This window comes from Psychrobacillus lasiicapitis, from assembly GCF_006861795.1.
Taxonomy (GTDB): Bacteria; Bacillota; Bacilli; order Bacillales_A; family Planococcaceae; genus Psychrobacillus; species Psychrobacillus lasiicapitis.
Genome location: NZ_VDGH01000017.1, coordinates 1 through 54,291, shown reverse-complemented (window position 1 = coordinate 54,291; position 54,291 = coordinate 1). Strand labels below are relative to the sequence as shown.

Annotated in this window: 55 protein-coding genes, 2 tRNA genes and 2 rRNA genes; 5 read left to right on the top strand and 54 right to left on the bottom strand. The window is 38.0% G+C overall.

The window, feature by feature from the left end:
• From FG382_RS21730 to FG382_RS21650, 17 genes are all read right to left on the bottom strand, one after another.
• Positions 1-63, bottom strand: a 16S ribosomal RNA gene (locus FG382_RS21730); the annotation flags it as partial.
• A 395-nt stretch (positions 64-458) separates the two neighbouring features.
• The gene (gene lysS / locus FG382_RS21725) at positions 459-1,949 is read right to left on the bottom strand and encodes a lysine--tRNA ligase (RefSeq protein WP_142540947.1); all 1,491 of its coding nucleotides are present in this window, start codon (positions 1,947-1,949) and stop codon (positions 459-461) included.
• A 181-nt stretch (positions 1,950-2,130) separates the two neighbouring features.
• Positions 2,131-3,159 (bottom strand): tRNA dihydrouridine synthase DusB, encoded by a 1,029-nt coding sequence (gene dusB, locus FG382_RS21720; protein ID WP_142540946.1) that lies wholly within the window; start codon positions 3,157-3,159, stop codon positions 2,131-2,133.
• A gap of 31 nt (positions 3,160-3,190) precedes the next feature.
• Positions 3,191-3,703, bottom strand: coding sequence for a 2-amino-4-hydroxy-6-hydroxymethyldihydropteridine diphosphokinase (gene folK, locus FG382_RS21715; RefSeq protein WP_142540945.1), 513 nt, complete (start codon positions 3,701-3,703; stop codon positions 3,191-3,193).
• Positions 3,700-4,065, bottom strand: coding sequence for a dihydroneopterin aldolase (gene folB, locus FG382_RS21710; RefSeq protein ID WP_142540944.1), 366 nt, complete (start codon positions 4,063-4,065; stop codon positions 3,700-3,702). The genes folK and folB overlap by 4 nt, the downstream gene beginning before the upstream one ends.
• Positions 4,066-4,070: 5 nt before the next feature.
• Positions 4,071-4,928 (bottom strand): dihydropteroate synthase, encoded by an 858-nt coding sequence (gene folP, locus FG382_RS21705; RefSeq protein ID WP_142540943.1) that lies wholly within the window; start codon positions 4,926-4,928, stop codon positions 4,071-4,073.
• Positions 4,925-5,761, bottom strand: a complete 837-nt coding sequence (pabC, locus tag FG382_RS21700; protein ID WP_142540942.1) for an aminodeoxychorismate lyase — start codon at positions 5,759-5,761, stop codon at positions 4,925-4,927. Before pabC ends, folP begins: the two co-directional genes overlap by 4 nt.
• Positions 5,762-6,352 (bottom strand): aminodeoxychorismate/anthranilate synthase component II, encoded by a 591-nt coding sequence (gene pabA / locus FG382_RS21695; RefSeq protein WP_142540941.1) that lies wholly within the window; start codon positions 6,350-6,352, stop codon positions 5,762-5,764.
• Positions 6,349-7,761 carry an anthranilate synthase component I family protein gene (locus FG382_RS21690; protein ID WP_142540940.1) on the bottom strand — a complete coding sequence of 471 codons (1,413 nt, stop codon included), beginning with the start codon at positions 7,759-7,761 and terminating at the stop codon, positions 6,349-6,351. The genes pabA and FG382_RS21690 overlap by 4 nt, the downstream gene beginning before the upstream one ends.
• A 228-nt stretch (positions 7,762-7,989) precedes the next feature.
• Entirely contained in the window at positions 7,990-8,913 is a 924-nt protein-coding gene (cysK, locus tag FG382_RS21685) for a cysteine synthase A (RefSeq protein WP_142540939.1), read from the bottom strand.
• A 118-nt stretch (positions 8,914-9,031) separates the two neighbouring features.
• Positions 9,032-9,964: a peptidyl-prolyl cis-trans isomerase gene (locus FG382_RS21680; protein WP_142540938.1), complete on the bottom strand. Its 933-nt coding sequence runs from the start codon at positions 9,962-9,964 to the stop codon at positions 9,032-9,034.
• Positions 9,948-10,829, bottom strand: coding sequence for an Hsp33 family molecular chaperone HslO (hslO, locus tag FG382_RS21675; RefSeq protein ID WP_142540937.1), 882 nt, complete (start codon positions 10,827-10,829; stop codon positions 9,948-9,950). Before hslO ends, FG382_RS21680 begins: the two co-directional genes overlap by 17 nt.
• Complete coding sequence (locus FG382_RS21670) at positions 10,830-11,612, bottom strand: type III pantothenate kinase (RefSeq protein ID WP_142540936.1); 783 nt, start codon at positions 11,610-11,612, stop codon at positions 10,830-10,832. It abuts the gene before it with no gap.
• Between the two features lie 349 nt (positions 11,613-11,961).
• The gene (ftsH, locus tag FG382_RS21665) at positions 11,962-13,962 is read right to left on the bottom strand and encodes an ATP-dependent zinc metalloprotease FtsH (RefSeq protein ID WP_142540935.1); all 2,001 of its coding nucleotides are present in this window, start codon (positions 13,960-13,962) and stop codon (positions 11,962-11,964) included.
• Between the two features lie 98 nt (positions 13,963-14,060).
• Complete coding sequence (gene hpt / locus FG382_RS21660) at positions 14,061-14,603, bottom strand: hypoxanthine phosphoribosyltransferase (RefSeq protein WP_142540934.1); 543 nt, start codon at positions 14,601-14,603, stop codon at positions 14,061-14,063.
• Positions 14,604-14,622: 19 nt separating this feature from the next.
• On the bottom strand, positions 14,623-16,008 hold the full coding sequence (gene tilS, locus FG382_RS21655) for a tRNA lysidine(34) synthetase TilS (protein WP_142540933.1): 1,386 nt from the start codon (positions 16,006-16,008) through the stop codon (positions 14,623-14,625).
• Between the two features lie 43 nt (positions 16,009-16,051).
• On the bottom strand, positions 16,052-18,421 hold the full coding sequence (locus tag FG382_RS21650) for a SpoIIE family protein phosphatase (protein ID WP_229677465.1): 2,370 nt from the start codon (positions 18,419-18,421) through the stop codon (positions 16,052-16,054).
• Between the two features lie 405 nt (positions 18,422-18,826).
• Here FG382_RS21650 and FG382_RS21645 point away from each other — a divergent pair.
• The 3 genes from FG382_RS21645 (at position 18,827) to FG382_RS21635 (ending at position 19,858) form a co-directional block, all read left to right on the top strand.
• Positions 18,827-18,900: transfer RNA gene (locus FG382_RS21645), tRNA-Met, on the top strand.
• Positions 18,901-18,991: 91 nt separating this feature from the next.
• Positions 18,992-19,063: transfer RNA gene (locus FG382_RS21640), tRNA-Glu, on the top strand.
• 78 nt (positions 19,064-19,141) lie between these two features.
• Positions 19,142-19,858 carry a nucleotidyltransferase domain-containing protein gene (locus tag FG382_RS21635; RefSeq protein WP_142540931.1) on the top strand — a complete coding sequence of 239 codons (717 nt, stop codon included), beginning with the start codon at positions 19,142-19,144 and terminating at the stop codon, positions 19,856-19,858.
• Between the two features lie 59 nt (positions 19,859-19,917).
• Here FG382_RS21635 and FG382_RS21630 read toward each other — a convergent pair whose 3' ends face one another.
• From FG382_RS21630 to spoVG, 16 genes are all read right to left on the bottom strand, one after another.
• Positions 19,918-20,367: a DinB family protein gene (locus FG382_RS21630; protein WP_142540930.1), complete on the bottom strand. Its 450-nt coding sequence runs from the start codon at positions 20,365-20,367 to the stop codon at positions 19,918-19,920.
• Between the two features lie 115 nt (positions 20,368-20,482).
• Complete coding sequence (locus FG382_RS21625) at positions 20,483-20,914, bottom strand: S1 domain-containing RNA-binding protein (RefSeq protein WP_142540929.1); 432 nt, start codon at positions 20,912-20,914, stop codon at positions 20,483-20,485.
• A gap of 139 nt (positions 20,915-21,053) precedes the next feature.
• Complete coding sequence (locus tag FG382_RS21620) at positions 21,054-21,449, bottom strand: FtsB family cell division protein (RefSeq protein ID WP_142540928.1); 396 nt, start codon at positions 21,447-21,449, stop codon at positions 21,054-21,056.
• A 24-nt stretch (positions 21,450-21,473) separates the two neighbouring features.
• Positions 21,474-21,971 (bottom strand): spore cortex biosynthesis protein YabQ, encoded by a 498-nt coding sequence (yabQ, locus tag FG382_RS21615; RefSeq protein ID WP_142540927.1) that lies wholly within the window; start codon positions 21,969-21,971, stop codon positions 21,474-21,476.
• On the bottom strand, positions 21,968-22,270 hold the full coding sequence (gene yabP / locus FG382_RS21610; RefSeq protein ID WP_142540926.1) for a sporulation protein YabP: 303 nt from the start codon (positions 22,268-22,270) through the stop codon (positions 21,968-21,970). The genes yabQ and yabP overlap by 4 nt, the downstream gene beginning before the upstream one ends.
• 78 nt (positions 22,271-22,348) lie before the next feature.
• Complete coding sequence (locus FG382_RS21605) at positions 22,349-22,639, bottom strand: RNA-binding S4 domain-containing protein (RefSeq protein ID WP_142540925.1); 291 nt, start codon at positions 22,637-22,639, stop codon at positions 22,349-22,351.
• Positions 22,640-22,646: 7 nt separating this feature from the next.
• On the bottom strand, positions 22,647-24,104 hold the full coding sequence (yabN, locus tag FG382_RS21600; RefSeq protein ID WP_142540924.1) for a bifunctional methyltransferase/pyrophosphohydrolase YabN: 1,458 nt from the start codon (positions 24,102-24,104) through the stop codon (positions 22,647-22,649).
• A 15-nt stretch (positions 24,105-24,119) separates the two neighbouring features.
• Positions 24,120-25,727 carry a putative polysaccharide biosynthesis protein gene (locus FG382_RS21595; RefSeq protein ID WP_142540923.1) on the bottom strand — a complete coding sequence of 536 codons (1,608 nt, stop codon included), beginning with the start codon at positions 25,725-25,727 and terminating at the stop codon, positions 24,120-24,122.
• A gap of 1,015 nt (positions 25,728-26,742) precedes the next feature.
• Positions 26,743-27,279: a stage V sporulation protein T gene (gene spoVT / locus FG382_RS21590; RefSeq protein WP_142540949.1), complete on the bottom strand. Its 537-nt coding sequence runs from the start codon at positions 27,277-27,279 to the stop codon at positions 26,743-26,745.
• Between the two features lie 95 nt (positions 27,280-27,374).
• Entirely contained in the window at positions 27,375-30,899 is a 3,525-nt protein-coding gene (gene mfd, locus FG382_RS21585) for a transcription-repair coupling factor (protein ID WP_142540922.1), read from the bottom strand.
• Positions 30,900-30,990: 91 nt separating this feature from the next.
• A complete protein-coding gene (locus tag FG382_RS21580) occupies positions 30,991-31,221 on the bottom strand; it encodes an anti-sigma-F factor Fin (RefSeq protein WP_142540921.1) in 231 nt (76 codons plus the stop codon).
• A gap of 46 nt (positions 31,222-31,267) precedes the next feature.
• Entirely contained in the window at positions 31,268-31,831 is a 564-nt protein-coding gene (gene pth / locus FG382_RS21575; protein ID WP_142540920.1) for an aminoacyl-tRNA hydrolase, read from the bottom strand.
• 186 nt (positions 31,832-32,017) lie between these two features.
• A complete protein-coding gene (locus FG382_RS21570) occupies positions 32,018-32,620 on the bottom strand; it encodes a 50S ribosomal protein L25/general stress protein Ctc (RefSeq protein ID WP_142540919.1) in 603 nt (200 codons plus the stop codon).
• Between the two features lie 80 nt (positions 32,621-32,700).
• Positions 32,701-33,660: a ribose-phosphate diphosphokinase gene (locus FG382_RS21565; RefSeq protein WP_142540918.1), complete on the bottom strand. Its 960-nt coding sequence runs from the start codon at positions 33,658-33,660 to the stop codon at positions 32,701-32,703.
• A 22-nt stretch (positions 33,661-33,682) separates the two neighbouring features.
• On the bottom strand, positions 33,683-35,053 hold the full coding sequence (gene glmU, locus FG382_RS21560; RefSeq protein WP_142540917.1) for a bifunctional UDP-N-acetylglucosamine diphosphorylase/glucosamine-1-phosphate N-acetyltransferase GlmU: 1,371 nt from the start codon (positions 35,051-35,053) through the stop codon (positions 33,683-33,685).
• A gap of 267 nt (positions 35,054-35,320) precedes the next feature.
• Positions 35,321-35,611, bottom strand: coding sequence for a septation regulator SpoVG (gene spoVG, locus FG382_RS21555; protein ID WP_142540916.1), 291 nt, complete (start codon positions 35,609-35,611; stop codon positions 35,321-35,323).
• 384 nt (positions 35,612-35,995) lie between these two features.
• Here spoVG and FG382_RS21550 point away from each other — a divergent pair, with 384 nt between their 5' ends.
• Positions 35,996-36,232: a hypothetical protein gene (locus FG382_RS21550; protein ID WP_142540915.1), complete on the top strand. Its 237-nt coding sequence runs from the start codon at positions 35,996-35,998 to the stop codon at positions 36,230-36,232.
• On the opposite strand, the gene FG382_RS21545 is transcribed toward FG382_RS21550, so the two are convergent.
• The 10 genes from FG382_RS21545 to metG form a co-directional block, all read right to left on the bottom strand.
• Complete coding sequence (locus FG382_RS21545) at positions 36,229-36,600, bottom strand: RidA family protein (protein WP_142540914.1); 372 nt, start codon at positions 36,598-36,600, stop codon at positions 36,229-36,231. The genes FG382_RS21550 and FG382_RS21545 overlap by 4 nt on opposite strands.
• The gene (gene purR / locus FG382_RS21540; RefSeq protein WP_142540913.1) at positions 36,578-37,429 is read right to left on the bottom strand and encodes a pur operon repressor; all 852 of its coding nucleotides are present in this window, start codon (positions 37,427-37,429) and stop codon (positions 36,578-36,580) included. Before purR ends, FG382_RS21545 begins: the two co-directional genes overlap by 23 nt.
• A 55-nt stretch (positions 37,430-37,484) precedes the next feature.
• Positions 37,485-38,351, bottom strand: a complete 867-nt coding sequence (gene ispE, locus FG382_RS21535; protein ID WP_142540912.1) for a 4-(cytidine 5'-diphospho)-2-C-methyl-D-erythritol kinase — start codon at positions 38,349-38,351, stop codon at positions 37,485-37,487.
• A gap of 221 nt (positions 38,352-38,572) precedes the next feature.
• Positions 38,573-38,746 (bottom strand): small, acid-soluble spore protein, alpha/beta type, encoded by a 174-nt coding sequence (locus FG382_RS21530; RefSeq protein ID WP_093276510.1) that lies wholly within the window; start codon positions 38,744-38,746, stop codon positions 38,573-38,575.
• A gap of 128 nt (positions 38,747-38,874) precedes the next feature.
• A complete protein-coding gene (veg, locus tag FG382_RS21525; RefSeq protein ID WP_142540911.1) occupies positions 38,875-39,138 on the bottom strand; it encodes a biofilm formation stimulator Veg in 264 nt (87 codons plus the stop codon).
• 154 nt (positions 39,139-39,292) lie between these two features.
• Positions 39,293-40,171 (bottom strand): 16S rRNA (adenine(1518)-N(6)/adenine(1519)-N(6))-dimethyltransferase RsmA, encoded by an 879-nt coding sequence (rsmA, locus tag FG382_RS21520; protein WP_142540910.1) that lies wholly within the window; start codon positions 40,169-40,171, stop codon positions 39,293-39,295.
• Between the two features lie 3 nt (positions 40,172-40,174).
• The gene (gene rnmV, locus FG382_RS21515; RefSeq protein ID WP_142540909.1) at positions 40,175-40,735 is read right to left on the bottom strand and encodes a ribonuclease M5; all 561 of its coding nucleotides are present in this window, start codon (positions 40,733-40,735) and stop codon (positions 40,175-40,177) included.
• Between the two features lie 84 nt (positions 40,736-40,819).
• Complete coding sequence (locus tag FG382_RS21510) at positions 40,820-42,022, bottom strand: resuscitation-promoting factor (protein WP_142540908.1); 1,203 nt, start codon at positions 42,020-42,022, stop codon at positions 40,820-40,822.
• Positions 42,023-42,145: 123 nt separating this feature from the next.
• Positions 42,146-42,925 (bottom strand): TatD family hydrolase, encoded by a 780-nt coding sequence (locus FG382_RS21505; protein WP_142540907.1) that lies wholly within the window; start codon positions 42,923-42,925, stop codon positions 42,146-42,148.
• Positions 42,926-43,445: 520 nt separating this feature from the next.
• Positions 43,446-45,398, bottom strand: a complete 1,953-nt coding sequence (gene metG / locus FG382_RS21500) for a methionine--tRNA ligase (protein WP_142540906.1) — start codon at positions 45,396-45,398, stop codon at positions 43,446-43,448.
• 348 nt (positions 45,399-45,746) lie between these two features.
• Between metG and FG382_RS21495 the strand changes: the two genes are divergently transcribed.
• The gene (locus FG382_RS21495; protein ID WP_142540905.1) at positions 45,747-46,022 is read left to right on the top strand and encodes a transition state genes transcriptional regulator AbrB; all 276 of its coding nucleotides are present in this window, start codon (positions 45,747-45,749) and stop codon (positions 46,020-46,022) included.
• A gap of 42 nt (positions 46,023-46,064) precedes the next feature.
• Here the strand turns inward: FG382_RS21495 and rsmI are convergent, their stop codons facing one another.
• The 11 genes from rsmI to rrf form a co-directional block, all read right to left on the bottom strand.
• Entirely contained in the window at positions 46,065-46,940 is an 876-nt protein-coding gene (gene rsmI, locus FG382_RS21490; RefSeq protein WP_142540948.1) for a 16S rRNA (cytidine(1402)-2'-O)-methyltransferase, read from the bottom strand.
• Positions 46,903-47,205 carry a GIY-YIG nuclease family protein gene (locus FG382_RS21485; protein ID WP_142540904.1) on the bottom strand — a complete coding sequence of 101 codons (303 nt, stop codon included), beginning with the start codon at positions 47,203-47,205 and terminating at the stop codon, positions 46,903-46,905. Before FG382_RS21485 ends, rsmI begins: the two co-directional genes overlap by 38 nt.
• On the bottom strand, positions 47,192-47,938 hold the full coding sequence (locus FG382_RS21480) for a tRNA1(Val) (adenine(37)-N6)-methyltransferase (protein ID WP_142540903.1): 747 nt from the start codon (positions 47,936-47,938) through the stop codon (positions 47,192-47,194). Before FG382_RS21480 ends, FG382_RS21485 begins: the two co-directional genes overlap by 14 nt.
• Before the next feature lie 157 nt (positions 47,939-48,095).
• A complete protein-coding gene (yabA, locus tag FG382_RS21475) occupies positions 48,096-48,452 on the bottom strand; it encodes a DNA replication initiation control protein YabA (protein WP_142540902.1) in 357 nt (118 codons plus the stop codon).
• Between the two features lie 9 nt (positions 48,453-48,461).
• Positions 48,462-49,292, bottom strand: a complete 831-nt coding sequence (locus FG382_RS21470; protein ID WP_142540901.1) for a PSP1 domain-containing protein — start codon at positions 49,290-49,292, stop codon at positions 48,462-48,464.
• On the bottom strand, positions 49,285-50,292 hold the full coding sequence (locus FG382_RS21465) for a DNA polymerase III subunit delta' C-terminal domain-containing protein (protein ID WP_142540900.1): 1,008 nt from the start codon (positions 50,290-50,292) through the stop codon (positions 49,285-49,287). The genes FG382_RS21470 and FG382_RS21465 overlap by 8 nt, the downstream gene beginning before the upstream one ends.
• Before the next feature lie 194 nt (positions 50,293-50,486).
• The gene (locus FG382_RS21460; protein ID WP_142540899.1) at positions 50,487-50,927 is read right to left on the bottom strand and encodes a YaaR family protein; all 441 of its coding nucleotides are present in this window, start codon (positions 50,925-50,927) and stop codon (positions 50,487-50,489) included.
• 24 nt (positions 50,928-50,951) lie between these two features.
• Complete coding sequence (locus FG382_RS21455; protein ID WP_142540898.1) at positions 50,952-51,281, bottom strand: cyclic-di-AMP receptor; 330 nt, start codon at positions 51,279-51,281, stop codon at positions 50,952-50,954.
• A gap of 45 nt (positions 51,282-51,326) precedes the next feature.
• On the bottom strand, positions 51,327-51,968 hold the full coding sequence (gene tmk, locus FG382_RS21450; protein WP_142540897.1) for a dTMP kinase: 642 nt from the start codon (positions 51,966-51,968) through the stop codon (positions 51,327-51,329).
• A 2-nt stretch (positions 51,969-51,970) separates the two neighbouring features.
• Positions 51,971-53,392 (bottom strand): aminotransferase class I/II-fold pyridoxal phosphate-dependent enzyme, encoded by a 1,422-nt coding sequence (locus FG382_RS21445; RefSeq protein ID WP_142540896.1) that lies wholly within the window; start codon positions 53,390-53,392, stop codon positions 51,971-51,973.
• Between the two features lie 783 nt (positions 53,393-54,175).
• Positions 54,176-54,291: ribosomal RNA gene (gene rrf / locus FG382_RS21435) — 5S ribosomal RNA — on the bottom strand.

Below are 54,291 nucleotides of genomic sequence, written 5' to 3'. Positions count from 1 at the left end.
GACTTGCATGTATTAGGCACGCCGCCAGCGTTCGTCCTGAGCCAGGATCAAACTCTCCATAATAGAGAACTTAAAAAGCTCATTTTGTTTTGCTGGCATCATCATTAAATGATGTCATAATTGTTTTACTATCAGACTAACAAGTTAATCTAAATAGTTTATATCTTAACGTTTTGCATGTTCAGTTTTCAATGTTCATGTTGTCGTCTTGTTTCAGCGACATTTAATATCTTAACATTTCTGTTTCTCATTGTCAACAACTTTTTTCAATTTGTTTTTCGTGTGAAATCAGTAGTGAAAATGACAACTTGATAACTATACCACCCTGTTTTTGTTTTGACAAGTACTTTTTTGAAATAAATTTCAAATCATTCTATATTTACTCTGGAACACTATATATAGAAGAATAAAAAAGGAGATACTACTACATAGCAGCATCTCCTTTACTATATTATTAATTAATCTTTATGACGCATCGTCGGGAATAATAGTACATCACGAATAGAAGCTGAATTCGTTAGTAACATTACTAAACGGTCAATTCCGATACCTAGTCCACCTGTTGGTGGCATACCGTATTCTAATGCTTCTAAGAAATCTTCATCCATTTCATGCGCTTCATCATTGCCCGCTTCTTTTTCTACTAACTGCGCTTCAAAGCGTTGACGTTGATCGATTGGATCATTTAACTCTGTAAATGCATTCGCGTGTTCACGACGAACGATAAATAACTCAAAACGATCTGTGAAACGACCATCTTCTGGATTTTTCTTTGCAAGTGGTGATACTTCAACTGGATGTCCATAAATAAATGTTGGTTGTACTAATGTTTCCTCTACCTTTTGTTCAAAGAATTCATTTAATACATGTCCCACTTCCATAGAAGGTTTTACTTCTACTCCATGTTCTTTCGCTAATGCATGTGCCTCTTCTTTCGTCATTTGCTTCCAGAAATCCACACCTGCAGTTTCTTTTACTGCATCCGCCATATGCCAGCGTCTCCAGCCTGGTGCAAGATTAATCTCGTCTTCTCCATACATAATAGTTGTAGAACCTAGTACCTCTTGAGCTACATGCGACACTAAATTCTCAGTTAAGTTCATAATATCTTGATAATCAGCGTACGCTTCATATAACTCAATCATTGTAAATTCTGGATTATGACGTGTTGAAACTCCTTCATTACGGAATACGCGACCAATTTCATATACCTTTTCTAATCCACCTACAATTAGGCGCTTTAAGTGTAATTCAATTGCGATACGCATATATAATTCCATATCAAGAGCATTGTGATGTGTAATGAACGGACGGGCAGCTGCTCCACCAGCAACAGAATGTAATAATGGAGTTTCTACTTCTAAGTATCCTTGTCCATCAAGGTAACGACGCATCGATTGAATGATACGACTTCTCGTGATAAATGTTGTTTTGCTTTCGTCGCTCGTCATTAAGTCCAAGTAACGTTGACGGTAACGTTGCTCTACATCTTTAAGCCCGTGGAATTTCTCAGGCATCGGACGTAATGATTTAGTTAAAAATGTGAATTCAACCGCTTTTACTGATAACTCGCCTACTTGTGTACGAAACACATTTCCTCGTACACCTACAATATCCCCTAAATCAGCTGAGTTAAATAATTCATATGCATCTTCTCCAATTGCATCTTTACGCACATAAATTTGAATTTGACCGCCAAAGTCTTGAATATGGGCAAAGCCTGCTTTCCCTTTTCCACGCTTCGTCATAATACGTCCAGCTATGACTACTTCATGTGTTGTTTCTTCTAATTGTTCTTTTGTAAACTCTTCAAATTCTGCAATTACTTGATCACTCAAATGTGTACGCTCGAATTTTCCACCAAAAGGATCTAATCCTTTCTCTTGTATTGCAGTCATCTTTTGTCTTCTCACCAAAAGTTGATCATTTAATTCTTCTACATTAGACATATCGGTCACTCCTCCACTACTTACTATTTTGCAAGTATCTTTTATAACATTGAACTTATTGTACACAATTTCTGTGTTCTGTTCACCTTTTTCCTTCATCGTTCGATATTTTCCATTATTCAGATTACCTTCCAAAACTTAAAAGAGCCATCACCAAATGTGACAGCCCTTCTTTTCGCTATTAAGCAAGAATAGAATCGACAGCGCTATATTCCTCTTTGGAAGCTTCTTCTGCAAAACAACGTAAGTAATCCTTCAGCTCTTGAGCGGTTTCCGTTTGGTTAATGACATTTCTTGCTGTCCCATTACCACGAATACCCTTCAAGTACCAAGCAGCGTGTTTGCGCATTTCCCTAACCGCTATCTTTTCCCCTTTCAAGGCAGTTAAACGATCAAAGTGCAATAAACAAACGTCTATTTTTTCTTGTGCAGTTGGTTCTGGCTTTAATACACCTGTTTCTAAATATTCGACTGTACGGTAAATCATCCAAGGATCTCCTAACGCTGCTCGTCCAATCATAACAGCGTCAACACCTGTTTCATCTAGCATACGCTTTGCATCCTGAGGTGTATTTACATCCCCATTTCCGATTACAGGAATATTCACCGATTCTTTCACCTGACGTATTAAATCCCAATTGGCCTGCCCCTCATACATTTGCATTCGAGTACGTCCGTGCACTGCAACCGCTGCTCCACCGGCACGTTCCACTGCACGAGCATTTTCTACCATATATAGATGTTCATCATCCCAACCTGTACGCATTTTCACACTTACTGTTTTTTTTACATTATCTACAACCGCGGATACCATTTCGTAAATCTTTTCTGGGTCTAACAGCCATCTAGCCCCTGCCTCACATTTGATAATTTTATTGACAGGGCAGCCCATATTAATGTCTATAATATCAGCAGTTGTATGTTGATCTACATATTTCGCGGCGGCAACTAGTGTCTCTTTCTCTCCTCCAAAAATTTGAAGGGATAATGGATTTTCACGTTCATCGATATACAGCATACTTAAGGTTCTTTCGTTCTTCAAAACGATTCCTTTATCGCTAATCATTTCAGCGTAAACTAGTCCTGCTCCAAATTCTTTGACCGTTAAACGGAAAGCTGAGTTACATATACCTGCCATCGGGGCAAGCACGACACGATTATCCATTACAAAGTCACCAATTTGAAATGGTTTTGTTGATGTATTTGTCACAATTATTCACCTACTTTTTACTTATCTATTCTTATATTAAAACGAATGCGTCTACTCCATCGAAAGTTCTCCATACACGAACACCTTCTTTTTGAGCATCGGCAAATTCCATGAAAGAACTGTTTGTCCTAGGGTCTCTTACATTTGCGTTTATCTCAACTAATGGTATGAGGACGAAGCCTCTTTCTGTCATCCTTGGATGCGGAATAATGAGGTTCTCCGATTTCACATTCTCTTCATTATACAACAAAATGTCAAGGTCTACGGTTCTCGGACCCCAATGTATATCTCTTGTACGCCCTAATTCCGCCTCAATTTCGTTACACTTTTTCAGTAACTCATGTGGGGTCAATGAAGTCTCAAGCTCCACCACTATATTCAAAAATGCATCCTGATCTACATAGCCGACTGGATCAGTTTCATACACAGAGGATACTTGGCATACTTTTATACCTTTCACATTTTGTAATAATCGTACGGCCTGTTGAAGGTAATGAAGGCGGTCCCCAATATTCGAACCCAATGAAATATACGCCCTATTCATAGTGAACCTCTCGTAATATCGACTGCAACCGAAGCATAATGTCCTGCTATCGGTGGATTGGGCTTCACTAGCTGAATGCGACACCCACTAACCTTTGTTTTATAGCCTTCTAAAATACGTAATGCAATTTTCTCTGCAACTGCTTCTATCAATAAGAAAGGCTTACCTTCTACAATTTCCTTACACAATTCAAAAACTTCCGCGTAGTTAACCGTTTCTTCTAAGTTATCAGTTTCTCCTGCTTTCTTTAAATCACACGCTAACGTTATCGTTACACGGAAGATTTGACCAAGCTTCGTTTCTTCTGCTAGCGCTCCATGGTAGCCATAAAACTCTAAGTCATTTAAATGTATATAATCCATTACAGTTACCCCTCGCTTTTCTTGTACTTCTGTTTTCCTGTCAGTACATCCATCATTTTCGTCATACGCGCAATTTCCCTCACATCATGCACCCGTACCATATGACAACCAAGCTGCACACCATAACAAACAGTTGCCCCTGTACCTTCCATGCGTTCGTTCACAGGAAGATTCAATACATTACCGATTAAACGTTTACGAGATGTCGCTAATAACACAGGATATCCCATATCGACTAAATCATCTAAATGCTGCATCATCCAAATATTTTGATCGGTTGTTTTCCCAAATCCAATGCCTGGATCTAGCCAAATATGTTCGTCAGGAACCCCTGCCGATTTTGCAATTTTGATGCATTCTTCTAAGTCTTGCTTAGCTTCAGACCAGAAATCTTTATATTTTTCATTATCTCGGTTATGCATTAAAATAATGGGAACTCCTAGTTCAGCAGCTACTTCCGCCACTTTTGGATCTCTTTTAGCACCCCAAATATCATTAATGACATGTGCCCCAGCAAGAATTGCAGCCCGAGCAACCGCTGATTTATACGTATCAATGGATATGACTGCATCTACTTCTGCACGAATAGCTTGGATGACCGGTACAACCCTTGCGATTTCCTCTTCATCGGAAATAACCGTATGTCCGGGTCTAGTAGACTCTCCTCCAACGTCAATGATTTTTGCTCCATCCGCAACCATTTGTTTCGCACGAGCGACTGCTGCCTTTATCTCATTAAACTTCCCACCGTCTGAGAAAGAATCGGGAGTAACGTTTAAAATCCCCATCACAATCGTTTCTTTTTTAAAATCTAATACAACTCCTCCACCTTCAAAGAGTCCGGTATGATATTGTAAATTCATCTTACTGTCCTTTCCTCCTGAATACACTTTACATAAGCATCATGTAGTTCCACATAAACAGGACCGTGATTACCTAAAAATTGTTTTCCATCTATCTCTTTAATAGAGACAATTTCTTGTACCGAATTTGTAATAAAAACCTCATCTGCCGCTTCTAACACTTCTTTCGTAAACAAGCCTTCTTCTACTTCGAAATTATGTAAAATCCATTCTCTTGTAATTCCAGCGAGTATTCCCGTTGCAAGTGATGGTGTGTAGATTTTCTTATCTTTCACCCAAAATATATTGGACGTAATTCCTTCTGCAACATATCCTTCTACTGTCAGAAAAACACCTTCATGCTTGGCCAATGATTCTACTTCGAATCTGGCTTGTACATTATTTGCGAAATGATGGGACTTATGACGATTGGCACTTTCAGGGGAATTCCGGGTCGTTTTAAGCCATATTGCTTTTTTCTCTGCACCTCTTTGAGTAATATGCAAAGTTTTTCGGAATAAAATCACAGTAGGCTTTTCATATTGGGATGGCTGAAGTCCAATATCGTGATCACCTGCTGAGACGTTCAACCGAAAATAGCCGTCTTCTCCATTATTTGCATCCGTTAAAGCGCGGACAGCAGCCAAAATAGTTTCTTTATCATATGGCATTGTCATACGAAAATCGGCCAAAGCACGACAAAGCCGCATCCAGTGTTCATCGAATAAAAACACTTGTCCGCCGTACGTACGAAAGGTTTCAAAGAAGCCTAACCCATATAAAAAACCATGATCATACGCAGAAATGGTTAATTCATTTCTGGCGTATAACTTACCATTCTTCCAAGCATCCATTTATACATGCTCCTGTGCAAGGAAGCTATACTTTTCGATAAAGTTGCGGATAAGTTTTTTTCCATCTTGCGTCATAATAGACTCCGGATGATACTGCACCCCTTCAATCGGAAACTCTTTATGACGCAGTCCCATGATTTCTCCTTCTTCCGTCCAAGAAGTTACTTCCAAACAATCCGGCAATGACTCCTTTTCCACGAGAAGAGAATGGTATCTTGTTGCATGAAAAGGGTTGGGCATATGTTCATTGACCCCTTTATCGTCATGATAAACAGGAGAGGTTTTCCCATGCATTAATCTTTCAGCTCGGATCACTTTTCCGCCAAATGCTTGCCCGATCGATTGATGCCCCAAACAAACACCAAAGATAGGGATTTTCCCTGCAAAATGCGTAATGACTTCCAAGCTTATACCCGCTTCGTTCGGCGTGCAGGGTCCCGGGGAGACAACAATGACTTGAGGTGCTAGTCGTTCGATCTCATTTATCGTTAGTTCATCATTTCGTACGACCTTCACTTCCACTCCTATTTCACCAATATACTGAACGAGATTATATGTAAAGGAATCGTAGTTATCAATCATTAATATCATTTGCCTTCTCCCTCCGCCATCGCCTTCGCTTGCCAAACTGCTTTTGCTTTGTTTAATGATTCTACATATTCTGCACTTGGTATCGAATCAATAACAATACCAGCACCGGCTTGGATATATGCCATCCCATCTTGAATAAATGCAGTGCGAATGACAATATTGAACTCTAAATCGCCAGAAAAACCTAACCAACCAATAGATCCTGTGTAGATTCCTCGTCGAACCGGTTCCAGCTCCTCGATAATTTCCATTGTACGAATTTTAGGAGCACCTGTAATCGTCCCACCAGGAAACATCGCGCGCACAATCTCCGTATTCGATACTCCTTCACGTAATGTCCCTTTTACATTGGAAACTATATGCATTACGTGCGAATATCGTTCAATGACCATGAACTCATCTACTTCGACCGTTCCATATGTAGACACTTTCCCTAAATCGTTCCGCTCTAAGTCTACGAGCATTACATGTTCTGCCCGTTCTTTTTCATTGTCGATGAGTTCATTCGCCAAAGCGATATCTTCCGCATCATCTTTACCACGCGGTCTCGTCCCTGCAATTGGGCGAGTGGATAATTCTGTACCTTTTTTCTTCACTAATAATTCTGGAGACCCTGATACAACAGCAAATTCAGGTGAATGAATAAATGCCATATATGGAGATGGATTAAAAGCCCTCAACGCTTCATACATAGCAATTGGTTCTGCCTTCAACTCTTTTGATTGGCGAACGGATAAATTCACTTGAAAAACGTCGCCTTGCGCTATATATTGCTGTACTTTTCGAACAGCATCTTCAAATTCAGAAGCATCTACAGAAACGTGTAATTTCGACTGATCTTCCGCTACTTCTAACGCTTTTCCTGAACGAAAAACACTCGATGCAAGACCCATTTCGGCAGCCGCTCTATATCGTTCTTCTAATTTCACCAAATCTACCCCACTCGTAGATAGCTTCATCAGTGTAACAACTTCCGTTTCAACATCTAATACTGCCCAAACGTCAAATAAATAAAAGTAAATATCCGGTATATGTAAATCATCCGTCGACATTGTAGGCAGTACTTCTATTTTTCTCGCATAATCATAGCTAATAAAACCAGCTGCTCCGCCTTGGAAATCGGGTAAATCTTCTCGAAAAGGCAGTTTATAAGAACCAACTAGCTTTTCTAACTCTGCAAGCGCTTCTCCCTCACGTTCTTCAACCTTTCCATCTTTCCACTCAATATGTAATCCCGTTTCAGTAGACCTAGTCACAGCTAACGGATTCCAAGCCGCTACCGACAAACTCCCTCCACGTCCACTTTCGAAAAATAAATGATGTGGCTCTTCTTTTGTGATTTCTTTATATGCATAAAAAAACGCTGCTTTTGATAATTGAAATGCATGCGTTTGAAGTTGTAATTCCACTTTTTCAAATCCCCCTATAAACGGTTTGCCTTCATCTTAACTTGAAACTACTCCATTTCGCCACAAAAAAAAGAGAGAAAGCAATAATTGCCTCCTCTCTAGTTTTATTTATTCCGCATTAACGGGCCTCAACTAACAATCAGTGGGGGAAAGCGGACTAAATGCGCGACGTCCGCACTAGCACGTTCTGTACGTCGGAAAACCCCCACTGATTGAAGTTTTACTTTATTAATCTTCGAATTGGTATAACGGAGTACTTAAATAACGTTCACCGTTGTCAGGGATAATTGCGACTACTTTTTTACCTTTACCAAGTTCTTTTGCAAGTTGAAGCGCCGCGTAAATAGCTGCTCCCGCAGAAACTCCACCTAAAATTCCTTCTGATTTTGCAACTTCGCGAGAAGTTTCGTATGCATCCTCGTTGGATACTTGCGTAATAGAATCGTATAACTCTGTATCCAATACCTTTGGAACAAATCCAGCTCCAATTCCTTGGATTTTATGTGGACCTGGTTTACCACCAGATAATACGTTTGAATCTTTTGGTTCTACTGCAACGACTTGAATATCAGGGAATTTTTCTTTTAATACGCCACCAGCTCCAGTGATCGTTCCACCAGTTCCAATTCCTGATACAAATCCGTGTAATTCGTCAAACGCTTCTGCAATTTCAGGTCCTGTAGTTAAACGATGGATTTCTGGATTTGCCTCATTATTGAATTGTTGTGGCATAAACCACCCATTTTCATTTGCCAACTCTTCCGATTTAGCAATTGCACCTTTCATACCATCTGCTCCAGGTGTTAATACTAGTTCTGCTCCATATGCACGAAGTAGATTTCTACGCTCTAAGCTCATTGTATCTGGCATTACTAGTACTGCTTTATATCCTTTCGCTGCTGCGATCATCGCTAGTCCTATTCCTGTGTTACCACTAGTTGGTTCAATGATTGTGCTGCCCTCTTTTAAATTCCCTGCTTTTTCTGCCGCTTCGATCATTGCAAACGCAATGCGGTCTTTTACACTACTCCCAGGATTGAAGTATTCTAGTTTTACATATACTTCTGCATCTTCTGGATTGGTAACTCTGTTTAATTTTACGATCGGTGTTTTTCCAATTAAGTCTAATACGGATTGTGCTAACTTCGTCATAGTTCCACTCCTAATCCCTACTTAGTTAATAGGTTTTATTTTCTTAATCATACCAATGTTAGAGATGTATTGTCAATAATCGTAGTAAAAATAAAAGCACACTCCTTAGAGTATGCTTTTATTTCTCACTATAAAACCAATCGGCATCAAATTCTTCCCAAAATGCTTCTTGTGTGACTGATTGTGGCAATTGATCTAATGCAAGTTCTCTACGGATATGGTCTTCTACATCAGAAAACGAAAAAGACTGTCCCTTGAACACGCTATTTACTTGCACAACTGCAAAGCGACCATCCTTTAACGATATAACATCGCTCCATTTACCCACATCTATTTTCGGTAGAGCTTTCCCCAATGCTTCGTCTATTGTTTCAGCGCCTTCTACAACATAGCCGATATCCCCACCTAAACTAGCTGAGCTCACATCAGAGGAGCGTTCTCTTGCTAATCCTTCAAAAGAAGAACCGTTTTTCAGTTCCTTTAATACTTCTTTCGCTTCAGCTTCAGTTGAACTATAAATAACACTTGTACGATAAGAAGTTGGTATATTATATAAGTTTTTATTGTTCTCATAAAATGCTTTTATGTCAGCATCCTTAATAACAATATCTTTCGCTAGTACTTTTTCTAATATTAACCTCGCACGAACCTTTTTACGCATCACCTCTTCATCGAATGATTGAAATGATGTGTCTCCCCCTTCTTGAGTTGAACGAATAAGTGCAAGTTCCAAGTCTATTTCTGCATCGCTTACTTTAATATTGTTTTTTTCAGCTGCAGCTTCCATGACTTCTGTATTTACCATATCTAATAAAACTTCTTTTCCATACATCGATTCCATTTCAGCCATCCACTGATTTTTCGTAATAGCTTTCCCATTCACGGAAGCGACTTCTTCTTCCGTCTCACTAACAGTCTTATCATTCGGTATTAACCAGGCGATGAACCATAGTAAATTCCCAAGTAATAAGATGCCGAGCACAAGAAGTACTGGTTTCGTTTTTAAACGTCGTTTCGGTTGGAAATCTTCGTTATTACGAGTTGATTTCATCGATAAATGACTCCAATTCGTCTACTGAGTAATTGTATTTTTCCATACAGAAATGACAATGTGCTTCTGCACCTCCGTCTTCTGCAATCATTTCACGAATTTCGCTCTCACCCAAACTAATAATTGCACTTCCAAATCTTTCTTTAGAGCAATTACACTCAAATGCAACTGGCATAGTACTTAAAATTTGCACATTTTCTTTCCCTAAAATCTCAAATAGTAATTCCTCAGGAGTTAATCCTTTTTCTATTAGCTTTGATACTGGCTCCATTTTGTTTAAATGTTCTTCAATAATAGTGATTGTTTCATCATCTGCACCCGGCATTAATTGAATAATAAATCCACCAGCAGCTAAAATCGTGTTATCTGGGTTAACTAAAACTCCGAGTCCAACAGAAGAAGGCACTTGTTCCGATACAGCAAAATAATACGTAAAGTCCTCTGCAATTTCACCAGAAGTAATCGGTACTTGCCCCGTAAAGAAATCTCTCATCCCTAAATCTTTAACTGTTGTAAGTGTACCTTCCGTTCCTACTGCACGACGAACGTCTAACTTTCCTTTTTCATTCAAATCAAAATGTGTTTGTGGGTTCGTAACATATCCTCGTACTTCCCCTTTTGCATTACTATCAATAATCATAGGACCAATTGGACCATTTCCCTCTACTTTGACGGTAAGCTTGTCCTCACCTTTTAACATTGCACCCATCATTACAGTAGCGGTCATCGATCTTCCGAGAGCAGCTGATGCTGTTGGCCATGTTTCATGACGACGTTGCGCTTCTCCCACTGTGTCTGTTGTCCGAACAGCAAATGCACGAACGCTTCCTTCAAAAGCTAATGCTCTTACTAAATAATCATTCATTTATCTCATACCTCTTTCATCTATATTTCGTTGATATATTAAATACAATCCTTTTAACGTTAGAAAAGGATCGATAACGTCTATTACGGTTGTTTCCTCGCCGATCAATGTAGCCATGCCACCTGTCGCGATAACTTTAGGGGCTTTTTTCGAGACTTTTTTCATGCGATTCACGACACCCTCGACTTGTCCTACGTAACCATATACAATACCTGCTTGCATAGCCGATACAGTATTTTTCCCGATAATGTGTTCCGGTCTTGTTAGTTCAATTCGAGGAAGCTTACTGGCTTTTGTAAATAATGCTTCTGTTGATATACCGATACCCGGAGCAATAGCACCACCCATATAGTCTCCTTTTTCGTTAACATAACAATAGGTTGTTGCGGTTCCAAAGTCTACAATAATAAGTGGCACACCATATTCATGTATGGCTGCAACTGCATTTACAATTCGATCTGCTCCCACTTCTCGAGGATTTTCATATTTAATATTTAAGCCCGTTTTAACACCGGGACCTACTACTAATGGTTTTATACCAAAGTACTTTTTGCACATCGCCTCTAAAGAAAACATAATTGGTGGGACTACAGAAGAAATGATAATTCCTTCTATTTGCTCAAAAGCAATATTTGCATGTGAAAATAACGCCTTTACTTGCATCCCATATTCGTCCTCTGTTTTCAGACGATCCGTTTCCATCCGCCAATGATGAATTAATACATCATTTTCGTATACCCCTAAAACAATGTTTGTATTCCCTGTATCTAACACAAGTATCATCTGACTTGCCCCAACTCTCTAGTAAGTTTTCCAAAACATCATACCATATATGGTAACAAGAACAAAAGCACATGAGCCTGGCCAATCCCTACCAACAAAGAAGAATACCGAATAGTATATTGCGTATTATAGGGAAACTGCGCGGTAGTGAATTGAATGAAGAGTCCGCTGGGATTTTCGCTACAGGGTGGACGCCGTCCGCCTGGAGCAGAAATCAATTGCCTTTGCCGTATCTCTTTACGACGCAGATTCCCTAAACAGTGAAATATCTTATATTGTGGAAGTTTCTAAAGCAAGAAAAAGCTGATTGCCTCGCACATAGCGGTGGGCAATCAGCTTTTCCATTCTATTAATCTCTACGTTCTTCTTGAATCGCGTTATCTGGTATGCTCGCAGGGCCTTCTTCTTTCGGCAAGTCGCCAGTAGACGGATCTGCAGGAGCTCCTACCGATTCAGTTGATTCTTCTTTTTTAAGATTCACTTCCGCTTCTTTGTTCGCTTGTTCATAAGGTCTCTCAGGAAGCGTTCCATGCTCTTCTAAATGCTTGATTTGAGCTGCATCGAGTGTCTCAACTTCTAATAACGTATTGGCGATTAAGTTTAATAATTCGCGTCTTTCCGTTAAAATCTGTTTTGTACGTTCGTATTGCTCTTTAATCATTGTTTGCATTTCTTGGTCAATTTCATATGCAATCTTATCCGAGTAGTTTTGCTCCGAGTTAAAGTCACGACCAAGGAAGACATTTCCTCCTTGTGCTTGACCGAATTGCATTGGACCAAGTTTGTCACTCATACCATATTCTGTAACCATGCTTCTTACAATACCAGTAGCACGTTGGAAGTCATTATGTGCACCAGTAGATACTTCTCCAAATGTAATATCCTCTGCTACACGACCGCCTAGTAATCCTGCTACTTTGTCTAGTAGCTCTGGTTTAGTCATGAAGTAACGGTCTTCTTTTGGTAACATTACCGCATATCCACCTGCTTGACCACGAGGAACGATTGTCACTTTATGAACGATTTCCGCATCATCTAGTGTTAGTCCGATAACCACATGCCCTGCTTCATGGAATGCAACAATATTGCGTTCTTTTTTAGAAATGACTTTACCTGATTTAGCAGGACCTGCAATGACACGGTCTGTTGCTTCATCAATATCACTCATATCTACTTTTTTCTTATTACGTCTAGCAGCAACAAGAGCTGCTTCGTTTAATAAGTTTTCTAAATCTGCGCCAGAGAAACCTGGTGTACGTTGTGCAATTGCTTTTAAATCTACTGAATCATCCAGCGGTTTATTACGAGCATGTACTTTAAGTACCGCTTCACGTCCTTTAACATCTGGACGACCTACTGTAATTTGGCGGTCAAAACGACCTGGACGAAGAAGTGCTGGGTCTAAAATATCCGGTCTGTTCGTTGCAGCGATGATAATAATACCTTCGTTTGCACCGAAACCATCCATTTCAACTAGCAATTGGTTAAGTGTTTGTTCACGCTCATCGTGACCACCACCAAGACCAGCTCCACGTTGACGACCTACTGCATCAATTTCATCGATAAAAATAATACATGGTGCATTCTTCTTCGCATTTTCGAACAAGTCACGCACACGAGATGCACCGACACCGACAAACATTTCCACGAAATCCGATCCACTAATAGAGAAGAACGGTACGCCAGCTTCTCCTGCAACAGCACGAGCAAGCAATGTTTTACCAGTACCTGGAGGACCTACTAACAAAATCCCTTTTGGAATACGTGCTCCAATTTCCACAAATTTACGTGGATCTTTTAAGAAATCTACTACTTCTACTAGCTCAGCCTTTTCTTCATCTGCACCAGCAACATCTGTAAACCTTACTTTTTTCTTTTCGTTATCATATAATTTTGCCTTACTCTTACCGAAGTTCATCACACGGTTACCACCGCCTTGTGATTGACTAAGTAAGAAGAAGAATAAAATAATAATGATTAGAAACGGTAACAATCCAGTGAAAAATTGAACCCAGCCACTCGTTTTCGGGGCTTCTATGACTTCAACTTGAACTCCATTTGTTTCCGCTAACGATAAAACTTTGCTTTGTGCTTGTTCAAAATTATATGGAAGCTTTGTTAGGAAAGTTTCCCCTTCTTTATAGCCCTTCATTTTACCTTCAACAAAATAAACACCTTGTTCAGGCTGCATACTAAAGCTTGTTACTTCTCCATTCGTAAGAGAAGTCATAAATTCGTCATAACGAATATTTTTAGTTGGTTGATTGCCCGAATTAAAGGTCGCAAATATCCCAACAATTACAAAGAATATCAATAAGTATAATATAGCGTAGCGCAATGCTCGATTCATTCCCAGCCTCCTCACAAGGTAAACAGAAAAACTAAAGATAATCTTATCACACGATTTTTTTAACGTACAATGAAAAGCCTTTTAGTTTATCATTTGTTTTAAAAAGAATAAACTTCTTTCTTTAGCACGCCAACATATGGTAAATTACGGTATTTTTCTGCGTAATCCAACCCATATCCAACAACAAATGCATCCGGTACTTCAAACCCTACGTAATCCGCTTTAAGGTCTACTTTTCTTCCGCTAGGTTTGTCTAGCAACGTAACTAACTTAATCGATTTTGCTTTGCGATATTTAAATAGATCCACTAGATAGCTCAAAGTCATACCACTATCAATGATATCTTCAATAATTAAAATATCGCGCCCCTCCACACTAGTGTTTAAGTCTTTAATAATTTTAACTTCTCCTGAAGAAACGGTAGCATTTCCATAGCTAGACACATCCATATAGTCCATTTCGATATAAGTGTCTACACGCTTCATTAAATCCGACATAAAAGGCATTGCACCTTTTAAGATACCAATAGCTAGTGGGAACTTGTCTTCGTATTCTGTTGTTAATGTTGCACCTAGTTCGCGTACTTTTTCTTCAATTTGTTCTTCTGTCAATAAAACTTTTAGTATGTCTTTTTCTAACATATATAGTCCCCCCTAATAATTAGTCTCGCTTTATGTATAAGACATAGTTTTGCGAGTAGTGTTTCTTTGAAAATCTTTCTCCATAACGAAGTCCAATTACTGCTATAATTTCATTTTTCGATGTTACTAGTAGTGGCCACTCTCTTCTTTCCTGTGCTGAGATTTTTTCATCTATAAATACCCGAGATATTTTTTTGGGAGAATTCATCCCTTTTATCTGGATTCGATCTCCTTCCTCTCTTTGACGGATCAACAATGGAAGGCAATCATTTTCTAGTTGAACAAACCATTTTTCACCCGAAATAGCATCGGTCAAATTTCTCGTTAAATAGATGGAATAACCAGCACCAATAGTAATCCAACTGTCCTCTTCTACTACATTCCTAGCAATGATAGGTTGTTGTTTGCCAGAGGAAAACTGAACTTTATTGTAATGACGTACGAGGAAATAATCTTGAGGCAAATGAATGGTGATATTGCCATCATGCTTATTACAAGCAGCCAAAATGGAATCGATTAAGTGATCATTAAGAAGTATTTCGGAGTTTTTGTATAGATACTTTAATAGTAGTAGAATCACTCTTCTTTGTAAAGCGATGGGCACTTCTATAAAGCACTTTGTATCTAGAAAAAAAACGCCATCCTGATCAATTGTCACAAGCTGTTCATACTTTCGTTTCGCCATGCTTTGAAGAAATTCCTCATCCTGCTTTTGTTTCTCCACAAATGTGTGGATACTGTCGCTTATATTAGGGTTTTCTTCTTTTAAAAGCGGAACAATAGTATGACGAATACGATTCCTAGTATATGTATGTTTATCATTGCTTGGATCATGTCTAAATGATAGCTTATGGAGATGAATATACTCGAAAATCTCTTTTTTTGTTATGCATAGAAATGGACGGATAATGTGACCTTCTGAAAAAGGTCTTGACCTTGGTATTCCTGTAATTGTGGACGAATTAGAACCTCTCGCCAGTGACATAATGACAGATTCAATTTGATCATCGGCATGATGACCGAGGACTAGCTTTGTATAATGAAAGATTTTCATCGTTTTTTCGAAAAAGGAATATCGCTCTTCTCGACATATTACTTGTACATTTCCACCTTCTGCAGCAACTCTTTTTGGCACTTCCAGAGTTGCTGCGAAAAATGGAATATTTAAATTTGCTGCGAATCGTTCGACAAATCTACTATCTTCCGCTGATTCTTCTCCTCTTAACTGATGATCTGCATGCGCAATTCCTATTTCGACATGATATATTTCTTTTAAATTATTTAAAACATGAACTAATGCTAAGGAATCTGCTCCGCCAGAGCAAGCAATGAGAAGACGGTCCCCTTCTTTTATAAGCTGATGCTTGTCTATATATTCTTTTACTTTCCGAACGAACGAATGCATTTTTTCACCTTTTTTCTTTTTTGCTTAGATGCTTCCGCTTTTCTTAATAGTGTACCATGTTTTCTTGGTATTTTGCTGCTTGGCGCGGTGAAAAAATGGACCATTCTGGAACTGCGTGTTTCACTTGCATGAAGATGACGGTTCGGTCATCTCCCGGTAAAGAGTAAGTTTCTTCTAGAGTTTTTACAAAGCGCTCTGCATTCATCGTTGGATCTTGCAGTATTTTTTTATAATACATTTCTTGTTTTTCGATGGATGTATTTGCAGAAAAGACGCCATCTGAAAGCATTACTAATACATCTCCATCTTTTACATCCACTTTTCTTGCCTCAATTGAAAAGGTTGGTAAAAACCCAAATGGCACATGCTGACTTTCGATTTTACGCATTTCATTGCCTCTGATTAAATACGTGGACATGCTCCCCGCCTTCCATGACCACAGCTCTCCGTTTTGTAAGTCAATTAATGCTAAATCCACTGTCGCATAACTATCCGTATCATCTTGCAAGCTCATCATGTAATGCAGCGTATGCATAGTTGTTTCCGGATCCATTTTTTTATTCAAACATTCACGCATAAATTGCATCACTCTTCTGCTTTCTCGGTGAGCCTCAACATTATTCCCCATTCCATCTGATAAAATAACCGCAAGTAAACCAGGATGAAGTTGGAACACAGCATGTGCATCCCCTGAATAAATTGTATTTCTACTAGAAGATGTATAAATATCATGCGTTATCTCAAAGCGTACGGAGGATTTACAAGTCATTTGCACATGCTCGTAAGGATGATGCATCTCTTTCATCGATGTAATTTCGAAAGGCTCTTTCCACAAGTCATATAAAATTGGTAATACCAATCTTTCTCCAGTCATTTTCGCCTTAGACTCAATCGGTAAGCAACACACTACTTCCATTTGCCCGATTTCGATATTGAGCACATCAATTTGGAAGTACGGGATATTACATTGCTGAAACTTTTGTTTAATCTCTTCTTCATGTGAAGTATATAATGTCACATCATTTTCCAGATTACTCATAAGCTCTCCCATATGATTCCCCATATCACGAAGTTTTAGTGCGAACATTTTTTTACCATGCTGCATTTCATATGATAATTGTTTTTTCGCTTCCTTCTCTTTTAGCTCTTTCATAATTTGGGCGGGCTTTATACATTTGTACTGCATTTTCTTTTCGATATGGAACCTCGTCTTATTCGGTTGATCCTCCCATTGTTTCATCAATGCTGGCATTCCGTTTGACTTTTCTCCCCAGCAAGTTTCGTAACGAAAACAAGCCTGGCAAATTGGTAAAGGGGCGGATTGTCCTTTCTGAGCGGTCGCTTTTGGTTCGAACCGATCGGATATAAATCGTGTGATGAAGTCAACAAAATGCTGAAATTCCTGAAGTTGATGATTTACTTTTTCCGTCATCCACTTTTGCCTTCTTAAAAGAACATTTGAAGTATCCGGAAATAGTTGGTCCTTTAAAGTTTTGATCCAGCTAGATGGAATGACAAAAAACAATAAAGAAGCAGTGACGAGAGAACCTATATAAACAGTATCTAAAGGTAAAGTTCGATCATATAGTATAAAGAAAAATGTTGCTCCGAGCATACCAAACGCCTGCCACAACCTACCAAAAGGCTTATGCAGTCCTGCAAAAAAGCCGGTTAATGCATACACAGCTATCATTCCACTAAAACTGAGCTTGGAAATACTTAACACTGTCCCTGCGAGTACTGCAACTACTGTAGCAAGTTGAACACCCCCTACTGCCGCTGATACTGCAATAACCAAGTGTGTAAATATTAACGGGACAGAAACATATCCGAAAATATACGAAGACATCCCCGTTAACACTAGCGCTCCTATTAGTAATGCCGCTCCCATTCTTTCGGCCGTCCATCTTTTATGAATGAAGTCTGGCATAGGAAGGAAAAGTTGAAACAAAAATATCGTCATAAATAAAGCCAGTACTCCTTCATAAGCAATTGCCAACCAAATGGTACCTGGGACATTCCCACTGTACGAAACATATTGCCATATAGACTGGATAATAACGACGTCCATCAAAACAAAGATTGGCACAGGGATTTTCTTTAAAACTCTTTTCGAATAAAGAGGGAATAGAAGCGCTTGTAACGCATGGATCACTACTTGTCCAAGCCCTAATGTCACACTGCCCAGTAAGGCTCCTGCAATTGTCCACGGAAGAAAACGCGGATAACGTAAACTAACAAGTGCCCAAATTGGAAGAAAAAAAGGTACGGAAGCTTCGAATAGTACAACTTGTGCTAAGAAAAACGAAAGAATAAAAAAGATAACCGTAAGTGAAATAGCTACTTTGCGTGCTTGAAGACCTTCTATTACCCTTCTAAAAGACAAACCCCTTTTTTGCTCTTGCTCATACATTGTTTTCAAATCTTATACCTCCCCGTATTCAACTATTGATGGAAGTATACCTACTGTATGAACAAAAAGTATGTCTCTTTCTGACGTCTTCCTATAAAAAGTTTTCGACGATATCAGTCACGAAGTGAAACGGAGAAAAAGGATTGCAGAATGCATAACAGGAATATTCTTAACCGATAAAAGACTATCCCAAAACGTACTGATTACGCGGTTAGACTGATGAATAAGGAGAATTCAATAAATCTGAATTGAGAACATTTACTTCGTATTAAATGCTGCATTTGTAAAATAATAACCAATTGCAATTTGTCGGAATAAACTTTCTTTTTATCTTTTTATAAATTTTCAAAAGAACTATTGACACTTTAACGAAAGGATTGTAATATGTTAATTGTTCGTTAAAACGGCGGTGTAGCTCAGTTGGCTAGAGCACTCGGTTCATACCCGAAAGGTCGTGGGTTCGACTCCCTCTGCCGCCATACATTTTTAATTAATTATCCATTTATAGATTCACGGATAATGTCGGATAACTTATATTATTATCATATTAAAAATGGCATATTTTAATATGGCCCCTTGGTCAAGCGGTTAAGACACCGCCCTTTCACGGCGGTAACACGGGTTCGAATCCCGTAGGGGTCATCATTTAAAAAAAGCAATTTCTAAAGCTTAACTTTAGGAATTGCTTTTTTTCATATACATAATAAAGGAGATTGCAATATGAATCCAAATAGATTGGAACCTGTCGAAGCTGCAAAACAATTTATTTCTCTCTACTTTCCGGATTGCCAGGGCGCTATTTTAGCAGGAAGTGTAGTCCAAGGAAAGGCTACAGAAACTTCTGATTTGGACATCGTCGTATTCAGCAAAAATATTTACTCCTCCTACAGAGAGTCGCTTATTGTCGGTAGTTGGCCCATAGAGGTATTTGTTCATAATTTAATCTCTTACAAAAGTTATTTTGAAAGCGATCGTCAAAGGGCAAGACCTTCTTTACCAAGAATGATTGCTGAAGGGGTTATCTTAAAAAACGAAGAAGGAATTTTGGGAGCTATTCAAGAGGAAGCAAAGCAACTATTAGCCAGTGGTCCTGAGTTATGGTCGGACGAAACAATAAACATAAAACGTTATTTTATAACTGATGCACTGGATGACTTTATTGGAAGTCATAATAGAGCCGAGGAATTATTTGTCGCTAATACCTTGGCTGAACTGACTAGTGAGTTTATATTGCGTACGAATCTTAGGTGGATCGGTGCATCAAAATGGATTGTTCGATCACTAAAAGAATATGATGAAGCGTTCACAGAACAATTTGTCGAAGCCTTTGATCTTTATTATAAAACTGGCCTGAAAAATGAAGTAATCGAAATAGTAGATAAAGTATTACACCCTTATGGTGGTCGCTTATTTGAAGGATTTTCTTTAGGAAAGTGAGATCATTCTATGCCAGATAAGAAAAAGAGACATCCTTGCAATTTGGATGTCTCTTTTTTCTATCTAGCGGAAATTTGTAAGCGATGGTGATTGTCGTGCTCCATAAAACTAGTAAAGTAACTACGAATAGTTTCTTTATGTTCACCAATATAGAAAGCTTTATCCCATTCTACTTCAGCAATTGCTTCCAATTGTTCCATAATACCTTGACGTTGCTGTTTTGCGTAAGAGAGGGTTTCTTTAAATGTTTGTTCATGAGCAAGGGCTGCGGCTTTTGCATTAAAGACTTCGAAGTTTGGAAACGCTTCAAGCTTTTCACCTTCTCTCATACTAGGTATACGTTGCACTAAAGTGAATCGATCCCATTCTGCTAAATGCATAATTATCTCGTTTGGAGACCACTTTCCTGCCGCGTACGGCGTATTGGCTTTTTCTTCATTTAACTCTGTTAACGAGTCTATCCAATTCAAGTATTCTAAGTGCGCTTGTCGTATTTCCTCTTTTGTCATTACTTCCCCCTCCTATAACAGACAACTAATATTGTTTATACAAAAAAGGCGTCAGCAAAGCTGAACACCTCTTCATCTATTAAACATTTTTTCTACCGATAAAACAGACAGCATGTTATCCTCTTTTTGCGCCTCTACCGCCGCGCTTAGATTCTGTTGCACGCTTTAACGTAGACAAACGATCTTCACTATCCTTTAGGAATCGTGCCATTTTTTGCTCAAAATTCTCTTTACTCGGACGATCACGATCATTTGGGCGATTGTTGTTACGTGGACGCTGAGAACGTTCTGGTCTCTCCGGTCTTTCCGCTTGAGGCTTTGCTTTACGGATAGATAATCCGATTTTGCCGTCCGCTTCAACATTCATCACCTTAACTTCAACAACGTCTCCAACCTTCAAATGCTCATTAATATCTTTCACATAATTATCCGCAACTTCACTAATGTGAACTAGACCTGTTGAGCCTCCTGGCAGCTCGACGAATGCTCCGAAGTTAGTGATTCCTGTTACTTTACCTTGTACCTTGCTGCCTACTTCAATTGACATAAAAAAAATGCTCCTCCTTAAATTTTAAACGACTCTTTAGCGGGCAAGTATGATTTTTTTCATACCGTCCCTACCTTTATTATAGCTAACAAAAAAAGAGTGTCAATAAGACTACTCTTTTATAACTTGTTTTTTTAATTTATTTCTCTTTAGGATCTGGAAGCGTGAAGATAATTTCCCCTTCTTCTGAAAGGAAATATTCTTTTCTTAATAATTTTCCAATGTACTCATCATCATTCAGTTTTGAAATTTGAAGCTTCAGCATTTCTTGCTCTTCCTGGACTTTCGCTAATTCTTCCGTGACTTTTTCTTTTTGTAATTGTTTTTCCTCTAATGTCTGATTACTGTTTATTAAGGTAGTTATTAAAAATCCAACAAGCGCTAAAGACATAATTCCAAATACAGCTAAACGCCTAAACAATCGAACCTTTTTTGCTTTTTTACGATTTTCTTGACGTTCGATAGAGCGAACATAATCTGTATTAATTGCTGCAACCTGTTTCAAAGCGGATACGTTTCTTTGCTTTTCTCCCATTTCGCCCTCTCCCGTCAAAGTACCTTAATTTTTCGTGTACTTTTTATTATAACGGAATTTTGGTTTTTTCTTAAGAGCCAAATGCCGCATTTTTTTATAAATAAAGCGGAACGGTCGAACTATAGTTAAAAGTATAAGTGCTATCAATCTAAGAATTTTACGAATAATTGTTACAATTATGCGAATGATGAACCAAATCGGTTGGATAATCATCCGTAAGAAAACTCTTCCCATAAAACGAAAAATAGGCTGAAACAATTGCTCATACAATAGAATGCCTACTATTTGTGCTAATGGATCATAAATTCTCCATATACCATCTCGTACTTGAAAAAGAATATAAAAAGTTCCTAATCCAAGTAAAATCCAAATGATTATTTCTAGAGCAGTGCTATATTTGAAAACAAAGGTACGCTTTGGAAAACTATTCATCACAAAGCGTGTCCCTTCAATTATCGCACCTACGACTACTCCACTCAACACCATTAATAATAAACTAAAAAATTGTAAAGAGAGTGTCATCCGAATAGTTTATGAAGTAACCCTCGAGCACCGTCTAAATTCTGCTCCTCATCATACTGGATGGCCTTTACAATTCCATCTAGGGTTAGCAGGCCTTTGTCTACATCTAAATGGACAATCTTCAGTTCTTCTCCCTTGATAAGAAGCAATCCTTGTGATGTTCTTACATAGAACTCTTGTTGGTCAAATCGTTCAATTGCTTTTACAGAAGTTAAATCCATTCTTTTTCGGTTTCTTAGCGATATTAAATGGTCCCCCGATGGAATAGTAATTGTTTGGTTTTCTGCTTGAAATTGCATATGCTCTCTCCTCTCCTTGTCCTAACTCATTGTATGCACGTAAAAAAAAAGCATGACAAATGTGTCATGCTTTTTTTCTTAATCTTCGTCATCTATAAATGCTGGGTCGATTTTTTCCAGTCGTTCTTCTTTTATTATGGTAAACATAGAAGCGGCATCTTCTTTTTTCGCCGAATCTTTGATCGCATCAACAGAAGCGGTTACTACTTTTTGCCCGAAACGAATAGATAACTCATCCCCTGCTTTCACATCGGAGCTTGCTTTTGCTACTTTTCCGTTAATCGTAATTCTTCCTTGATCTGCTACTTCCTTTGCAAGTGTTCTTCGTTTAATCAATCTCGAAACTTTTAAGAACTTATCTAATCTCATATCCACACTACCTCTCTAGTCTCTTTGCTTCATTCCAAAAACTATCGAGCTCTTCTAAATCATAGTCCGAAAAGTTTCCTTTTCCCTTTTTAACGCTCGACTCAATAAATTGAAATCTTCTTTTAAATTTTTGATTCGCTTGTACCATTGCTTGTTCAGGAGATATTCCATAAAACCGTGCTAGATTAACAATTGTAAATAACACATCTCCTAGCTCATCCACTTGCGTTTCTTTTGTCCCCGATTGTAATTCTTCTTTCCACTCCGCTAACTCTTCCGTGAACTTGTCCCAAGCACCAGAGACATCTGGCCAATCAAAACCGACTTTGGCAACTTTCTTTTGATAATTGAAAGATGTTAGAAGGGAAGAATCTGAACGCAGTTCTCCGTCCAGTAATGACTCTTCATCCCTGTCTTTCTCTTCCGCTTTTATTTGCTGCCAATTGCGCATGACATCCTCTGTGCTGTTAGCGGTGACTTCCCCAAATACATGTGGATGTCTACGAATCATTTTATCGGAAATGGAGCTCAATACATCCTCCATACTGAAGTATCCACTATCCTCTCCAATTTGTGCGTGTAAAAACACTTGTAAAAGGACGTCTCCAAGTTCTTCGACAATATGATCATCATCTTCCTCATCGATCGCCTGTAAGAGCTCATAAACTTCTTCTACTGCATATTTCTTTAGTGTTACATGCGTTTGTTCCTTATCCCAAGGACATCCGTTGGGCCCTCTTAAATGTGCAACAATTTGACGCAGTGTTTGCCATTCCTTTAATCGCTTTTCCTGCTCTTGTATAGGTGGAACATACAATGTCGTTAAGTTATCAAGCTCCATTACATGGTCTAACTTGTATAAAGGTACTTTTGTTAGTTTTTCTTGCGCAGAGCCTGCAGCTGTTACAATCGTCACTTCATAATCGTCCGGATACTTTTCCATAAGAGTTAGCTTTACTTCAGATGCACTAAACGCATCATATACCTGTCCGATTAGTACATGCGATCCCATTTGTACATCATCTCGTTTAAAACTAGTTCCATCTAACAGTTGAAACCCTTCAATTGGATCAATGCGTAAAGCTGCAAAAATTGGATCCAAAAAGCTTTGTCCACCTTCGATTCGGATATGTGCATTTCCCTTTCGCTCTGCTTCGATTAATAACTGAACAGTTTGTTCTGCTACAAGCGGATGCCCAGGAACCGCGTATGTAACGGAAGTTTCTGTTGCTAGCTTTAGCAATGTTTGTACTATTTCTTCATAGACCTTTTCAAATTGATCATTTTCTTCGTATATCGTGTCAAAGCTTGTCCAAGTAAGACCTTCCGATTTTAGCTCCTGCAATACCGGGTGCTGCTCTGTACGTACATATAAATGCTCTGCTGCTTTTAGTTTTTTATATATACCTAAAGGAAGCTGATCTAAATCACTTGCTCCAAGTCCAATAATCGTTATTTCATTCATCTGTTCACACCCTTACTAATCTTTATTTAACCATAACTGGAAAGAGGCCATTCTTCTACCGAATGGCAATAGAAACCACTCTTTCTCCGCTATAACACGTCTTTTTGCTAAAATGATTAAAAAAATCGCCGCTCCGAGCAACACTGCACTCAATGATATTGCAAGTGCCTCGATACGACTAGGCAACCAATCAAATAAATAAGCATCTGCTAATAAGCTATAAGCTACCACACCTACCACCATAGCTGCGGAGGAAAGTGCAATTCCTTTGTAAAATGCAAAAGAAGCAAAACGTATCTTCCAACTTCTTTTAAAATAATAAAACATACATATAAATACAAGCACTAAACTAATATTCCCCGCTATAGCAGCTCCTAATACGCCGTATCCTGGTACAAGCATACCATTTACTAGCCATTTACTACATACACCAAGCATTAAAAACACCGTAGGAAGCTTTACTTTCCCACTCCCTTGTAGCATCGCCATCAAAGTGAGAATTAAAGACATCCATACAATTTGAAAAGAGAACACCATTAAAGTGATCGACTCATCTCTCGTTTGAAACAGCATCTCATTCACAAACGGAAGTACTACGATCAGACCTAAAGCTGCAGCAATACTGAAAGTAAAAGCTACTCGAAACGTAAGCTGCATAAAAGGAATAGCGGTCCTTCCTTTTTCTTTATTCATCCGATGTGCGACAAGTGGAACGATTGCCAATGATAATGTGGAAGCAATAACAATTCCTAGTTGTACAAGCGGTTGTCCACGATCATAGATTCCTTTTGTCTCCATAGCCTCTTGCTTCTCCAAACCGTTTTCGAGAAGTATTTGAAAAACGGTAAATGAATCTACTAATTGTAACAACAAAAATAATAACGCACTTATACTGGCACTAATACTAATCATTGTTAAATCTTTTATAATCGGCCAAAGCAGCACATTTTTTTGTTTGTTACTCTTTTTCTCACGTCCAATTACCTTCCAATAAATAAGTGCTAAAAATAATAAACCAGCGAGTTCCCCTGCTACCGCACCATACATTGCCATGCTGCCAGCTTTATATAAATCAAAGGTTTTGGATACAACAATCCACGTACCAAGTAATATAACGGAAACTCGAATTGTCTGTTCCACTATTTGTGCATATGCTACTGGCTGCATATGGCCATTAGATTGAAATTCTCCTTTTAAGACTGCAAGCATTGGCATGAGTAAAATGACATATGAGCCAGCTTTCAATAAGTAAGCTAGATTTCCATCACCCATCGCCTCTGCGAAAAAATTTGCTCCAACATACAGTACGATAAAAGACAAAATGGAAAGTATCCCAATGTAGATAAAAGCTATTCTCCGCACTTGCGGTATGGCATGTTCTTTCCCACTTGCTTTATAGTCTGATAATACTTTTGATAATGCTACCGCAAAACCATAGGAAGTCCAGGTTGTAATAATTCCAATAAACGGATATACCTGTTGGTAAATATAAAAACCTTCATCTCCAACTAGGTTCTGAAAAGGAACTCGGTACACTGCACTTAGTAGTTTTACAATAACTGCTGCAACAGTTAGCATTGCAGCCCCTTTCATATAAGTCTTCATATTCCAATCGTTACTCATAGTTGAATCCTTCTTCCATCCAGCAATGCATTTATTATACACAAGATAAGTTGAAGCAGGACAATAAAAAACATAAATGAGTTTTGGGTCAATCTTGTTTTTCGAAGTCTTTAGAAAAGTGTAGAGTATAGGGAAACTGTGCGATAGTGAGTTTAATGAAGAGTCCGCTAAGATTTCCGCTGCAGGACGTACGCTTTCCGCCGGCTTGGCTTCAGCCGCTTCCTTCGCTACGCTCAGTCCAGGGTCTTCACCTCAAGCTTTTCCGGCTGGAGTCGACGCCCTTCCACTACAATCCATGATGGATAACGCTATCTAATAGGCGTCACTGTTTAACAAATGAAACTTCTAAAAGTTTTCTAGCTATTAAACGCCAATAAATGGTACAACGCTACAATACACACTGGGAACGTGACAAACCGAGCAAGTGGAAAATTTCAGTAAAATAATCCTAGTTAATGCTCTATTATTGCCGTCTCAATTCGAGTTAACTTGTTTTAGGAAAATTGGTTCCTCTCAGACTACAACTGGTTACTTTCGACAACTGTTTGGTCTCCCATAGCCACTTATTGGATTTGCATGGTCAAAAACTGTGGATGATTTTCTTTAGTAAGTCGATCATAAATAACCAGTGAATCAGAATCCATTTATAGCTCTTATAACTGCCGAGCCAAATAGCAAGAATTCTCCATTGATTGAAGCGGAAGGAGGCGACTCCTGCGGGAATCAAGCGGGACAGGTGAGACCCCGCAGTGGAGCGACAGCGACCGAGGAGGCTCACCGCCCGCCCCGCGGAAAGCGTCCTCCTGAAGCGAAAATCCTAGCGGTTACCTAATAAAATTTCTTACCGCACAGTTTCCCTAGAATGCGCACTAGTCGTCGACAAGAGACAGCCGATTAATCTAACTTGCTAGTTCCCATTAATAATAGTTGATAAAAAGTTATCTACATACCATAGCCTTTATCATTTCCTAAAACACAAAAAAGCCTTCCTCTTTTGTAAAAGAGGAAGACCTTTTTAGCTTTCCATTTGTTTTGCCAGGAAATTTGCAGCGGTTTCAATTGCTTTTAGTTCCGCTTCCCCGATAAAATGCACTTTTGATATTAAAAATACTGCCCCAATTGGATCTCCGGATGCAATTATAGGCGCGATACAATAGGACTTAACTGTTTCAAAAATCCCCGGTACCCACTCTACAGAGTTTTCGTGTTTTTCCATCACAACGGATCTTTTACTCACTATTTCCTCTACATCTGGGCTTAACCTACGATTTAAATAATCTTTTTTTGATAATCCTGCTGCTGCAATCATTTCATCACGGTCACTTATTAGAACCGGAGTTCCTAAAGTTTCATACAAAGTTTCCGCGTACTCTTTTGCAAAACTTCCAAGCTCGCTTATAGGCGAGTACTTCTTTAATATTACTTCTCCATCTCTATCCGTAAAAATTTCCAACGGATCTCCTTCTCGGATGCGAAGTGTTCGACGTATTTCTTTCGGGATAACTACTCGCCCTAAATCATCAATACGACGTACGATGCCAGTTGCTTTCATGTAATTTGCCTCACTTTCGACAGATTGGAAACTAAAATTCATTTCTGCCATAGTATGCATCACATTACCAAAAAATATGCAAAGTGGTATTTAGCTTATGCTATTTCTTTTTTTGCCTCTGGAAGAACTAACATCATTTCTTCTAATACGTCAAACGGATCAAATTTACCTGTTTTCCGTTCATCTATTGTAATGACCAGATTGCTATTATCCATCGTAAATCCTACCCCACGTCCATATTTCATAGACTTCTCTACAAGTAAGGCACCATTTATATTTTGTGTTCCTTCTACGCTAAAACGAATAGATACGGTTTTATTTACTTCTTTAATGGATTCGACTCCCGCTGATTTACCATAAACCTTCATACGGGCAATACGTAGTAATTTCTCTGCTTCAAGCGGTAAATCGCCGAAACGGTCCTGTAATTCGTCTACAAGATCTAAATATTCTTCTTCCTTCTCCATTGCTTTCACACGTTTATACATTTGAATTTTTTGATAACCGTCTGGAATATACTCATCTGAAATATAAGCGTCCGTCGATAACACAATTTCTAAATCTGGGATTTCCTCTTTTTTAATTCCTGTTCTTTTTTCTTCTATTGCATCTTCAAGCATTTGTGTATATAGATCGAAACCAACCGAATCGATAAATCCATGTTGCTGAGATCCAAGTAAATTACCTGCTCCTCGAATAGAAAGATCTCGCATGGCAATTTTAAAACCAGAACCGAGCTCCGTAAACTCTTTAATCGCCTGCAATCTTTTTTCAGCTACATCCGTCAGCACTTTATCTCTTTGATGCATTAAATAAGCATATGCCACCCGGTTGGAACGGCCTACACGACCACGTAATTGATAAAGCTGCGACAATCCCATTTTATCTGCGTCATGAATAATCAGCGTATTAACATTAGGGATATCAATACCTGTTTCAATAATAGTCGTCGTGACTAAAACATCGTATTCTCCTTCTAAAAAGCTAATAATAACCGATTCAAGCTCCGTTTCAGACATTTGTCCATGTGCAAATCCAACTCTCGCACTTGGTACAAGCATTTGAATTTCATCTACTTTTCGAGTAATATCTTCTACTCGATTGTACAGATAAAATGCCTGTCCTCCCCTTGCTAGCTCTCGTTCAATCGCTTCTCTGACAAGTGCTCCATTATATTCCATCACATACGTTTGAACAGGAAAACGGTTTTTAGGTGGTGTTTCGATAACAGATAAATCTCGTACTCCAATCATCGACATATGCAATGTACGTGGAATTGGTGTGGCAGTTAGCGTTATAACGTCTACATTTGTTTTTAATTGTTTAATCTTTTCTTTGTGCTTTACACCAAACCGTTGTTCTTCATCGACAACGAGAAGTCCTAAGTCATGATAAACAACGTCTTTTGATAAGATTCGATGCGTTCCTACTACAACGTCTACCATTCCCTTTTTAAGTCCATTAATTGTTTCAGTTTGTTGTTTTTTGGAACGGAAACGACTAAGTAAACCTACTTCAATGGGAAACTCTTGAAACCTTTCTAGCATCGTCTCATAATGCTGTTGTGCAAGGATGGTTGTAGGGCAGAGAAATGCAACTTGTTTTCCTTCCATCACCGCTTTAAATGCAGCTCGAATAGCTACTTCCGTTTTCCCATATCCTACATCGCCACATACTAAACGATCCATTGGACGGGCTCTTTCCATATCCTGTTTCACTTCACTAATAGTACGAAGTTGATCTTCGGTTTCTTCATAAGGGAAAGCAGCCTCAAATGATTGTTGCATTTCACCATCTGGCTCAAACGCATATCCTACTTCAGCTTCTCTTTTGGCGTATAGTTTTATCAGCTCATCTGCAATATCCTGAACGGCTGCAGATACTTTTGTTTTTGTTTTCTTCCAGTCTGCTCCACCTAGTTTATGAAGCTTTGGGTCCTTTTCTCCAGAAGCAACATACTTTTGAATAAGATCTATTTGGTCGACCGGAACGAATAATTTATCTTCGCCGCGATATCGAATATGCAAATAATCTTTATGAATACCGTTAACTAATAGCGTTTCTATTCCAATATATTTCCCTATCCCATGATGGATATGTACGACATTGTCTCCGGGTTTTATTTCGGAATAGCTTTTAATCCTTTCTGCATTTGATACTTTTTGTGTTCTTGTTTTTTTCTTATGCTTTTGTTTAAATAACTCAGCGTCTGTAATAACAGCAATTCTTTGTAATGGTAATTCAAAGCCTGCATCTAAATCTCCTTCTACAACAAAAATACCAGGCTGCTGTAAATCATTTGTGGAGGCCCCTATCTTGGATACTATTTCATAATCTTCTAGAACAGTATGGACTTTCGAAACACGGTCTTTTCCGTCAGCTAATATAACAACGCGAAATTTCCCTTGTATAAACCGCTCCACTTCATTTTTCAATAAATGCATTTGTCCATGAAAGTTTTGCATTGGTTTGCAAGAGATAGTTACATTTTTCTTAATCGATATTCCTGAGAATGTTCGTGAAAACAAAGAAAAGTAGACTTTCTCATTCGGAAGCATGTGTATAATATCTTTTAAATGAAACGAAGGCTTTACATCATGAACTGTTTTTCCTTCTTCTAATAACGATAAAAACCAGTCATTCTCTTCTCTCTCTAACGTATCTGCTACTTCTTGAACTCTTCCAAGCTCATCAAATAAAACCATCCCATCTTGATTGAAATAGTTCCCTAAAAAGCTATTATCTTCATCTAATAATGAGACGTATTTCATAAACTCTTTCGGCTGTTCACCTTGTTTTAATAATTCGATATCATGTTGAATGTTTTGGTAAAATTGATCTTTCATTTCTTGTAGTTTAACTTTTTTTAAGCTTTCTGCTAAAGACTGTTCTAATTTATGTGCAAGTAGTTTCTTTTTATCCGCTGTTAAGACATACTCTGTAGCTGGTAATATTCGAATATCCTTCAACTTTTCTAAAGAACGTTGATCTTCCGCAGAGAATGTTCGAATGGAATCTACTTCTGTATCAAATAACTCTATACGTATTGGATTCTCTAAATACAAAGGATAAATATCAATGATTCCACCCCTTAATGCAAACTCTCCAGGAGCAGTAACCATTGGTTGTCTTACATATCCCATATCCACTAAACTTTGGAGGAAGGATTCTAGTATAATTTCATCCCCTTCGGCTACGGAGATTATACTTTCTTTCCAGTCTTTTACGTTTGGCATATACTTTTTTAATCCAGCGATAGGGACAATGTATATTCCATTTTTTTTCGTAAACATATGATCTAATGCTTCCAGACGCTGTGCACGAAGCTCTGGGCTTGTAATGGATATATCTGCAGCTATAAGCTCATCAGCAGGATATAGGCGCACTAATTCCTCTCCAACAAGCTTTACTAAATCCTCTGTCAGTTTTTGAGCATGTAGCAAATTGGGAGTAACAATTAGTATAGCTTTCTGACGTTCCTTATAGAGCATCTCTGTGAAGACGGCTCTTGCACTAGAAGTGAGACCAGTTATTAACTGTTGGTCATTTCCACTCTCTAATTCTTTTACTAGTTTTTGTATATGTGTATCTTCGATTAATAGATTGCTTAAAAGTTCCATTCAATCCTCCCCTATCCAACAAACAAAAGAACTTCTTTGAATGATAATAAAACAGAAAAGGCTTTGTGCACGAAATCGTGCCAAAGCGTCTTTACTGTATCCATTTTTTTAATGCATAATAGTTTGGAAACGTTTGAAGAGAATTCTGACATTCTTCACATATGCATTGCACGGTATACTCTCCCTCAGCTCCACTTACTATGTATTCATGTTGTTCTTCCGGTGTTATTTCATGTTTAGTTAGAAACTGTTCATCTATACTATCAAATGGTAATTGACCAATTTCTGTTTCACAATGGCGGCATTTATAATGAATCGGCATAACCATCAAACCTCCTTTTAGGAAGTATAGGTCTTTTCGTTAAATTTTATGCACCATTGTATTTATTCATCACTTCTAAAAAACTTTTCGACAGCCAATCCTCACATGCATCTGCGCTTTTTTTCACTGCTATTTCCATTTCCATTCTTTCATCGTCACTAAATTTGGATAGCACATAATCCGGAACTTTCATCCCGTTCGTTGGTCGATCAATTCCTATTCGAATACGGTTAAATTCTTGCGTCCCTAGGTGCTGAATAATAGACTTAATGCCATTGTGTCCTCCAGCACTTCCTTTTTGACGAAGTCGAAGCTTCCCTACTTGTAAATCTAGATCATCATAAATAACTACAAGGTCATCATCATCTACTTCAAAATAATCCATCATCGGCACGATACATTCACCCGATAAGTTCATGTATGTTAACGGTTTCAAGAGCATTACCTTTTCTGAGCCGATATGAGAAATACCATACATCCCATTAAACTTCGATTGAGTGAGTGGTATGTTGAAGCGATTTGCAAGCTCGTCAATTACATGAAAACCAATATTATGTCTCGTTGCTTCATATTGCTTCCCTGGATTTCCTAGACCAACAATAATTTTCATTCATTTCCATTCCTTTAATACGTATTTCCTTTATTTTATCATAAGAAAAGCATAAGCGCCTATATTAGAGGGGTGTGGACTAAGTTTCTGTATCATGTCGAACCAAGCAGAGCTCTGATGCAGAAGGATACTTACTTATCTTCTTAATAAAACAAAAGAGATTGCCTTAAGACAATCTCTTTTGTTTTATTCTTCTGTTTTTGTCTCTTCAGTTGTTTCTTCTTCTGTATCCGTCTCTTCTGTATCTTCTACTCTCGGTGCTGACACGGTAGCTAATGTGTAATCATCCTCGTTTACAATAGCATACTCTATTTTATCGCGAACATCTGCAACCGTTAACGTGTCACCGATTGCCATTCCCGATACATCAACATCAATGCTTTCAGGGATACTAGATGGTTTTACAGTAATGGTTATTTCTCTATTTGGTTGTTGCAGCAATCCACCCTCAGATACACCTACTGAATTACCTACAACATTTACTATAACGTTTACGTCTAATTCTTCTTGCATGTTAATCGCTAAAAAGTCTGCATGAATCATTTGACCCTTTAGTATATTCATCTGGTAATCACTCATCACCGCGTTAACTGTTTTACCGTTAACCTCTAGCTTAATGACTCCATTACGACCAACTTCACGAAGCGTTTTAGTTAAATCTTTTTCTTCGACCGCGATGGGCTGTGATTCTACTTCAAAACCATATACAACAGCAGGAATAAATCCATTATTTCTTAACTTATTATTTTCTTTACGCCCTCTTGCTTGTGCTTTTACAGTTGTACTCATCTATTTCTCATCCTCCCGATAGTTGTCTACCAATATGTATACCCACTATCAGAAGTCTTCAAACATTATTTAGATAAATCTCAATCAAATAAAGTACTTACTGACTTTTCTTCAAATACACGTACGATTGCGTCCCCTAATAATTTCGCTACTGATAATTCTTTAATTTTTGGAGATACTTTTTCTTCTGATAATTGAATAGAATTTGTGATCACCAATTCCTTTATTACTGAGTTATCGATACGTTCAATAGCTGGACCAGATAGTACTGCATGCGTACAGCAAGCATAAACTTCTTTCGCACCACTTTCCATTAATGCTTGAGCCGCAATGGAAATAGTTCCAGCTGTATCAATAATATCATCGATTAAAATAGCGGTCTTACCTTCTACATTACCGACAATATTCATTACTTCCGCAACATTTGGACGCGGGCGACGTTTATCGATGATTGCGATCGGTGCTTTTAAGCGATCCGCCATTTTACGAGCACGTGTTACACCGCCATGGTCTGGAGATACAATAACTAATTCCGCAGGATCAATATCTTTCTCTAAGAAATAATCAGATAAAATAGGCGCTGCCACGAGATGGTCAATCGGAATATTAAAGAATCCTTGAATTTGTGGAGCATGTAAATCCAAAACGATTGCACGAGTTGCCCCTGCTGTTGTTAAAAGGTCTGCTACGAGTTTAGCCGTAATCGGTTCACGAGCACGTGCTTTTCTATCTTGACGCGCATATCCGTAGTAAGGTAATACAACACTTATTGTACGAGCAGAAGCACGTTTTAAAGCATCTAGCATAATTAATAATTCCATAATGTGCTCGTTTACAGGAGCAGATGTTGATTGGACGATAAACACGTCACACCCGCGGATACTTTCTTCAATATTGATTTGTACTTCGCCGTCACTGAATCTAGTAACTGTGCTTTTCCCTAGTGGAACTCCTACTGCGTTTGCGATTTCTTCAGCTAATTCTTTATTAGAGTTTAAGGTAAATATTTTTAACTTCGAATTTGCATATTGTTCTGACATGATAATCCTCCTGAGGAATCGGTTATTTTAGTTTTAGTTTATTTACGTAGCCTTCTTTATTTTCTTGTCGTGCACGACCTATTGCAAGTGCTTCACCAGGAACGTTTTTTGTAATAGTAGATCCAGCAGCAACGTAAGCTTTATTACCAATAGTGACAGGTGCTATTAAATTAGAGTTACATCCAACAAAAGCATCGTCTTCGATTGTTGTTACAAATTTATTTTTTCCATCATAATTTACTGTAATCGTTCCACAGCCGATATTTACATTTGAGCCAATTGAAGCGTCACCCATATAACTTAAGTGAGAAATTTTACTACCATTTCCTACTGTCGACTTTTTCACTTCAACAAAGTTACCAATCTTCACGTCATTTCCAAGTTCAGATTGTGGTCGAATATGCGCAAATGGACCAATTGTTGTATGATCACCCACTTCACTCGATAATACAACGGATGAATGGATAGTTGTTCTATTACCAATAACACTTGAAACAAGGTGACTGTTCGGACCTATTATACAATTTTCTCCAATGGTAGTTTGTCCTTCAATCATAACTCCTGGTTGGATGACTGTGTCTGCACCAATTACCGCATCACTGCTAATGTATGTACTCTGAGGATCAATAATTGTGACACCTTCACGCATATGACGATGAGCAATACGGGATCGCATGATCTGTTCTGCTTGAGAAAGTGCGATTCGATCATTTATACCAAGAATTTCATCAAAGTCCTTTGCGGCAAAAGCAGAAATTACTTCTCCTTCTTTTTGCAAAATTTCGATTACATCAGGTAAATAATACTCACCTTGTGCATTTTCGTTTTTCACTAATTTTAATGATTTAAATAAAGCTTCATTATCGAAACAATAAGTACCTGAGTTAATCTCATTTACAAGCTGTTCCTCTGCAGAGGCATCTTTTTGCTCTACAATGCTTTTTACATTTCCGCCTTCTGCACGGATTATTCTTCCATAACCAGTAGGGTCATCAGCAATGGCAGTTAAAATCGTTGCTTTAGCTCCTGTTTGTTTATGATGATTCAATAACTCTTTCATTGTTTCCGCTGTAATTAGGGGCGTATCCCCACAAATTACAATAGTCGTTCCAGATAAATTGGCAAGTGTTGTTTCTGCTTGTAAAACTGCATGCGCTGTACCTAGTTGCTCTGCTTGTAGTACATACTCACTTCTATTTCCTAATTCACTTTGAACAACTTCTGCACCATGACCAACTACTGTCACGATTTTTTCAACGCCTAGCTTTTCCATGTTGTCTATAACATGTTCCACCATAGGCTTTCCACAGACAGGATGCAGTACTTTATATAGATTTGACTTCATACGAGTTCCTTTACCAGCTGCTAGTACAACCGCAAAAGTATTTGTCATATTCCGAATTCCCTCCAGTGGGCTAATTTCCTCTTTTGACTATAGCGGAAATGAACCGATTTTTCAAGGAAATATCTCTTGACAAATACATGACAAAGCAAGTATTATAGATAAATTTATTGCACAAAAAAACCATCTCTGGAATAGAAATGGTTTTGTTGCGCATTTTTTAATTGTTCTAAATTTTTACGAATCTCACCACAGAAGAATGATATCTTAGGAGAAAAGCTGTTGTGATTAAACATAGGCGCTTTCACTTTTTATATATTATACGCTGGCCTCTGTGAGTTTCTGTTCTTCCGCATCACTACTTAAATGATACGCATACAATACAGCTTCTTGAATTTTGTTTCTCGTTCCAGGATTTATTGGATGGGCAATATCCCTAAATTCACCTTCTGGAGTTCTTTTACTAGGCATTGCAACAAATAACCCAGCATTTCCATCTATCACTCGAATATCATGCACAACAAATTCGTTGTCCAGTGTAATGGAAGCGATAGCACGCATACGACCATCTGTTAGTACTTTGCGTAACCTCACGTCAGTTACTTCCATTTAATCACCACCCCTTTTTCATAGTTGCATCTCTTTCTATCCATTACTATTCCACAAGAATTTCATTTTTCCTTCTTTTATATAAGAATATTTTTAATATTATAAAATAAAAAACATTTTACTTTAGGATAGATTCACAGTTTAGGGAAACTGTGCGGTAGTGAGTTGAATGAAAGTGTCCTCAGGATTTCCGCTGCAGGGCGGGCGCTTTCCGCCGGCTTGGCTTCAGCCGCTTCCTTCGCTACGCTCAGTCCAGGGTCTTCAGCTCAAGCTATTCCGGCTGGAGTCGCCACCCTTTCGCTACAATCCAGTAGAGTCTGCTAATTACTCCATAATGAGACACTAAATTTAGTACTATATTGCATTTTCTATGGATGAAAACCTTTGATTAGTCAGCAAGTTCTATTGATTGAAGCGCAAGGCGGCGACACCTGCGGGATCAGCGGGACAGGTGAGACCCCGCAGGAGCGTGCGACGAGGAGGCTCACCGCCCGCCCCTCGGTAAGCGTCCGCCTGGAGCGGAAATCAATTGCCTTTGCCGTTTCTCTTTACCTCATAGTTTCCCTTGCTTCTTATATAAAAAAAAGTATGTTCTCCGAAGAAAACATACTTTATGTTTAAACTATTGCAATCACTTCAATTTCCACTTTTACGTCTTTTGGTAATCTTGCTACTTCTACAGCGGAACGAGCTGGTTTATGACCTGCAAAATGTTTTTCATAGGCATCGTTGAATTCTGCAAAATCATTCATATCTTTTAAAAACACCAATGTTTTAACAACTTTGGATAAGGAAGAGCCTGCTTCTGTTAAGACTGCTTCTAAGTTTGCAAATACTTGTGCCGTTTGTTCAGTTATAGAACCTTCTACGACTTCTCCTGTTGGTGTTAATGGGATTTGGCCAGAGCTATAAAACATTCCATTTACGATAACTCCTTGTACGTAAGGCCCGATTGCTGCTGGTGCATTAGTTGTTGATACTGCTTTCATCTAAACTTCCACCCTTCACAAAATAGTTTCCTTCTGTTAAAGCAATTGTACCACTTTTTTCATTTACTTCGTGTAGTTTTACTAGAGATAAATAATCTTCTACTAACTGCTCGCCTTCATGCTCGGCTTCTACCAATACAGCAATGCCTGCAAGCTCACAATTGAATTCCTCTAGCAAGCTTTTCATCCCGTTAATCGTTCCACCGACCTTCATAAAGTCATCTGTGATTAACACACGTTGTCCTTTTTCCATACTTCTTTTAGAAAGAACCATCGTTTGAATACGTCTGGCTGATCCAGAAACATAATTAATACTAACCGTTGGACCTTCCGTTACTTTGCTGTCTCTTCGCACAACAACTACTGGTACATTTAAATGTCTGGCTATGGCGTGCGCAATAGGAATTCCTTTTGTAGCAACCGTCATAATCGCATCTATTTTTTCATCAGCAAAGGCAGAAGCAAACACTTTCCCTACTTTATTCATTAGAGCTGGGCTTCCTAACAAATCGGTCATGTACAAGTAGCCACCCGGTAACAAGCGTTCTGCTTTAGAAAGTTGTTCCATCAGCTCTTCTGCAACAACTTTTACATCTGCATCCGTCATCGTCGGGATAAACTTTACACCACCTGCTGCTCCAGGTACAGTTACAAGTAAACCGCTACCTCTTTCTTCAAATGTTTCTTTTACAATCGTTAAATCTTCACTGATAGAAGATTTAGCTGATTCATATAAAGAAGCAAAAAATGTCAAAGGGATTAATTTATGAGGATGTTCCATTAAGAATTGCGTCATGTCTACTAATCGTTCACTTCTTTTCCACTTCATCCAATCACCTCCAAATACGAATATTTTATAAAAAACTTAACACAAACATCCGTATTTAAGCAAGTGTGTCTCTGTCTCCGATTAATCGAACAGCGTATACTTCATCACAAAAACCACGAAGTCCGTTATATACTCTTTGTACTCTCGATTCCTGATTTACTAGCCCGAATACAGTTGGACCACTACCACTCATCAATACGGCATCTGCCCCAAATTTTTGCATCTGCTCTTTTAATACTGCTACTTCCGGATATAGTTTTAATGTGACATCTTCTAATACATTCCCTACCGATGCACACATCAATTCAAAATCCTTTTTCTTGATCGCTTGAATCATTTGTTCTGTATTTGGATGTGTTATGTCATTTATTTTTAAATTCCCATAAATATCTGCAGTTGAAACTCCAAGTGTTGGCTTAGCTAGAATGACCCAGCAATTTGCAGGAGATGGCAGTTTTTGAATTTTTTCGCCTCTTCCAGTTGCAAGTGCCGTTCCACCGTAAACACAGAAGGCAACATCTGAACCGATTTTAGTAGCTACCTGAGCAAGCTCGTCCAATGTAAGTCCTAAATTCCATATCGTATTTAATCCTCTTAAAGTGGCAGCTGCATCACTACTTCCACCAGCTAGTCCAGCTGCAACAGGAATGTTCTTTTCGATTTTTATCGAGACGCCAAGCTTCACATTGTACATTTCTTTTAATATCTTCGCAGCCTGATATGCTAAATTGCGATGATCATTTGGAACAAAACGATCGACCGATAGTATATGTATAGCTCCATCTTCTCTTACTTCCAATCCAATACGGTCTGCTAAATCAACTGTCGTCATTATCATTTCAACTTCATGATACCCGTCTGGACGTTTATGTAGTACATCAAGGGTTAGGTTTATTTTGGCAGGTGCTTTTACATAGTACATCCCATCTGCTCCTTTTCCAACATATATTGTTCCCTATTTTACCATAGTACATAAGAAAAGCGGAAGCGCCTATGTTAGCACGATACACTCTATGGTCACAATGACTGTCTGACTGCTTCGTAAAGTATCCTAAGTACGCCAAATTGTGTCGACCTAAAAAAAGAAAAGGCAGATATCTCTGCCCTTTCTAGTGCTAGTTGCTCTGTTTTTGAGAATCTCGCTTACTTTGGTGATTTCATTTGTTGTTCAGCCATTTCAATTGCTCTTTTCACCATATTACCTGCATCACGTGATTTTATTCCACCCCAGCCCTCGGTTTTGACTACGTCATAAAATCCAAGATCTTTTGCTATCTCTTCTTTTAATTCATTAGACATAATACCTTTTCTCGCCATGTGGTGAATCCTCCTTTATTAACAACTAGCCTTTCTAGTATGTCCCGTAAAACAGAAAAAACTCTTTTTCCATTCGAATGAACAGAGAAAGAGCTTTTTCTAATATAAAATATAAAAGTTCTAGATACTCATTTTAAAACGATTAAATTATTTGCTTCATCAAAAATAGTGATTTCTACTGCTTCTGTCAAAATGTCTGCATAACTATAAGATACACGTTCAAAAGAATTTTCATCTTGATCCAAGTCGATAACGAATACGGCGTGATAAGTTTCTCTTAATACACCAGCTCGTTCGATTGTTTTCTTACGTCCCCCGTTTGCTTTTAATTGCAAACGCTTGCCTAAATGATGATCTAATGACTTCTTAATATCAGCTAAAGTTTTTGGCATTCCGCTTACACCTCACTGAATATTACTATATCATGTATTTATTTTTTTGTCAAACAAAATATTTTAACAACCAGAGGCACTCTTTGTCAACGTTTTTATTTCATTCTACGAATACTTTTGTTTATAAACATTACTAATATTGTAACAAGTAGGATTAATGAAAATGGGGATACAATTCATCCGCTAAACGTCCAAATTCTTCAATAGTTAAAGTTTCCCCTCTTCTAGTCGGATTAATACCTACTTTTTCTAAAGATTGTAGAATTAACTCTTTCTTCTGTTTCCCATTTGGCAAGGAAGATTGCAAATTATTGATAATCGTTTTTCTTCTTTGGACAAATGATCCCCTTGATACTTTAAATAAAAAGTCTTCATCGATTACATGTACGGGTGGTTCTTCATGTCGCGTTAGCTTGATAACCGCTGATTCCACATTAGGTTGAGGCATAAAAACCGCTTTTGGAACGATCATAGCCACTTCTGCTTTCATGTAGTATTGAATGGCTATAGAAAGAGACCCGTATGCTTTTGTTCCAGGTTTCGCTGTAATTCGGTCTGCCACTTCTTTTTGCATCATGACAACCATCCCTCGAATAGGAAGGCGGTCCATTAACAATTTTAATAAGATAGGTGTAGTTACATAGTAAGGTAAATTTGCCACTACCATGACATCTTTATAGCTCTCCAGCTTGTCTGCAAATATTTGCTTTACATCTGCTTCTAATATATCAGAATGGACAACTTCTACATTATCATACGGGGATAGTGTATCCGCTAATACTGGTAATAGTCGTTGGTCAATTTCAAAAGCAACTACTTTACCTGCTGCTCTTGCTAAATGCTCTGTGAGAGCACCAATTCCTGGACCAATTTCTATTGCTGCAGAATCTTTTGTAAGTTCAGCATGAGCTACAATATTTCTTAAAATATTCGGATCGATTAAAAAATTTTGTCCTAAGCTCTTTTTAAAAGAAAAACCATACTTTTTTAGTATCTCTTGTGTGCGAACCGGGGTAGCTATATCTTTTTGCATAAATTATTTTTCCTCCATATCCAGCTGTAAAATTGCTTCTGCTAGCTGCTCTTTGCTAATTTGAAAAATGGAAAGTCGCTTTTGTAATTGTTTCCCATTTGTATACCCTATTTTCAATCGCTCTCCGAGTCTTGTTCTTCGTTCTTTGGAGTTTGGAAAGCCAATCAACTTTCCTTCTACCAGCATATTTAAAGGAATATCCTCTGTTACATCCGTATCGGTCTTAGGTGTATAAACACTTGCAAGAGCAAGTCGGATATCTTCATCTTTTGCATGTTCGATTCCAAGTCCCTTTCCGTTTTTGGCAACGGTCTTTTCTTTCGTTAAAAATGCATGCTTCACATTAGGGACATGCTCTTCGATAATTGCACGAATCCTTCTTCCAGGGTAATCCGGATCTGTAAAAACAATCACCCCTCTTTTATCCTGCGCATGCTGTATTTTCATCAGCGTCTCTTTAGAAATAGCAGATCCGTTCGTTTCTATCGTATCTGCATCGACAGCGCGTTTAACAGCAGTTGTATCATCCTTACCTTCTACAACAATTACTTCTTTTATTCGCAAAGGTACTTCCTCATTTCTACTTTATTACTCCTTATCATAACGCAAAAAAGCTCCCCCTAACAACGAAAGGGAAGCTATATAACATCAATTAAGTACTTTTACACGTACCTTCTTACGTCCAAAATTATATGCTTTGGATTTAGAAGGCATAAATAAGTCAATTTTGTTTCCTTTTATGGCACCACCAGTGTCACCAGCTACCGCATAGCCATAGCCTTCTACCCACACTTTAGAGCCTAGTGGAATTACTTTAGGATCTACGGCAACTACTTTCACATCTGGATTAGATTTTAGATTAATCCCAGTTGTAGTAACACCAGAGCATCCATTGCAATAAGCGGTATAAGCGGTCGCTGTTACATAGAACTCTTTGCCGTCACTAGTATCCGAAGCCCCGCGAGATACACTAGCAGTCACTACTTTTGTTCCAACTGCAACTACTTTTTTCGTAGGCTCTTTAGTTACTTTTTCACTGATAACATTACGAGATACTTCTATCCCGTTTTCTTTTATCACATCATATGTACGTGAAACAGTTCCTTTTTCGCCTGCTTGCACTACTTTTTCTTTCCCTTTTAATAGCGAGTCATCTTTTTTCGTTTCTACTGCAAAGTTTGTAGCTTCCTCAACTACATCGGTGACCTTTTCTACTCGCACCACTTTTATAACGGAATCTGGGATGACCTTCTCATCCATTTGCCGTTCTACTCGGTCGAATTCATTCAATTGAATGCTATGTTGTTTTAAAAAGTCAGCGACCGTAGTCGAAGTGGACCATACCTTCTTCTCTTCATTACCATCTAAAAGCGTGACTTCAAACGCTTTTTCAACTGCAATTTTGTTATTCGGTCCAACCTCTGCATCCGCAGCAGGTGTTATAGCATCATGTTCATTTATTGGAACATCTGCTTTTGCGAGTATTTCTGAAACTAAATGTTCAGTAGTGTTGATTGTTTGAATTTCACCGTCTACTGTGATTTCTATTTGTCTAGCCTGCTCCCACTCAATCGCTATATTATTTTTGATTGAAGTGTTCAATGAGGGTTTTAAAAAGTCTTCGTTTGCAACTACTATGTTATGTTGTTTTAGTAGTTCTTCGACTGTATTTGCATGTGTTAAAATCTCTTGTTGTTCACCGTTGACTGTTAAAGCAACAGTTTTCTTTGTTCCTTCGAATAATACGAAAGAAACCACTGCAAGAAACAATAGTAAAGATGCAATAGTTACTAGTGTTTGCTTGCTCCTCAATGAATGAAAGAACAGGTTTTTCATGGAATTATTTGACATGAAAAACGCCTCCTTGTTCACTCGAGTGATTATATAGAGTACTCGTCATCTTGTCAACTTTTTATATTTTTTTGCACTATTCAAATATGACGAATCCCCACTGTGGTAAAGTTGTGTTAATGTTTACCTAATTTCATCCGAAATGCGGAAAAATTGTTCTGCATTATTCGTTGTTGCTTCCGCCACTTGTTCAATTGGAAGCCCTTTTAACCTTGCGATTTCTTCCGCAACTAAAGTTACAAGTGCAGGCTCATTTCTTTTTCCCCGATGAGGGTGGGGTGCCAAATAAGGAGCATCCGTTTCAATCAATAAATGTTCTAAAGGAATTTCCGTAGCTACTTCCTTAGGCTTTTTAGCATTTTTAAAAGTTACTGGACCTCCCAGTGAAATTTTGAAATTCATGTCGATACATTGTCTCGCTGTTTCGACACTTCCTCCAAAACAATGCATAATTCCACCAGTTAAATAAGCATCTTCTTCTTTTAAAATACGTACAACGTCTTCCGTTGCATCTCGATTATGAATGATAATCGGTAAATTTACTTTTTGAGCTAAACGAATTTGTTTTCGGAATAATGTTTGTTGGATTTCTTTTGGTGATTTATCCCAATAATAATCCAATCCTGTTTCACCGATTCCTACTACTTTTTCATGCGCAGCAAGCTCTTCTATCCATTGTAGATCCTCGTCTGTGCAATCGATTGCATCAACCGGATGCCAACCAATTACCGCATAGATAAATGTATATTGGTCCGCCAGCTTCATTGCTCGTTCGATTGTTTTACGATCAAAACCAACAACCACCATTTTCATTACGTTTGCTTCCAGTGCACGATCAATTACTTCTTGTAAATCTTCATCGTATTGATCGGCGTTCAAGTGTACATGTGTGTCTATAAACATTCCATTTTCCTCCTTTGTTACCACAAATATTATGTATAATAGTATTTTCAAATAGTATTCAACTAAAATTATATAGCTTATTAAGGTAAACTCGTCAAAATAATTTATATCGCTTTTACTTAGAAAACATGATACTTCTTAAAGAGCAAGTTTTATCCCGCATTAACGAGCAGTGAGACTCCCACTTCAAGATTTAAGAAAAGCGAATAGATAGGGGAAAGATCAGCTGCCCGTAAAAGCACGATTCAATGATCGCAGACAAAGTACGCAACATCGTGTTGCTCCTGCGCAAAATAAAAGAGCGTTTGCAACGTCTGTGTGACCCACATCGTGTGGGCCTCAACTAACAATCAGTGGGGAAAGCGGACTAAAAGCGCGACATCCATGTCGCAACGTCCGCACTAGCACGTCCTGTGCGTCGAAAAACCACCACTGATAGAAGTTTCACTTTATCACTTAATCTTATTTCGAAGTTAAATAAGACCTGTCACTTTTTCAGCAACAGGTCTATTTTAACCAATTATTTCACTTGTGCGCCATTTTCAAGTTTTTCATCTACTGTTGCTAGTGTTAAATAACCATCTTTTTCACCAGCGAGAATCATCCCTTGAGAAAGTTCTCCTCTAAGTTTTACTGGTTTTAAGTTAGCGACTACAATTACTTTCTTGCCAACAAGATCTTCTGGCTTATAGTGTTTCGCTATTCCTGAAACCACTTGACGTTTTTCATAGCCCATATCCAACTGCAGCTTCAATAGTTTATCTGCCTTTGGAATTTGTTCGCACTCTATAACCGTAGCTACTCGCAAATCAACTTTAAAGAAATCATCGATTGAAATCTCTTCTGATTGAACTTCCTCTTCTACTTCTTCCTGTGGTGTTTGCACAGAGCCACGCATCTGGTCGCGAATGTAAGCTACTTCCACATCGACATCTAGACGAGGGAATATCGGCACTCCCGTTTGGATTACTTCTATTCCATCTCCAATTACATGGAAGTTTCCAAGCTTATCCCATTCCAAATATTCTTCTGTCAATCCAAGCTGTTTTATAATTTCTTTCGGACTATTCGTCATAAATGGTTGGATTAATATTGCTATTTGACGTAAGCTTTCGGCTAAGTTCGTCATTACGGCTGCTAACTGACCACGAAGTGCCTCATCTTTTGCCAGTACCCATGGTTGTGTTTCATCTATATACTTATTAGTACGAGAGATAAAAGCCCATAATTCGCTCAATACAATACTAAATTGCATTTTCTCCATGCTCTCTTCATACTTTATAATTGTTTCTTTTGCAAATTCCTGAAGCGCTGCATCAAACTCCGTAGGTTCACTTAAAGCCGCTGGAATTTTTCCGTCAAAGTATTTATTAATCATGGAAACTGACCTATTTAACAAATTACCTAAATCATTTGCCAAATCGAAGTTTGTACGCTCTACAAATGATTCTGGAGAAAATACGCCATCTTGTCCAAATGGAAGCTCACGCAACAAGAAATATCGTGTTGCATCTAAACCGTAACGTTCTACTAACATTTCTGGATAAACAACATTTCCTTTAGATTTAGACATTTTACCGTCTTTCATCATGATAAATCCATGTGCAAATACCTTTTTAGGTAGTGGTAAATCTAATGCCATCAAGAAAATTGGCCAGTAAATTGTATGGAATCTTACAATATCCTTCCCTACTACATGCACATCTGCCGGCCAATACTTTTTAAATAATGAATCGTCATCTGATAAATATCCAAGAGAAGTAATGTAATTGGTTAAGGCATCTACCCATACGTATATAACATGTTTTGGATCTCCTGGTACTCGTATACCCCAATCGAATGATGTTCTGGAAACAGATAAATCCTCTAAACCAGGCTTAATAAAGTTATTAATCATTTCATTTTTTCGAGACTCTGGTTCAATAAATTCTAAGTTCTCTTCATAATAAGTCAAAAGACGATCTGCGTATTTCTTCATATTAAAGAAATACGACTCTTCTTTTACTTTATGAACAGGTCTGCCACAGTCCGGACAGTTGCCATCGACTAACTGGCTCTCTGTAAAGAATGACTCACAAGGCGTACAATACCAACCTTCGTATTCACCTTTATAAATATCCCCATTGTCCAAGAAACGTTGAAATATTTTTTCTACCGTTTTTGTGTGACGTTCTTCAGTTGTCTGAATGAAATCATCATATGAAATGTCCATTAAAGCCCATACTTTTTTTGCAGCTTCTGCAATTTCATTTACATAGGCTTGCGGCTCCATTCCTGCTTCTTGAGCTTTTTCTTGAATTTTTTGACCGTGCTCATCCATTCCAGTAAGGAATCTGACATCATAGCCTCTTAGTCTTTTGTAACGTGCCATTGCATCGGATGCTACTGTTGTGTACGCAGTACCAATATGAAACTTGCCACTTGGATAGTAAATAGGCGTTGTTAAGTAAAATGTTTTTTGTTGATCTTTCAATGAAAAATGCCTCCAATGCGAAAATCTACTTTATATTCTATTCTATCTAAACGGCGTATTTGTTTCAAATAATTAATAAATCTAAAGCATATTTATCCAATAACACTTACCTGAGTAATTTATTAAATAAAACAGTTAATATTTCAAAATAATAACTATTTTTTATTTTATTAATCAAATATTTATCTATAATTATATTAAATAGTCATATTTTTATCATATAACGCAAGTATTTTGTTAATTTAATTATTGACGAAAATGGTATTACTTGGTATGATATTATGTATGAAAGAGATTTATGTCGAATATTGACGAAAAATTTGTACTCTTGAGAGGAGAAAATTTATAATGAAATCTACAGGTATTGTTCGTAAAGTTGATGAATTAGGACGCGTAGTTATTCCGATTGAACTTCGTCGTACATTAGGTATTGCAGAAAAGGATGCATTAGAAATTTATGTAGATGATGATAAAATTATCTTAAAAAAATATATGCCAAACATGACTTGCGCTGTAACTGGTGAAGTTTCAGATGATAACCTTCGTCTTGTTGGCGGTAAATTAATTCTAAGCCCAGAAGGTGCAGAATTACTAATTAAAGAAATTCAAAATAACTTAAAATAAAAAAAGCATCCGTATTCTTTGTTAGAATATGGATGTTTTTAATTATTCTACATGATAGTTTTGATAAACCTCTCTTTTTGGTAAACCTCTTTGGATCGCTACTTCTTTAATAGCCTCTTTTGTAGTACATTGGTTTTCTTCTATAATACGGTTCACATGTTCTTCTATACTTAGCTTCTCCCACCAGGAAGTTTCTAATTCATCCAATGCTTCATCACTACCATCTAATACGATACAAAATTCACCACGGATTTCATTTTGCTCTGCCCAATTTACTGCATCATCAATTGTCCCTCTTAGAAACTCTTCAAACTTTTTCGTTAGCTCTCTCGCTAATACAATTTGACGAGTACCTTCCATAATGGATTGCATATCTTTTAGCGATTCCTTTAACCGATGTGGAGATTCGTATAAAATAATCGTCTCCTGTCTTTTTTGAAGCTGTGTAATTTCTGCTTTTCGTTCTTTTTTATTTCTACTTAAAAATCCATAAAAGAAAAAAGGTTGTGTCGATAGCCCTGATGCGATTAATGCACTTAGCGCAGCATTTGCTCCTGGAATCGGTACGACAGCAAACCCTTCGCTGACCGCTTTTGCCGCAATATCTGCACCAGGATCTGAAATACAAGGAAGTCCAGCATCACTCACTAAGGCTATACGTTTTCCCTGTCTTAATAGATCTAAAATCTTTTCTCCACCGGCTTGCTGATTGTGGTCATGATAACTCATTAGTGGCGTCGATATCTCAAAATAATTACAAAGTTTTTTCGTGTTACGGGTATCTTCTGCTGCTATCATGTCTACTTCTTTTAATATGCGAATGGCACGCATCGTCATATCCTCTAAATTTCCGATAGGCGTTGCAACCAAATATAAGCAGCTACTTTGTTCGTGCTCCGTCGATTTCTGAGATTTCATCATTTATTTGTCCTCCCATATAATGAGTCTTTTGCTTCCTCGATAATTGTTTAAAAGCATATTCTGCCTGCAATGCCTCCCGTTTCGTTTCAAACGTTTCATGAAATATACAGACAACTGGGCGTTTTGCTCTTGTATATTTTGCTCCTTTTCCCTCATTATGCACCGTAATTCTTTTGGTTAAATCATTGGTGTAACCTGCATAATAGGAACCATCATTACATTCCAAAACATAGAATGTATGAATTTTTTCATTCTTTTCCATATAACATCTCTTTTACTTCTTCTGTATATTGCCCATCTACTCCATATACATATAAAGGAGGTAAAATTTTTAAATCTGGCTTGCCATCTTTTATTGCTTCAATTAATAGTGTATTTGCTTCTTTTCCTTCCTTTGGATAAACAAAACGAATACGCTTAGGCTCTAATCGATTAGCTCTCATCGCAGTTACAATATCAAGTAATCTTCCAGGTCGATGAACAAATGCCGCTTTTCCACCTTGTTTTAACAATTCGCTTGCAGAAATGACTGCTTCCTCTAGTGTGAGATGAATCTCATGCCTTGCTATCGCTAAATGTTCTTTTAAATTTCGTTCACTCGCTTCATGAGCTGGAAAATAAGGCGGATTGCAAGTAACAACATCATATTTTTCCGATCCAATTTGTGTTGCAATTCCTTTTACATCGCCTAGCCTAATCGTAATTTGTTCTGAAAGTTTGTTGTATGCAATACTTCTTGTGGCCATATCTGCAAGTCTTTCTTGTAATTCTATCCCTATTATTTCTGCACTTGTACGTGCGCTTAAAAATAATGGAATGGCTCCATTTCCCGTGCACAAATCTACCATTTTTCCTCTTTTAATCGGTACATATGTAAACCTTGATAATAAAACAGCATCCAATGAGAATGAGAAAACAGAAGGACTTTGAATAATACGCAAATCCTCTGCCAATAAATAATCGAGCCGCTCGTCATCCTTTAACCATTGTTCCATCATTGATTCCTCCAAGCATTAGAAAAGCACAAGCGCCTATTTCTGCCCCGCGGGGTAAGGCACTGGAGCTAGATTGATACTAAGTAAAAAAGTTTATACTTTCTTACCTCAAAATAAAAGACTGACACCCTCTTTTGGAGTGGCATCAGTCAATTGGTCATACGTTTTGTTTATTTAAAAATGATAAGCAAAATAGACAATCTTCTTCTTTGCGAGAGCTTCCAAAATGAACATGGCAAACATGGTAGCCTTCTTGATAAAGTCGTGCTAAATTGTCATGACCTTCTCCAATGTCTGCCTTGTTTAGTCTTTCTTCTCGAGCTTTCTCATTTAATACTTCTTTTTCATGCATTTCATCGAGTCTTTGCCTTAAATGGTTGTTCTCTTGTTGTAGCGTTTGATGTTCTTCTACCATTATCGCCACAAATTCTTTTAAAGCTCGAAATTGCAGCTGCGTGGACTCTAGTTGTTTTTCAAATTCTATAATTGTATCTAAAAAATTTCGGTCCATCACACATTCACCTCATTGCCTCGACCATTCTACCGGATTTTCCGCATGGCTAATAATTTCTTCTAACGTGTAATCTAATACTCTTTGGGGATCATTTAACTCTATACGCAAAACTCGCTCTAAAATATTCATACTTACTACTCTTCCAAAACCATCTGGCGTTTCGATTCTATCACCAATGTCTGGCATCTGTTCTCTTGCTTCTTCGTACTCATCATTTTCATACTTTAAACAACACATTAAACGTCCGCATAGCCCAGATATTTTCGATGGGTTCAACGATAAGTTTTGGTCTTTTGCCATTTTAATAGATACTGGTTCAAAATCACCTAAAAATGTAGAACAGCAAAGCATACGTCCACATGGACCAATGCCCCCTAGCATTTTAGCTTCATCACGAACACCAATTTGTCGAAGTTCAATGCGTGTTCTAAATACAGAGGCCAAATCCTTTACTAAATCACGAAAATCTACTCGACCTTCCGCAGTAAAATAAAAAATAATTTTGTTTCTGTCAAATGTATATTCAACGTCCACAAGTTTCATCTCTAAAGCTCTTTCTAGAATTTTCTCTGTTCCTAAAGCTAAAGCTTGTACGGATTCTAAACGATTTTCTTCTACTTGAATACGATCCTTCTCAGTAGAAGGTCTTACTACCTGTTTTAAAGGAAGCACAACATCATGTTCTCCTACTTGCTTAATCGGTACAACAACTTTGCCGTACTCGACTCCCCTAGCAGTTTCTACAATCACATAGTCGTCTTTCTCTAGCGCAAAATCAACTGGATCAAAATAATATATTTTACCCGCTTTTTTAAAGCGAACTCCTACAACTTTATACAAAAGTAAATACCTCCTGCAAGTTTAGCATTAACTGCTCCATCATCAGTGTCCGGTTCATATTCTTATGCAAGTTTTGTTTTGCATGTAAAATTATTTCTAATTGCTTGGATAATTGCTCATAAGTAGTTTGTAGAGCAACTTGATTCCAATAATGGATCATATCCGGATAAGTACAGACTGCGACGTTACTTGCTTTTATAGCTACTATATCACGATAAGCGAATAGTAGTAAATCTAATGCTTGTTCTGCTTGTTCCTTTTCTTTAAGCAATGGTCCAAAGTCTTCATGAATACACATCAATGCATCTTGAACACTTTTTCCACTCGCTTCAACTAATTTTAACACTGATTTCCTTGCAAGTCCAAACTGCTCGTCCTTGGCTAGTATAATCGCTTCTTCCACTTGATTTGTCATTCGACAAACAGTAGAAGCCATAGAATCAGTTATTCCCTCTTTGACAAGTCTCTGTTTTAGAATAGATTGGGGCATAGCAGCTAAACTTATATGCTGACATCTAGAACGGATGGTTGGTATTAATGCATGCATTCTATCAGTCAAAAGTAATGCCGTTATTTCACTTTGGGGTTCTTCTAAAAATTTTAATAATGTATTAGCAGCACTAGCATTCAATTGATCTGCATGATGAATAACATATATTTTCCGACCGGTTTCAATTGCAGTTTTACTCATTTCTTGAATAAGATCATCTATTTGACCTCTTTTTATAAATTGTCCGTCTGGTTCAAGCTCTTTAAAGTTTAAGTGATTATTTGATTTTAATCTCTTACAACTACGACATGTTTCACATGGAACATTTTCTACAGGACTTTCACATAATATTAGTTGTACAAAAAATTGCATCACTTTTACTTTTCCAGTACCTTTTGCGCCTTCTATAATATACGCATGTCCTATGCGTTTTTTTTGAATAAGTGATTGTATTTGCTTTATAGCGACTGGTTGTAGTTTATCTACGGCTTCAAACGACCAGTTGTTCATCTTGTCACCTTCTTTTTATTCAATTCCTCTTGATTATCTGCAGTTTGTATTTTTGTTAGCTTTACATACGGGAAAAGTGATTAATAGAGAGCTACAATCATAGGAGGGTACTGAAATATAGATTACCATTTATATATAAATTCTTTTATCTCTTAAAAACTCCCGTGTCTCGCGATTGGCGAAAACACGGGAGTTTACGTGTAAAGGTTAATAAGTAGACCTTTTATTTCTCCAATTTTGTCTAACAGATCAATGGAGCTTTTCTCTTGGTCTAAAATCTCTTCGGCTAGTTCCACTAATTTCTCGTCAATTGTTTCCACAATCTTCAACTTTCTACCTTCACCAAAACGATTCCATGTATGAGATTGTTTTAACCCCATTCCAAAATCTACGGCTTCTTGTAGAAATTTTCGAATTAGCATTTTAAACTTTGCCATATCACGTAAATTTCTTGATCGTACAAGACGATCTCCTGCAGTTGAAATATCTCCTAACAGTTTAGTTATTGTTTCCGTTTGCATTCTTTGTTCATGCCTAGTAACCATTTGTCCAAAGTTTGCAGATCGTGGGCCATTCTGGATAGAATCTTTTCTTACTTTATCTATTCCTACTCGTAAATCTTGATTTATCTTCAATCTTTTCTACCCCTTCCCTCACTATTAAAAATGATGGAATTGTTCAATCGGTAGAACAAATACTGTAGCTCCTCCAACTTCAACCTCTACTGGGTATGGAATATATGAATCTGCATTTCCTCCCATTGGAGATACAGGTGCAACCATTTGCTCTCGTGCTCGACAATTATCTCTAATCAATTCTAAAGCTGAAGCCACTAATGAGTCTTCAGTACCGATTAAAAAGGTAGTATTTCCAGATCGTAAAAAACCACCTGTACTTGCCAGCTTTGTCGCTCTAAATTTTGCTTTTGTTAAAGCATTGGATAATCGATTACTATCCTGATCCTGTACTACCGCTACTATCAATTTCATCGATACTCACTCCTTTTGTATTTCTTCTTTTTATTATAACACGAATTATCTAATTATTTCTAATTGGCTTTTTATTACTTTATATACTTCTTCTAAAACTGTTTCCACAGAGCAAGAAGCATCAATTACTTCAATACGTTCTGGGTACTGATCAGCTAACGATAAATAACCTTCTCTGACTTTTTCATGGAACATTAAACTTTCTACATCTAACCGATTTTTTTCACGATTTTTATGTGCATTGATTCTGGCAAGTCCCACACTAGGTTCAATATCGAAAAGAATCGTTTTATCCGGCATTGTATCACCAATTGCAAACTTATTGATAGCTAGTATTTCTTGTACACCGATGCCTCTTGCAAAGCCTTGATAAGCAAGTGAACTATCTATAAAACGGTCACATATAACTATCTTCCCCGCATCAATAGCAGGCTGTACCTTTTCCACTAAATGCTGTCTGCGAGCTGCCGCATATAGTAAAGCTTCGGTACGACTCTCCATCATTATATGCTCGTTATCTAAAATTATGTTTCTAATTTTTTCAGAAATCATAATCCCACCAGGCTCTCTTGTCATTACAACGTCGTAGCCTTCTTCTTTTAATTTATCTCCCAGTAAATTCATTACTGTAGTTTTTCCGGCTCCCTCAGGACCTTCACTAGTTATAAAATACCCTCTTTTTTGCACACTTAATCCTCCACTACATATATTAACTTTTCCGCTAGTCGATGTTCACCTTGAAATACCGCACCTTTTTCTAACCATTCTTCCAATTCCGTGAGCATTGTGACCGTGATTTTCTCTCCTGGTATTATTAAGGGTATTCCCGGTGGGTAGGGAATCAACATAGCTTTTGCTACTCTTCCGATGGAACGCGCATATGGAATCCATTCTCCTTGTTTTCCACTTAATACACCTACACTCATTTGCAATGTGGAAAGAGATTGCTGAATCATTGGATGGTCCTCACTTGGACTATTTGGCACTTCTTTTCGTAATTCATCTACTGCCTGCTTTATACGCTTCCTAATATCTGCAAAAGGATATTCATGCTCTCCTTTTAATAAAGGTAAAATTAATAATACTTGATGTGTATCGGCTAATTCTACATATATATTCTGTGCTTCCAAAGCTTTTTGTACTTGAAAACCAGCATAATTCCCAACTCGTATTAACAGTTTTAGTGGGTCATCTACTTGTAATACCTGCAGATGAGGAATAGTTTCCAATGCATCGACAAATAACTTTCTTCTGTCCATAAAGTTTTTATAATCTATCTCATTGTATCTTTCTACGTAACTCCTTGCATCATCCAGTGATGCAAGTAAAAGATAGGATGGACTGCTAGACTGTAGCATTCTTAAATACTTATTTATAGCATTTTCCTCAATTAACTTCGAATTAAAATGTAAAAAAGAGCCCATCGTCAATGCTGGTAATGTTTTATGTGCTGATTGAACAACTACATCGGCTCCATACGCTAACGCAGACTTCGGAAATTGCTTATTAACTTGAAAATGAGCCCCGTGAGCTTCATCCACTAATACTGGTATATTATTCATGTGACACAAGTCGATAATATCCTTTAATTCAGAGGAGGCAACACCATAATAGCTAGGATAGGTGAGTACAACAGCCCTAGCCATAGGATACTGTTGTATTGCTTTATTCATTACTTCTAATGAAACGTAAGAGGCAGTCTTCGTTCGCTCATCCCATTCTGGTGTTACAAAGATAGGCTCTGCGCCAACTAATTCAATCGCATGAAAAATTGACTTATGAGCATTTCTTTGTACAATAATTTGCTCTCCAAACTGACAAGTAGCATAAATCATTGCCAAGTTTCCTACCGTTGTTCCATTTACTAAAAAGAAGCTTTTCTGTGTTTCATATGTAACAGAAAGTAGTCCTTCTGCTTCCTTAATTGCTTCTTCTGGATGATGATAGTCATCTAATCCACTTAGCTCGGTCAAGTCATATCGCATAGTTTCTTGTATTACTTTTGGCAAGTTTGATAATAGTCCGTTCTTATGTCCAGGTACATGAAAAGAAATGTTTCTTTGACTATAAAATTTTTCTAATGACTCGACTAACGGTCGTTTTTCCTGCATGTTATACTACCTCACAATATCCCTATTAATTCTCTTCTTTCATTATACATGAATTGAGCTTTTTTATGTTTCTCTCTGTCTTATATAGTCGCACATAACTAGGGAAACTGCGCGGTAGTGAGTTGAATGAAGTGGACGCTTGGATTTCCGCTACAGGGCGGACGCTTTCCGCCGGCTTGGCTTCAGACGCTTCCCTTGCTCCTGCGCAAGCTCGTCGCAAAAGTAAATTTCGCTACCCTCAGTCCAGGGTCTTCAGCATTTTAGGAACAAAGGCTAAGAACGCCACATCGTGTAGCAACGCCTTCGAGGCCAACATCGTGTTGGCCTCGGCTGAAGTTGCCGCCCTTTCGCTACAATCCACCGTATTAGCTAACTACTCAGCTTTACCACTTTCAATCAAATTTACTTTTAAAAGCGATAATGCTTAAGAGATGTTATGGTTGAGTAATTCGAACTTTTTCCTGCTAAATGCAAGCACTTTATTAGAAAGAAATTCCCATTGATTGTAGCGGAAGGTGGCGACTCCGACGGGATTAAGCGGGACAGTTGAGACCCCGCAGGAGCGTTAGCGACGAGGAGGCTCACCGCCCGCCCCGCGGAAAGCGTCCACCTGCAGCGAAAATTCTAGCGGTCACTTAATAAAACATTCTACCGCACAGTTTCTCTATATAGCGCTCCACATAAATAAGGCATATCATTAAACTATCCGTATTTCTAGCTTTTATAGTTTCCTAACCAACAAAAAAGCCGCTACCGATTACTCGGTAACGACCTTTTATATTTGCCCAGCGACGTCCTACTCTCACAGGGGGAAACCCCCAACTACCATCGGCGCAAAAGAGCTTAACTTCCGTGTTCGGTATGGGAACGGGTGTGACCTCTTTGCCATCATCACTAGA

What these genes read in the sequence shown, in the direction of transcription:
- rsmA (WP_142540910.1), bottom strand. Translation starts at nt 40,171, where the DNA reads ATGCAAAAAGATATAGCTACCCCGGTTCGCACACAAGAGATACTAAAA.
- spoVG (WP_142540916.1), bottom strand. Translation starts at nt 35,611, where the DNA reads ATGGAAGTAACTGACGTGAGGTTACGCAAAGTACTAACAGATGGTCGT.
- FG382_RS21570 (WP_142540919.1), bottom strand. Translation starts at nt 32,620, where the DNA reads ATGAGTACAACTGTAAAAGCACAAGCAAGAGGGCGTAAAGAAAATAAT.
- ispE (WP_142540912.1), bottom strand. Translation starts at nt 38,351, where the DNA reads ATGTACTATGTAAAAGCACCTGCCAAAATAAACCTAACCCTTGATGTA.
- FG382_RS21565 (WP_142540918.1), bottom strand. Translation starts at nt 33,660, where the DNA reads ATGTCAGAACAATATGCAAATTCGAAGTTAAAAATATTTACCTTAAAC.
- yabN (WP_142540924.1), bottom strand. Translation starts at nt 24,104, where the DNA reads ATGAATGAAATAACGATTATTGGACTTGGAGCAAGTGATTTAGATCAG.
- pth (WP_142540920.1), bottom strand. Translation starts at nt 31,831, where the DNA reads ATGAAAATTATTGTTGGTCTAGGAAATCCAGGGAAGCAATATGAAGCA.
- mfd (WP_142540922.1), bottom strand. Translation starts at nt 30,899, where the DNA reads ATGGAACTTTTAAGCAATCTATTAATCGAAGATACACATATACAAAAA.
- cysK (WP_142540939.1), bottom strand. Translation starts at nt 8,913, where the DNA reads ATGACGAAGTTAGCACAATCCGTATTAGACTTAATTGGAAAAACACCG.
- FG382_RS21530 (WP_093276510.1), bottom strand. Translation starts at nt 38,746, where the DNA reads ATGGCGAGAAAAGGTATTATGTCTAATGAATTAAAAGAAGAGATAGCA.
- rsmI (WP_142540948.1), bottom strand. Translation starts at nt 46,940, where the DNA reads ATGAAATCTCAGAAATCGACGGAGCACGAACAAAGTAGCTGCTTATAT.
- FG382_RS21670 (WP_142540936.1), bottom strand. Translation starts at nt 11,612, where the DNA reads ATGATACTTGTGTTAGATACAGGGAATACAAACATTGTTTTAGGGGTA.
- folB (WP_142540944.1), bottom strand. Translation starts at nt 4,065, where the DNA reads ATGGATTATATACATTTAAATGACTTAGAGTTTTATGGCTACCATGGA.
- FG382_RS21465 (WP_142540900.1), bottom strand. Translation starts at nt 50,292, where the DNA reads ATGAACAACTGGTCGTTTGAAGCCGTAGATAAACTACAACCAGTCGCT.
- yabQ (WP_142540927.1), bottom strand. Translation starts at nt 21,971, where the DNA reads ATGACACTCTCTTTACAATTTTTTAGTTTATTATTAATGGTGTTGAGT.
- FG382_RS21605 (WP_142540925.1), bottom strand. Translation starts at nt 22,639, where the DNA reads ATGAGATTAGATAAGTTCTTAAAAGTTTCGAGATTGATTAAACGAAGA.
- FG382_RS21445 (WP_142540896.1), bottom strand. Translation starts at nt 53,392, where the DNA reads ATGCAGGAAAAACGACCGTTAGTCGAGTCATTAGAAAAATTTTATAGT.
- FG382_RS21630 (WP_142540930.1), bottom strand. Translation starts at nt 20,367, where the DNA reads ATGACAAAAGAGGAAATACGACAAGCGCACTTAGAATACTTGAATTGG.
- FG382_RS21680 (WP_142540938.1), bottom strand. Translation starts at nt 9,964, where the DNA reads ATGAAATCAACTCGTAATAACGAAGATTTCCAACCGAAACGACGTTTA.
- pabC (WP_142540942.1), bottom strand. Translation starts at nt 5,761, where the DNA reads ATGGATGCTTGGAAGAATGGTAAGTTATACGCCAGAAATGAATTAACC.
- FG382_RS21510 (WP_142540908.1), bottom strand. Translation starts at nt 42,022, where the DNA reads ATGTCAAATAATTCCATGAAAAACCTGTTCTTTCATTCATTGAGGAGC.
- FG382_RS21635 (WP_142540931.1), top strand. Translation starts at nt 19,142, where the DNA reads ATGAATCCAAATAGATTGGAACCTGTCGAAGCTGCAAAACAATTTATT.
- hpt (WP_142540934.1), bottom strand. Translation starts at nt 14,603, where the DNA reads ATGTTAGAAAAAGACATACTAAAAGTTTTATTGACAGAAGAACAAATT.
- hslO (WP_142540937.1), bottom strand. Translation starts at nt 10,829, where the DNA reads ATGAATGATTATTTAGTAAGAGCATTAGCTTTTGAAGGAAGCGTTCGT.
- yabP (WP_142540926.1), bottom strand. Translation starts at nt 22,270, where the DNA reads ATGCAATTTCAAGCAGAAAACCAAACAATTACTATTCCATCGGGGGAC.
- folK (WP_142540945.1), bottom strand. Translation starts at nt 3,703, where the DNA reads ATGAATAGGGCGTATATTTCATTGGGTTCGAATATTGGGGACCGCCTT.
- FG382_RS21480 (WP_142540903.1), bottom strand. Translation starts at nt 47,938, where the DNA reads ATGGAACAATGGTTAAAGGATGACGAGCGGCTCGATTATTTATTGGCA.
- FG382_RS21495 (WP_142540905.1), top strand. Translation starts at nt 45,747, where the DNA reads ATGAAATCTACAGGTATTGTTCGTAAAGTTGATGAATTAGGACGCGTA.
- FG382_RS21505 (WP_142540907.1), bottom strand. Translation starts at nt 42,925, where the DNA reads ATGTTTATAGACACACATGTACACTTGAACGCCGATCAATACGATGAA.
- FG382_RS21650 (WP_229677465.1), bottom strand. Translation starts at nt 18,421, where the DNA reads ATGTATGAGCAAGAGCAAAAAAGGGGTTTGTCTTTTAGAAGGGTAATA.
- FG382_RS21455 (WP_142540898.1), bottom strand. Translation starts at nt 51,281, where the DNA reads ATGAAATTGATAGTAGCGGTAGTACAGGATCAGGATAGTAATCGATTA.
- ftsH (WP_142540935.1), bottom strand. Translation starts at nt 13,962, where the DNA reads ATGAATCGAGCATTGCGCTACGCTATATTATACTTATTGATATTCTTT.
- FG382_RS21625 (WP_142540929.1), bottom strand. Translation starts at nt 20,914, where the DNA reads ATGTCAATTGAAGTAGGCAGCAAGGTACAAGGTAAAGTAACAGGAATC.
- FG382_RS21485 (WP_142540904.1), bottom strand. Translation starts at nt 47,205, where the DNA reads ATGGAAAAGAATGAAAAAATTCATACATTCTATGTTTTGGAATGTAAT.
- pabA (WP_142540941.1), bottom strand. Translation starts at nt 6,352, where the DNA reads ATGATATTAATGATTGATAACTACGATTCCTTTACATATAATCTCGTT.
- folP (WP_142540943.1), bottom strand. Translation starts at nt 4,928, where the DNA reads ATGAATTTACAATATCATACCGGACTCTTTGAAGGTGGAGGAGTTGTA.
- spoVT (WP_142540949.1), bottom strand. Translation starts at nt 27,279, where the DNA reads ATGAAAGCAACTGGCATCGTACGTCGTATTGATGATTTAGGGCGAGTA.
- FG382_RS21545 (WP_142540914.1), bottom strand. Translation starts at nt 36,600, where the DNA reads ATGAAAGCAGTATCAACAACTAATGCACCAGCAGCAATCGGGCCTTAC.
- glmU (WP_142540917.1), bottom strand. Translation starts at nt 35,053, where the DNA reads ATGACAAATACTTTTGCGGTTGTACTAGCAGCTGGTAAAGGAACTCGT.
- FG382_RS21580 (WP_142540921.1), bottom strand. Translation starts at nt 31,221, where the DNA reads ATGCCGATTCATTATAAATGCCGCCATTGTGAAACAGAAATTGGTCAA.
- purR (WP_142540913.1), bottom strand. Translation starts at nt 37,429, where the DNA reads ATGAAGTGGAAAAGAAGTGAACGATTAGTAGACATGACGCAATTCTTA.
- tilS (WP_142540933.1), bottom strand. Translation starts at nt 16,008, where the DNA reads ATGCATTCGTTCGTTCGGAAAGTAAAAGAATATATAGACAAGCATCAG.
- FG382_RS21620 (WP_142540928.1), bottom strand. Translation starts at nt 21,449, where the DNA reads ATGGGAGAAAAGCAAAGAAACGTATCCGCTTTGAAACAGGTTGCAGCA.
- veg (WP_142540911.1), bottom strand. Translation starts at nt 39,138, where the DNA reads ATGCCAAAAACTTTAGCTGATATTAAGAAGTCATTAGATCATCATTTA.
- lysS (WP_142540947.1), bottom strand. Translation starts at nt 1,949, where the DNA reads ATGTCTAATGTAGAAGAATTAAATGATCAACTTTTGGTGAGAAGACAA.
- FG382_RS21595 (WP_142540923.1), bottom strand. Translation starts at nt 25,727, where the DNA reads ATGAGTAACGATTGGAATATGAAGACTTATATGAAAGGGGCTGCAATG.